Below are 55955 nucleotides of genomic sequence, written 5' to 3'. Positions count from 1 at the left end.
AGGGTCGGCACGAGCGCATCGGGGTCCGTCCCCTCGGCGAGCAGGGCGCGGATCTGGGCGATCTGCCGGTCGTAGTCGGCCAACTGCGCGTCGCGCCAGGCATCGAACGCCTGCAACGTCGGAAAAGCCTGCAGCAGACGCTCCTGCTTGCGGCGCAGGCCCTGTTCCTGCGGCGAGAGCGCCCCGGCCCCGCTTGCCTCCTGACGCTGCGCCCGCTCGGCCGCCGGATCGATCACCTTGCGGATCATGCCGCTGTCGTCGACCAGCCAGTATTTGCGCCCATAACACTCGGCGGGCAACGGGTTGCCGCACACGCGCCGGCCGTTGGCATCGTCGCAGCATGCCACCCCGGTCGGGCCGCCCGCCGTGGCCGACGCCATGACCGCCGCCAGCGCCCCCATCAAGACCCCACCCCCGATCCACCGCCCCATCGTCCCCGGCCCTCACGGCTCGATCCGCATATGATATGCGATAAGGACGATCGATACCACGTCCACCTTGGCATGGGCGTGCCGGGAGGACTTTCTCATGCGCGGCGCGCCGCCTCGCCCTGCACGCCATAGCGCTCGCGATACGCCCGCACCGCCGGTAGGTGCTCGCGCAGCCGCGGATCGTCGGCAAGCAGCGCAAGCAAGTCCTCGAGCGTGGCTACGGCGATCACGGGGATGCCGAAGCGCCGGCTCACTTCCTGGGCGGCGGACTCCTCGCCCTCGCCGCGCTCCATGCGATCGAGCGCGATCACCACGCCTGCCGGCTCCGCCCCGTGAGCGCGGATGAGTTCGATGGAGGCGCGCACCGAAGTGCCCGCCGAGATCACGTCGTCGACGATGAGGATGCGCCCGCGCAGCGGCGCGCCGATGAGCCGCCCGCCCTCGCCGTGGTCCTTGGCTTCCTTGCGATCGAAGGAGAAAGGCTTGTCGAACCCCCGCTCAGCGAGCCGGATCGCCACCCCCGTCACCAAGGGAATGCCCTTGTAGGCCGGCCCGAAGAGCCCGTCGAAAGCGATGCCGCTCGCGAGGATCGCCTCGACGTAGAAACCGCACAGCGCGCGAAACGAGGCTCCGTCGTCGAAGAGCCCCGAGTTGAAGAAATACGGCGAGCGGCGCCCCGCCTTGGTGATGAACTCCCCGAAGCGCAGCACCCCTTTTTCACAGGCCAGGCGCAGGAATTCCCGGCTAAAATCCATGAACTTCCCCTTTTTCATGCACGCAACGGCCGGCAATGGTACGCGCCGGCCCGCCTTGCCGCAAGCCACCCCGGAGACGACATGACGCTGCGCATCCTCACGCTCAACCTCAACGGCATCCGCTCTGCCGCGGACAAAGGATTCTTCCGCTGGCTACCCTCGCAAGAGGCCGACCTCGTCGCCGTGCAGGAGCTCAAGGCGCAGGAAAAGGACCTCACCACGGAGATGCGCCACCCCGACGGTTACAGCGGACACTTCCATTTCGCCGAGAAGAAGGGCTACTCCGGGGTCGGCCTCTACCTGCGCCAGCCTCCGCTCGAACTCGTCGCCGGCATCGGCGAGCCCGAGTTCGACGCCGAAGGGCGCTATCTCGAGGCGATCTATCCCGGTCTCTCCGTGGTCTCGCTCTATCTGCCCTCCGGCTCGGCCGGCCCCGAGCGGCAGGCGTCCAAGTTCCGCTTCATGGAGGCGTTCTTTCCCAAGCTGCGCGAGCTGCGCCACTGCGGCCGCGAGGTGGTGATCTGCGGCGACTGGAACATCGCCCACACCGAGAAGGATCTCAAGAACTGGCGCAGCAACCAGAAACACTCCGGGTTTCTCCCCGAAGAACGCGCCTGGCTCACGCGCGTGTTCGACGAACTGGGCTGGGTCGACGTCTATCGCCGCCTCTACCCCGAGGCCACGGAAGAAGGCTACACCTGGTGGTCCAACCGCGGCCGCGCCTGGGAGAAGAACGTGGGCTGGCGCATCGACTACCAGATCGCCACGCCCGGCATCGCCGCCACGGCCCGCGCCGCCTGGGTCTACAAAGACGAGCGATTCTCCGATCACGCCCCGCTCATCGTCGACTACGACTTCGAACTGCCGCAAAATCCGCGATAATTGCCCTTTTTTCTCACGGGACCCTCGATGAACCCCAAAGTCGAAGCCATGCGCCGTGTGCTCGCCGAGGCCGAGTGCATCGCCGATTCCAGCCAAGTGCAGCGCGCCATCGATCGCGTCGCCGCCGAGATCACGGAAGTGCTCGCCGAGCGCGACCCGCTCGTGTATGTGGTCATGAAAGGCGCCGTCGTCTTCGCCGGTCAGATCCTGCCGCGGCTGCGCTTTCCGCTGGAAGTCGCCTATCTGCACGCCACGCGCTACCATGACACCACCGCCGGCAGCCGGCTGGAGTGGCGGGTGGAACCCACCGCGCCCATCGAGGGACGCCCCGTGCTCGTGCTCGACGACATCCTCGACGAAGGCTATACGCTCGCGGCGGTGATGCAGCGGCTGCGCGACGAAGGCGCCGAGGACGTCTATCTCGCGGTACTCTGCCACAAGCTGCACGAACGCAAAGCCTATCCCGGCATGCGGGCCCACTTCACCGGCCTGGAAATCCCCGATCGCTACGTCTTCGGCTACGGCATGGACTATAAAGGGTACTGGCGCAACGCCGACGGCATCTACGCCGTACGGGAACCCTGAGGAGGATTCACCATGCTCGTCACCTTCAAATCCGACGCCGATGCCGACATCGTCATGTACCGCAAGCACGCCGAGCCCATCCTGCGGCTGCTGGGCAAGGACGTCGAGCGCGGCATCCTCACACCCGAAGCGCTGCCGCAGGCCATCGCCACGCTCGAAGCCGCGATCGAGGCCGACCGCCGGGCGCACCCGGGGCTGGACGAAGCCGAAGAAGAAAAGGCCAAGGAAGAAGGCAAGGAAGTGCCGGTGGAATTCCACCGCCGTGCCTGGCCGCTGCTGCAGATGATGAAGCGCGCGCTCGCCGAGAAGAAACCGGTCGTCTGGGGCATCTGACCCGCCCTGCACCGTCGGCCTCGCCGCCCAACCGGCGGAGGAAAACGGCTACGCCAGCGGCTGCACCACCCCTTCGCAGCCCACGAGCACCGGTTCCACCTCCAGCCGCACACCGAAACGCTCGGCCACCGTTTCGCGCACGCGGCGCGCGAGCGCGAGGAAATCCGCTCCTTTCGCTCCCCCCGCGTTGCACAGCACCAGCGCCTGGCGCTCATGCACCGCCGCGCCCCCTTCGCGCACCCCTTTGAGGCCGCAGCGCTCGATCATCCAGCCTGCGGCGAGCTTGACGCGCCCATCCGGCAAGGCGTGGCGCGGCAGCTCGGGATGGTGCGCCGCCAGGCGTTCGGCCACCTCGGGCGATACCACCGGGTTCTTGAAGAAACTGCCGACGTTGCCCTGCACGCGGGGATCGGGCAGTTTGCGCGCCCGGATCTCGGCCACCGCCGCGTACACTTCGGCGGGCGAGACGTCTTGCCCCAGGCCGGCGAAGCGGCGCTGCAAATCGGGATAGTCGAGCCGCGGCGGCTCGTTCCGCGGCAGGCGGAAGGTTACCGCCGTGATCACCATGAAAGCGGACTCCCGCGCCTTGAAGCGGCTCGTGCGGTAGCCGAAACCACACTCGGCGGCCGGCAGCCGCCACGCCAGCCCCGTGTCGCGCTCCACCCCCTCGACCCAGGCGATGCGCTCGCCCACCTCCAGCCCGTAGGCGCCGACGTTTTGCACCGGCACCGCCCCCACGCTGCCGGGAATGGCGGCGAGGTTCTCCAGCCCACCCCAGCCCTGCGCCACGCACCAGCGCACGAACCCGTCCCACGGCTCCCCGGCGGCCGCGCGTACGAGCCGGGCCGCGTCGTCTTCCGCCAGCAGTTCGCGCCCGCGGGTAGCCAGGCGCACCACCCGTCCGGCGAAGTCTTCGAGGAAGACGACGTTGCTGCCCCCGCCCAGCACCAGCTCCGGCATCGGCGCGGCTTCGCGCCGCTCGCGCCAGCGGGCGAGATCGGCTTCTTCTTCCAGCACGAGCAGTTCGCGCGCCCGGGCGGGCACCCCGAGGGTAGTCCAGGCCGAAAGATCGACGTCCGTGAAACGCTGCATCATTCCCCTTGATCCGGACCGATGGGAAAGAGCCGGTCGTAGCACCAGTTGAAGACGTAAGCATAAACGGTATAGGCGAGCGCGAGCCCCAGATCGGCCACGAGCGCCTCGAGCCATCCCAGGCCGGTCCAAGCGACGATCACCGGCAAGGTGAGGAACAGGAGCCCGCCCTCGAACCCGAGCGCGTGCACGATGCGCCACGAAGGGGGGCGCAGGTCGGCACGGCGGCCCGCCAGACGCGCCTCCAGCCGGTCGAACACCGTGTTGTAGAGGGCATTCCACAGCGCGGCGATGAGCGCAAGGAGCGCCAGCAAACCCAAGGAATCGAGCACCGGCGCGCCGCTCGCCCAAGAAAAAGGCGGCGTGATGAGCACGAGACCGCCGGCTTCGAACGCCAGCACCTGGCGCAGGCGATCGCGCCAGGTGCGCAAGGCCACGCCGCCATCCTTCGCCCGGAACGTCTGGTTGCGCTCTTCCATCGGCGGCGATTGTACCGCCCCACCCCAGGTAAACCCTAGTTTGCAGGGGGCGGTTTTTCCGCTATCCTGCCCCGCCAAGATCGGGATCCTGGGAGGGACGAGGGTGGCGATGCTCGAACTGGAAGGCATCGTGATGGCTTTTGGCGGCTTTCGTGCCGTCGACGGCGTCACGCTGCGCGTCGAGGAAGGGCAGGTGCTCGGGCTCATCGGCCCCAACGGCGCAGGCAAGACGACGCTCTTCAACGTGATCGCCGGTGCCTATACGCCCACGGCCGGCACCATCCGTTTCCTGGGCGAAGACATCACGCGGCTGCGCACCGACGAGCGTTTCCACAAAGGGCTGGTGCGCACCTTCCAGATCCCGCACGAATTCCACCGTCTGAGCGTGCTGGAAAACCTCATGGTGGTGCCGCCGCACCAACCGGGCGAGAACCTCTTCGCCAACTGGTTCGACTGGCGAAAGGTTCGCCGCGTAGAGGAAGAGGTGCGGCAGAAGGCGATCGAGGTGCTCGCCTTCCTCGAACTCACCCACGTGGCCAACGAGCGCGCCGGACATCTCTCTGGCGGACAGAAGAAACTGCTGGAGCTCGGCCGCACCATGATGACCGACGCGAAACTCGTGCTCCTCGACGAACCGGCGGCCGGGGTGAACCGCACCCTGCTGCGCAAGCTCGAAGAGAAGATCCAGATCCTCAACCGGGAATGGGGCTACACCTTCATCCTCATCGAACACGACATGGAGATGATCGCCAAGCTCTGCCACCCCGTCGTCTGCATGGCCGAAGGCAAGGTGCTCACCCAGGGGGAATTCCTCGACGTGCGCAACGACCCCCGCGTGCTCGAAGCCTATCTGGGCGAAACGGTGACGGAGGAAGCCGCATGAATGCGACCACGGCCCGCGACCGCCCCCAGCCCATCCTCGTCATGCACCAGGTGCGCGGTGGCTATGGCGATGCCGACATCCTGCAGGGCGTCTCGCTCGCGGTGATGCCGCAGGAAATCGTGGTCATCGTCGGCCCCAACGGCGCGGGCAAGTCGACGGCGATGAAGGCGGTGTTCGGGCTGGTGCGCATCCGCAGCGGTGCCATCGTCTTCGACGGCGAGGACATCACCGGCTGGAGCCCGGATCGCATCGTGCGCCGCGGTATCTCCTACGTGCCGCAGGTCGACAACGTCTTTCGCGAGATGACGGTGCATGAGAACCTGGAGATGGGCGCCTTCCTCTCCAAGGGTGATCTGAGCGCGGCCTTCGATCGCATCTACGCCCTCTTCCCCGACCTGAAGGCCAAGCGCCACGCCCTCGCCGGCGACCTCTCCGGCGGGCAGCGCCAGATGGTGGCCATGGGCCGCGCCCTCATGCTCGAGCCCAAGCTTTTGCTGCTCGACGAGCCCACCGCCGGGCTCTCCCCCAAGTACATGCAGCAGATCTTTCAAATCTGCCGCGACGTGCGCGACTCGGGCGTGTCGATCCTGCTGGTGGAGCAGCACGCCAAACAGGCGCTCGCCTTCTGCGACCGCGGCTACGTGCTCGCCACCGGCGCCAATCGTCACGAAGGCAGCGGCCGCGAGCTTCTCGAAGATCCCGAAATCGCCCAGATGTTCCTCGGCGGATGAAGGGCCGACCATGATGGAATTCCTCAACTTCTACGTCGTTCCCGGCATCGTGACCGGCTCGGTCTATGCACTCGGGGCGATCGGCATCACGCTCATCTTCGGCATCCTGCGCTTCGGCCATTTCGCCCATGGCGATCTCGCCACCAGCGGAGCCTATCTCGCCCTGGGCGCGACGACGCTGCTTGGACTCATGCCCTGGGCGGCGCTGCCGGTGGCGATGGTCCTCACGGCGCTCCTTGCCTATGGCATTCACCGCCTCTTCTACCGCCATCTCGAATCCCGGCCCAAGATCCTCACCGTGATCGCCTCGCTCGGCATCGGCATGATGCTGCGCTCCATCGTCCAGGTCGTCTGGGGTGTGGATCCGCTCGCCTACGGCAGCGGCATCGCCCGGGCCCAAGCCTTCGGCCCCCTGATGCTGCGCCCGCGCGAGATCGCCACGCTCGCGCTCACGCTCGCGCTGGTGGCGGTACTGCTCGCCTTCCTGCGCTACAGCAAGTGGGGCAAGGCGATGCGGGCGATGTCCGACAACCCCGATCTGGCCCGCCTGTGCGGCGTCGACAACGACCGAGTCACCCGGCTCACCTGGTTCATCGTCGGGGCGCTCGCGGCCGCCTCGGGCTTTTGCCTGGGCATCAACACCGAGCTCACCACCATGATGGGCTGGTCGGCGATGCTGTCGATGTTCGCCGCCGCGGTGCTGGGCGGCGTGGGGCGCGTGGAAGGGGCGGTGGTGGGCGGCCTGGTGATCGGCCTTGCCGAGGAGCTCTCGGTACTCGTCGTGCCCAGCCCCTACAAATCGGCCACCGCCTTCGTCATCCTGCTCGCCATCCTGCTGCTGCGGCCACAGGGCATCTTCAAGGGCAAAGTGCTGTAAGGAGCAACGCCATGGCCTCGATCGGCCTCATCAATTACGCCACCTTCATGGGCGCCATGATCGGCATCTACGGGGTGCTCGCCCTGGGGCTGAACATCCAGTGGGGCGTCACGGGGCTCTTCAACGCCGGCATCGCCGGCTTCTTCGCCGTGGGCGCCTACCTCTCGGCGCTCCTCACCGCCCCGCCCTCGCCCGAGCGCATCATGGGCTGGGAACTCCCCGTGCTCGTCGGCTGGCTCGGCGCCATGGCCGGGGCGGCGCTCATCGCCTGGCCCATCGGACGCATCTGCCTGCGTTTCCGTTCCGATTATCTGGCGATCGCCACCATCGGCGTGGCCGAGGTGATCCGGCTCGTGCTGCGCACCGAGGAAGGGCTCTCCGGCGGCGCCCGCGGCATCACCGGGGTGCCCCGCCCCTTCGGCGGCTTCGACTACTCGCTGTCGCAGTTCGCCTACTTCGCCCTGGTGATCGCCGTGCTGCTCCTCGTTTATTGGGCCCTGGAGCGCCAGCTCGCCGCGCCCTGGGGGCGGATGATGAAGGCGATCCGCGACAACGAGCAGGCCGCCGCCGCCATGGGCAAGAACGTCGAGAAGCGGCGCCTCGAAGCCTTCGTGCTGGGCGCGGCGGTGATGGGCCTGGCCGGAGCGCTCTACGTGCACTTCATGCGCGCCATCACGCCCGAGGCCATCGACCCCATGATCGCCACCTTCCTCGTATGGATCATGCTGATCCTGGGCGGCTCGGGCAACAACCGCGGCGCCATTCTGGGGGCGATCATCGTCTGGCTCATCTGGTCGATGTCGGAATTCATCACCGACCAGCTCCCCGCCGAGGTCGCCACCCAGGCCAAGTACATCCGAGTCTTCCTCATCGGCCTGATGCTGCAGCTCATCCTGCGTTTCCGCCCCGAAGGATTGTTGCCGGAAGAAAGCGGGCAGCGCACCGCTTCCCTTCCTCCTTCCCCGCGCTAAACTCCAACGACTACCCCCTCGAAACCTCACCCGAAGGAGACCGACCATGAAGAAGAAAATCCTCGCCTCGCTCAGCGTCCTTGCCCTCGGCGGGGCGATCGCAAGCGCCCCGGCCATGGCGCAGAACGTCAAGGTGGCTTATCTCGTGGCTATCACCGGGCCGATCGCCGGCATGGCGCCGACGATGGTGCAGTCGATGAAGTTCGCCGCCGAGCAGGTCAACGCCCAGGGCGGTATCGGCAACGGCGGCAAGCTCGATCCCCAAGTCTACGATTCCGGCTGCAACCCGCAGCTCGCCACCGACGCCGCCACCAAGGCGGTGAACGTCAACGGCGTGATCGGCATCGTCGGCCCCTCCTGCTCCGGGCCGGTGATCGCGGTGGCCAATTCCGTGAGCGTGCCGGCCGGCGTGCTCCTCATCACCTCCTCGGGCACCTCGCCCAAGATCAGCACGCTGGATGACAAAGATCTCGTCTTCCGCACCGTGCCGTCCGACGACTACCAGGGCCGGGCGCTCGCGCGCACGATCAGGGCCCGCGGCATCGACAAGGTGGCCATCACCTATCTCAACAACGACTACGGCCTGGGGCTGGCCGAAGCCTTCACCGACGAATTCAAGAAACAGGGCGGCACCGTCACCGCCAGCCGGGCGCACGAAGACAAGAAAGCCTCGTACCGCTCGGATCTGGCCGAACTCGCCAAGGGCGGAGCCGACACGCTGGTGGTCTTCGCCTACGGCAACTCCTCCGGCCTCACCATCCTGCGCCAGGCGATCGAGAACGGGTTTTTCAAGAATTTCGTTGGCGCCGACGGCATGCGCGACGAGGGCATGGTCAAGACCCTGGGCCCGGACAATCTCAAGACCCTTCTCGTCTCGGCTCCGGCCGGGGCAACGGGCACCGGGTTCGAGAAGTTCAGCAAAGACTTCAAGGCCGCCGGCGGCGACCCCAACGGAACCTTCGCCGCCACGAGCTACGACGCCGCCTTCCTCATGGCCTTGGCGATCGAGAAGGCCGGCGGCGACAAGGCGAAACTGCCCCAGGCGCTGCGTGAAGTCGCCACCGCCCCGGGCGAACCCATCCTGCCGGGCGAATGGGCCAAGGCGAAGAAACTGATCGCCGAAGGCAAGGACATCGATTACAAAGGCGCCGCGGGGGATCAGGAATTCGACGCGCACGGCGACGTGCCGGGCGACTACGTCCTCTACAAAGTAGGCGGCAGCGGCTTTGCCGAAATCGAACGCATGAAGTGATGGCCGGCGCCGCCCTGCGCCCATGCGGGGCGGCGCTTCAGCCGAAGACCTGGCGGTGCTCGCGCGTGGCGCGAAACTGCACCGTCGGGTACTTCTCCATCGTCACCTCGAGGTTGTAGCGCGACGAGGCCAGATACACCGGATTGCCGTCGATGTCGCGCGCAAGGCGCAGGGCCTGCTCGCGCTCGAAGCGCGCGCGCGTGGCCTCGTCCGGATAGACCAGCCAGCGGGCGGTGTGGATCTCCGCCGGCTCGAAGATCGCCTCCACGCCGTATTCGCTGCGCAGCCGCTCGGCCACGATCTCGAACTGCAGCACCCCGACCGCCCCGAGCAGGAGCTGACCGCCCTCGAGCTCGAACACCTGGATCGCCCCTTCCTCGCCCAGTTCCTTCAAGCCCTTGTGCAGCTGCTTGGCTTTGAGCGGATCGCGCAGCCGCGCCATGCGGAAGAGCTCCGGCGCGAAGTAGGGGATGCCGGTGAAGCCGAGCTTCTCGCCCTCGGTGAGGGTGTCGCCGATCTGCAGCTGACCGTGGTTGTGGATGCCGATGATGTCTCCGGCGAAAGCCTCTTCCTGGATCGCGCGCTCGTTGGCCATGAAGGTGATGGCGTTGGCAAGGCGCATCTCGCGCCCGGCGCGCACGTGCCAGGCTTTCATGCCGTTGCTGTAGCGACCGGAGCAGACGCGAAAGAAGGCGATGCGGTCGCGGTGCTTCGGATCCATGTTCGCCTGGATCTTGAAGACGAAGCCGGAGAATTTTTCCTCGCTGGGCAGGACCAGACGCACCCCGGCATCGCGCGGCTGCGGTGGCGGTGCCCAGTCGATGAGCGCCCGCAGCACTTCCTGCACGCCGAAATTGTTGATCGCTGAACCGAAGAAGACCGGCGTCTGCCGCCCGGCAAGAAATTCCCCCAGAGAAAAAGGGGAAAGCGCCTCGCGCGCCAGCGCCACCGCCTCGCGCATTGCGCCAACCTCGGCAGGAAAACGCGCATCGAGCTCCGGGTTGGCAATCCCCGCGATCACCTCGGCCGCCACCCGTTTCTCCTCGCCCGGGCGGAACACGAGCGTGCGGTCGTGCAGCAGGTGATACACCCCACGAAAAGCCTTGCCACTGCCGATGGGCCAAGTGATGGGTGCGCAGTCGATTTTGAGCACCGATTCGATCTCGTCGAGTAGCTCGAAGGGCTCGCGCACCTCCCGATCCATTTTGTTGATGAATGTGATGATGGGCGTGTCGCGCAAACGGCACACTTCCAGGAGTTTGATCGTTTGCGCCTCCACCCCTTTGGCCGCGTCGATCACCATCACGGCACAGTCGACCGCCGTGAGCACGCGGTAGGTGTCTTCGGAAAAATCCTGGTGGCCCGGCGTATCGAGCAGATTGACCACGCACCCATCGTATTCGAACTGCATCACAGAGGAAGTCACCGAGATGCCACGCTGCTTCTCCACCTCCATCCAGTCGGAGGTGGCGTGCCGCGCCGACTTGCGCGCTTTCACGGTACCGGCCAGTTGAATCGCTCCACCAAAGAGGAGCAGCTTCTCGGTGAGGGTGGTCTTGCCCGCGTCCGGGTGCGCAATAATGCCAAAGGTGCGCCGCCGCGTCACCTCCTGCGCCAGTCGTTCTGCCAATGCCTCGCCCATGTCCGTCTTTTCTGGGAAAATCATTCATTTTAGCAGCAGGACCGTCCATCATGATCCGCTTCGGCCTCGACCGCCTCCTCGCAGAACCCGAACTGCGTCGACCGCTCGCCGGCCGACGTGTGGCGCTCTTGGCGCACCCGGCTTCCGTCACGCGCGAGCTGGTGCACGCGGCCGATGCGCTCGCGGCGCTGCCCGACGTACGGCTCACCGCGCTCTTCGGCCCCCAGCACGGCGCACGCGGCGACAAGCAGGACAACATGGTCGAATCGCCCGATGAGTTCGACGCGCGCCTGGACATCCCCGTCTTCAGCCTCTACGGCGCGGTGCGCCGCCCTACCCCGGCGATGATGGACACCTTCGACGTGCTGCTCGTCGACCTGCAGGACCTCGGCTGCCGTGTCTACACCTACCTCACCACGTTGCGCTACGTGCTGGAAGCGGCCGCCGCCTACGGCAAGAGCGTGTGGGTGCTCGACCGTCCCAATCCGCTCGGGCGCGGCATCGAAGGGGGGCTGCTGCAGCCGGGCTGGGAGAGCTTCGTCGGCGCCGGGAGCCTTCCCATGCGCCACGGCCTGACGTTGGGCGAGGCCGGGCGCTGGTTCATCGCCACCCTGGGGCTCGACCTCGACTATCGCGTGGTATCGCTCGAAGGCTGGGACCCGGACGCCGCCCCCAGCTACGGCTGGCCGCTGGGCGAGCGCACCTGGATCAACCCCAGCCCCAACGCCCCCACCCCCTGGATGGCGCGCTGCTATCCCGGTACCGTGCTCATCGAGGGCACCACGCTCTCCGAAGGGCGCGGCACCACCCGTCCCTTGGAAGGGTTTGGCGCCCCCTGGATCGATCCCTGGCGGCTGCTCGCAGAAATGGAAACGCTCGCCCCGCACTGGCTGGAAGGCTGCCGCCTGCGCCCCTTTTTCTTCGAGCCGACTTTCCACAAGCACGCGGGAAAGCGCTGCGGCGGGATCATGATCCACGTGGAAGACCCGGCGCACTACGATCCCCGCCGTTTCCGCCCCTGGCGCCTGGTCGCGCTCGCGCTCAAGGCGCTGCGCCGGCTCCATCCGGATCGGCCGCTCTGGCATGCCGACCCCTACGAGTACGAATACGAACGCCTGGCGATCGATCTCATCGACGGCGGTCCGCGCCTGCGACAGTGGATCGAGGACGAAGCGGCCGCGCCAGCCGATCTCGACGCGATGATCGTGCCCGAGGAGCGCGCCTGGGCGCAGATGCACGCCCCCTTCCTCCGTTGACGCCATCCGCCCTATGCTTCCCCTATAATGAGGGTGACGGTGCATCCCGCACCCAGGCGAGCGGCTCATTCGCATGTGCTTTCTTCCCCTGATCTTTCGCCGTGCCGCCCGCGCCGCGCCGCAGCATGGCCGGCCCCGAGGCAGCGCCAGCGGCCCGACGCGGATGGCGCGGCAGCTGCTCACCTTGCTCGTCCTCTCGCTCGCCCTCGTCGCCGCGGCACGCGCGGAGTACCACCTGGGCGTCTTCGGCCACCGTCCCACCGAGACCCTCCAGCGCCAATGGCAGCCGCTCGCCGACGAGCTCTCGCAGGCGCTCGCCGAACCGGTCACCCTCGAAGTCCTCACGCCCGAGGCGCTCGATCGCGAGATCGCCGCCCGCCGCATCGATTTCCTCTTCACCAACCCCGTCCACTACATCCAGGAAAAACACCGCCACGCCTTTTCCGGCCCCATCGCCACCCTCATCACGGTCGAGCACGGCGTCAAGACTTCGGCCATGGGCGGAGTGATCCTGGTGCGCCGCGACGGCCCCGTTCGTCAGCCGGAGGATCTCAAAGGCAAACGCATCCTGATCTCGGGGGGCAAAGGGCTCGGGGGCTATCTGGCCCAGGCCGCGTGGCTGCTCGAACAGGGCGTGCGCGTGCCCCAGGACGTCACGCTCCTTCCCCAAGGCAATCACGACGCCGTCGTCCAAGCCCTGCTCGAAGGCAAGGGCGAGGCCGGCTTCGTGCGCACGGGCCTTCTCGAAGCGCTCGCGCGCGAGGGGCGGCTCGCGCCCGAGGACGAAGCGCGCCTCATGGTGCTCGGCGAATGGCATCCGCCAGGTTTTCCCTACAAGATCACCACCGCGCTCTATCCCGAATGGGCATTCGTCGTCCTGCCCCACGTCTCGCCCGAGGTCGCCCGCAAGGTCGCGCTCGCCCTCTACGAGCTCACCGACCGGCTAGATGCCATCCCCGACCCCCGCTTCACCGCCGCAGGCATCGGCGGATTCACCGTCCCGGCCGACTACGCCGGCGTGGAACGCCTCGCCCAGCGGCTTCGCGTACCGCCGTTCGAGCACGTGGAAGTGGAGCTGCGCGACGTGCTGCACCAGTACGCCCTGCCCTTGGTGCTGCTCGCCCTCTCGGCCGTTCTGCTCGCCCTGCTCACGCTGCGCCTGTGGCACACCCGGCGCCAGCTCGAGCACCAGCGTGCCCGCCTCGCCTCGGCGCTCGCCGAGACCCAGACCATCCTCGAGACGGTGGATGAAGCCATCTACGGCACCGACGCACAGGGCCGCTGCATCTTCTTCAACCGCGCCGCCTCCGAAGTGCTCGGTTTCCGGCCGGAAGAAGTCTTGGGCAAGGATCCGCACGAGCTCTTTCACGCGCGGCGGCCGGATGGGCAGCCCTATCCGGCCGAGCACTGCCCCTTGCACCGCGCGCTCGAGGCGGGGCAGAAGGTGCGCCAGGACGACGTCTTCTGGCGGCGCGACGGCCTGCCGGTGCCGGTGCACGTCTCCGCCAGCCCCCGCGTCGAGCACGACCGCGTGATGGGCGCCGTCGTCGCCTTCCACGACATCACCGAGGAAATGCGTCTGCTCGAAGAACTGCGCCGCCTCGCGGCCTACGATCCGCTCACGGGCCTGGCCAACCGCGGCCACCTCGAACAGCGTCTACAGGAAGCCCAATCGGCGGCGCAGCGCCACAAGCGGCCGGCGGCGCTCCTCATGTTCGACCTGGACCACTTCAAGAAGGTCAACGACACCTACGGGCACGCCGTGGGCGACCGCATGCTGCAAGCCTTCGCCCGCGTGCTGCGCCACAACCTGCGCCCCACCGACTTCATCGCTCGCTATGGCGGCGAGGAATTCATCGCCATCCTGCCGGATACCTCGCTCGACACCGCCGTCAAGGTGGCCGAACGCGTGCGCCAGGCGTGGGCACAAACGCAAATACCGCTCGACGAATCCGGCAAGATCTTGAGCGGAACGGTATCGATCGGGGTCGCGCCCCTCGAGCCGGACGCCCCGCTCGACGAGAGCCTCAGCCGGGTCGACGAAGCCATGTACCGCGCCAAGCGTGAAGGCCGCAACCAGGTCGCCTTGCCTCCCACGGGAAACAAGCGGCTGGAAGCCGGGGTCTGCTCGTGAAACTGCCCTTCGACCGCGCCCGTCGCCGCTGGCTCGGCACCCTCGGTGCGGGGGCACTCGCCGCCGCTGGGATCGGCGGCTGTACGCCCGAACCGCCCCTGCGCGTCTCCTACCATCTCTGGGCGGGCTACGAGCCGCTGCGCCTCTATGTCGACGCTGCCCCCGGCGAAGCGGCCGGCCTGCAGCTCGTCGAAGTGGCCGACGCCGAAGCGCAGCTGCAGCTCCTGCGCCTCGGGCGGGTGGAAGCGGCCATGCTCACGCTCGACGAAGTCCTCCTCGGCCGGGCGCAGGGTCTGGATCTGACGGTCGTGTGCATTCTCGACGTCTCGGCCGGCGCCGACCACGTCATGGCACGCGCCCACTGCCGCGATGCCTCTGGCTGGCGCGGCGCCCGCGTGGCCGTGGAGCGCCTCGGCCCCGGCCGGGTCCTGTTGCAGGCCTGGTGCGAGCACCTCGGGCTCGATCCCCGGCACCTCCAGCGCATTCCCTATTCGCCGCCGCGCCAGCTGGAACCCTGGGCGCGGCACGAATTCGACCTCGCCGTGACCTACCAGCCCTACGTCGAGCGCCTGCGCCGCCTGGGGGCCGTCTCATGCTTCGATTCCTCCGCCCTGCCGCCGGTCGTGCTCGACGTCCTGGCCGTGCGCAGCGCCGTTCTGCACACGCACGGGAAAGCGATCGAACGCCTCGTACGGGCCCACTTCCTCGGCCTCGAGTGGATGCGCGACAACGCGATCGACGCGCGCCACCGTCTCGCCCGGCGCTTCGGCCTGGCGCCCGAAGAGGCCTTCACCCCCTTCGTCGGCCTCGTCTTCCCGCCGCTCACGCAGCAGCGAGACTGGCTCGAACGCATGCTCGCCGACTCCGTCGCCACGATCGCGGGGCTGCTGCAGCGCGCCGGGCTGCTCCATGCGGCAGCTCCGCCGGTTCCGGCCTCGGCCCGTTTCCTCCCCCACCCCTCGCCGTGATGCAGGAACGACGCCAATGCAGCCCCCTTTTCGCCTCTCCCTCGCCCTGCGCCTCGCCGCCATCTTTCTCGGGCTGATTCTGATCGTGCTCGCGGCCGAGAGCTGGCTCGCCTGGCGCAACGCCCGCGAACGCACGCTGGCCGACGCGCAAGAGCATCTGCTGGGGCTCGCCGCCACCCTCGTGCGCGCCGCCGAACGCCGCTGGAGCGAGCGCCCCGACGAAGTGCGCGCCGACATCGAATTCCAGGCCACATCCCCCGGGCACCGTGCCACCCTGCTCACCGATGGACAGGGTCGCATCCTCGCCGCCCATCGCCGGGACTGGGAAGGGCTGAGCCTGCCCGACGTCCTGCCAAATCTTTCCTTGCCGCTTCCGCCGCCTGCGCTAGATGCCTTGCGCTGGCAGATCCAAGGCGATGCGATGCTCCTGGCAGTCCCTTGGATGCTGCCCGAAACCGCGGACACGGCCCAGGGAACGCCCCTCGGCTGGATGATCCTCTCCTACGATTTCCACACGCTCCTTGCGCAGCGCCTCGCCGAGCACCGCCGCGCTCTGGCCTGGCACGCCGCCCTGCCGGTAGTCGTGATGCTGCTCCTCGGGCTCTATATCCACTATCGCGGCGCCCGCCCTCTCGAAACCCTCACCCGCGCCCTGCGAGCGGTCGCCTCACCCGGGGGCTACCGCCCGCCCGAGCTCGGCGGCGCCATCCCCGAAGTCCGCGCCCTGGGCGAGGCGATCGCGCAGACCATGGCTGCACTCGCGCGCCAGCAGGAACGCCTGCGCCAGCTCGACGTCGCCATCGACGCCAGCCCAGCCCAGCTCATCATCACCGACACCCAGCCCGCCATCCTCTACGTCAATCGCGCCTTCACCGAAGTCACCGGCTACCGCCCCGACGAAGTGCTGGGCAAGAATCCGCGCATCCTCCAATCCGGCAAGACCCCGCGCGAAACCTACCTCGACCTGTGGACCCACCTGAAGAACGGCCGCCGCTGGAGCGGCGAATTCATCAACCGGCGCAAGGATGGCAGCGAATACGCCGAATTCGCCACCATCGCCCCGGTCTTCGACGAAGCAAGGCAGATCACCCACTACATCGCCGTCAAGTTCGACCTCACCGAACAGCGTCGCATCACCGAACGCCTCTCGCACCTGCTCACCCACGACCCCCTCACGGGCCTGGCCAATCGCTCCCTGCTGCTCGAGCGCATCGCCCTACGGCTCGAGCAAGGCAAGAACGCCGGACAAAACTTCGCCCTCGTGCTTTTCGACCTCGACGGTTTCAGCGAAGTCAACGAACGCTACGGCACGCACACCGGAGATGAACTCCTCAAGGAGATCGGCCGCACGTTGAAGTACACGCTCACCGCCTGCGACACGCTCGCCCGGCTCGAGGCCGACGAATTCGCCGTGCTCACCGACGCCCAGCCCGACGCGACCGAAGCCGGAAACTTCGGTTGGCAACTCGCCCGCACCCTCTCCCATCTCCTCGAGCAGGACGTCCGGACGCGTTTCGCCGAGCGCCACCCCATAGAACGGCTCACTGCGGCTGCCGGCATCGCCGTCTTCCCCGACGATTTCGCGGACGCCGAGGAGATCCTCGCCGCGGCGGCCCTGGCCTTGCAGCAGGCCCGCATCAGCCGCCAGCCCGCAGCCGTGCGCGTCTACGAAAGCCTCAGCGCCGATCTGCTGGCGCGCCGCAGCGCCATCGAAGAAGGACTGCGCGAAGCGCTCGCCGGCCAAGGATCGCACGTCCTCGAGCTCCACTACCAAGGCCAGTTCGACCTTCAGCATCGCCTGTGCGGGGCCGAAGCGCTGCTGCGCTTCAGCCACGCCACCCTGGGTCGCATCCCCCCGCTCGAATGCATCTCCGTGGCCGAACGAAGCGAGCTCATCTTCACCCTCGGATCCTGGATCGTGGGAACGGCGCTCACCGAGGCCATGGGCTGGCGGCGCACCACCGGCTGGGACGGGACGCTCTCGGTCAACATCTCCCCCTTCGGCCTGCGCGATCCCCATTTCGCCGCACGCATCCTCGAGCTCCTGCAGCAAAGCGGCCATCCCGCAGACCGGCTTTTGTTCGAGATCACCGAGAGCAGCGCCCTCGATCATCTCGAAGAAGCCGAGCGCGTCATGCGCCGCGTGGCCGCCGCCGGCATTCGCTGGTCGCTCGACGACTTCGGCACGGGCTTCTGCGGCCTGCACTACCTCGACCGCCTGCCCGTGGCCGAGATCAAGATCGACCCCTCGTTCGTGCAGCGCGCCCCGGGCGAGGCCCGCGCGCGCCATCTCATCAATGCCATGGTGGAGGCTGCCGCCGCCTTTTCCTGCCGGGTGGTCGCCGAAGGCGTGGAAGACGAAGCCCAGGAACGGACGCTTTCCGCCTGGCCCGAGCTCCTGCTGCAGGGCTGGCACCTCGCCCGACCCGAGCCGGCAGAAGCGTTCGTCCGCCGGCTCGGCAGAGCCATTCAAGGATAGCGGCGGTTACAGATATCCACGCAGATGAGATAGACCTGCATGCAATCCACCGTGGTCTCCCCCACCCTGCCGCCAGCGGCACGGCAATCGACCATCTGGTCGCCGCACACCTCCACGCAGCGGCTCCAGTCGCGCTTCGTTCCTTCCGCGTTCTTGGCGAGCGACTCGACGATGCGCCGGTAGCAGGCGGCCACTTCCACCCGGCGCGGCTCCTCGGCCACGTAGCGCCAGTCGCTGCGGCGCAGGCCGTTGAGCGCCTTCTCGATGAGACCGATGTCGTCGGCCCGCACCCGGCCGTTGCGGACCAGCCATTCCACCGCCTGGCAATCGAGCGAACGATCCTGCGCCACCGTCTGCGGCGCCGGTGGCAGATAGCCCGCCTGGATGCGGGCGCATTCGTGGGCGAAGAGAAAGAGCCGTGCGGCGGGCCACAGATCGGGCAGCAGCTGCGGATTGTGCACGATCACCGGCACACCCCCGACGAGGCGCGTCTCGAAGACCCTTCGGGCCTTGGAATCTTCGAGTACCGCCACGGCCTGCCCCTTGGCGTCGGTGCACCCCGTATATTCCTGTGCCCTGGCCCCCTGCCCGGCCAGCGCCACCCACAGGAACACCGCTGCCACCGCCCAGCGCCACGTCACTCGCATCGTCTTCCCCTATCGTTTTGTTTCACTATAGCCGCCGATCGCTCGCCTCGCTTGCCCGAGGCGCCGAATCGGATTAGACTAGACGGCCTAGTCTAACCCAAACCCGAGCACGTGAGCGACGACACCCGACGAAAAATCCTCGAAGCGGCAGCAGACGTGTTTGCCGAGCGTGGCTACCGCGCCTCGCTCGACGAGATCGTCCGGCGCGCCGGCGTGGCCAAGCAGACGGTTTACCATTACTTTCCGAGCAAGGACAAACTCTTCGCCCGTGCCGCCGAAATGATGGGCGAGGGCATCCTCGTCACGCTGGCGCCGCACGAAGCCGAGACGCTTGCCGACACGCTGCGCCGTTTCGCCTGTGCGCTGCGCGAGCGGATACTCGCCGAACCGTGCATCGCCCTGCATCGCTTGCTGGTGGCCGAGGCGCCGCGTTTTCCCGATCTGGCACGCACCATCTACGAAGCCGGCTTGGGCGAGACCATCCGGCATCTGGCCGCGCTGCTGGCGCGCGCGATGAAGGCAGGGCAGCTGCGCCATGACGATCCGCTCTTCGCGGCCGAATTGCTGGTGGGGATGCTCACCAGCGCCGAGCGCACGCGGCGGCTCTACGAAGCGCAGCGCCCCGACGACATGCAGCCGGAAACGGCCGACCGCATCGTTTCTCTCTTTTTGCACGCCTATCGCGCCGAAGAACCGATAAAATCGACCGATTCACCGTCGCCCCCCAGGAGCACGACCCCATGAAATCAAACACCCCTCTGCGGCTCGCCTTGGCCGCCGCCCTCGTCCTGTTGACCGCCGCCTGCAACCGCGACGACGCCGACGCGGCCAAGAATCAGGCCGCCCCTCCTCCACCCGAAGTCGCGGTGATCGAAGCCCGCTACGGCAGCGCCGTGCTGCGCCGCGAGCTTCCCGGCCGGCTCGAAGCCTACCGCACGGCCCAGGTGCGCGCCCGCGTCGAAGGCATCCTGGAAAAGCGCTTTTTCGAGGAAGGCAGCGACGTGAAAGAAGGGCAGCTGCTCTACCGCATCGAGCCACGCACCTACCAGCGCGCCTTTGAAGCCGCCAAAGCCGACGTCGCCGCGGCGAAACTGCTCGTCGACCGTTATCGTCCGCTGGTGAAGATCAACGCCATCAGCCAGCAGGAGTTCGATTCGGCCGAAGCCGCCTGGAAGCAGGCCGAAGCGAAACTCGCGCAGGCCGCGCTCGACCTGGAAAACACCCGCGTCCCGGCGCCGATTTCCGGGCGCATCGGCCGCTCGCTCGTCACGGAAGGCGCGCTGGTGGGCAAAGGCGAACCGACGCATCTGGCCACCATCGAGCAGATCGACCCGATCTACGTCAATTTCACCCAGCCCAGCGCCGAGCTGCTCGCCCTGCGCGAGGCGCTGCGCTCCGGCCAATGGAAGGAGGCCGACCGCAGCAACGTCGAGATCGTGCTCGACAACGGCAAGACCTACCCCATCCCGGCCAAGCTCCTCTTCGAGGACGTCTCGGTCGACCCTGCTACCGGCGCGGTGCTGATGCGCGCCCTGGCGAAGAACCCCGAGCACGTACTGCTGCCCGGCATGTTCGTGCGCGTGCGCCTGCCGCAGATGCAGATGGACAAGGTCATCACCGTGCCGCAGCGCGCGGTGCAGATCAACCCCCAAGGGCACTTCGTCATGGTGGTCGACGCCAACAACACGGTCGCGCCCCGCGCGATCAAGGTGGGCGGCATGAGCGGCACCGACTGGGTCGTGCTCGAAGGTCTGCAGGAAGGCGAAAAGGTGGTCGTCGAAGGGCTGCTCAAGGTCCGCGCCGGCGCGCCAGTCAAACCCGTGCCCTGGCAGCCCAAGAACACACCCGCTGCAGCGGCCCCTTCGACTGCCGCGAAGTGAGGGCTTGAGCCATGTCCGTCAATTTCTTCATCGACCGGCCGGTCTTCTCCTGGGTCATCGCCTTGGTCATCCTGCTCGCCGGCGGGCTGGCGGTGCGTTCCCTGCCAATCGCGCAGTATCCCGAAGTCGCCGCGCCCGCGCTGGCGATCTCCGCGAACTATCCCGGCGCATCGGCCGAGGTGATCGAACAGACCGTCGTCGCCCTCATCGAGCAGGAGCTCAACGGCATCGAGAACCTCATCTACATGGACTCGCAGTCCGAACTGGGGCGCGCGACCATCAACCTCACCTTCTGGCCCGGCACCAACCTCGACATTTCCTCGGTCGAGGCGCAGAACCGCATCAAACGCGTCGAAGCACGCCTGCCCGACGACGTGCGCCGCCTCGGCGTCACCGTCAAGAAGATGCGCCGCAACTACCTGATGTTCATCTCGCTCTTCTCGCCGGACAACTCGCTCAACAACGTCGACCTCGCCAGTTTCGCCTCCACCACCATCCTCGACCCGCTGCGGCGCGTGCCCGGGGTGGGGGATGCCGAGCTCTTCGGCGCCGAATACTCCATGCGCCTGTGGGTGTCGCCCGAGAAACTCGACAGCTTCCAGGTCACTCCCGGCGACGTCATCAATGCGGTGGCCGCACAGAACGTGCTGCTTGCAGTAGGCGAAGTCAATGCGCCGCCATCGGTACCCGGCATGGAATACGCCGCCACCGTCGTTACCCGCGGACGGCTGAAGACGCCCGAAGAATTCGGCGAAGTCATCGTGCGCGCCAAGCCCGACGGCTCCATCGTGCGGGTGAAGGACGTGGCCCGGGTCGAACTCGGCGCCCAGGATTACAGCGTCTTTGCACGGCTCAACGGTCAGCCCAACGCCGCCATCGGCATCAAGCTTGCGCCAGGCTACAACGCCCTGGAGACGGCGCAGCGCGTACGCGCGCAGGTGGAAGACCTCGCCAAATACTTCCCGCCGGGCATCGACTGGATCGTCCCCTACGACACCACCCCCTTCATCGAGATCTCCATCCGTGAGGTGGTGAAGACCCTGTTCGAAGCGGTGGTACTCGTCTTCATCGTGATGTACCTCTTCCTCGGCAACCTGCGCGCCACCCTCATTCCGACCATCGTCGTGCCGGTGTCGCTGGTGGGGGCGGCCGTGGGGCTATGGGTGCTGGGATATTCCATCAACGTGCTCACGCTCTTTGCCATGGTGCTCGCGATCGGCATCGTGGTCGACGACGCCATCGTGGTGGTGGAAAACGTCGAGCGCGTGATGGCCGAGGACAAGCTCCCGCCGCGCGAGGCGGCGCACAAGGCGATGTCGCAGATCGTGGGCGCCATCATCGGCATCACCCTGGTGCTCACCTCGGTCTTCATCCCCATGGCCTTCTTCCCCGGCTCGGTGGGCGTGATCTACCGCCAGTTCTCGATCACCCTCGTGCTCTCCATGCTCTTCTCGGCGCTCATGGCGCTCACCCTCACCCCGGCGCTGTGCGCCACCCTGCTCAAGCCGCACAAGCCCGGTCACGGTGAGAAAGGCTTCTTCGGCTGGTTCAACCGCGGCTTCCAGGCCAGCACGCGCAGCTACGTCAACGGCGTGCGCCACGCCATCACGCGCCCGTGGCGATTGATGATCCTCTACGCCATCATCCTCGGCTGCACCGGCTGGCTGTTCACCCGCCTGCCCAGCAGCTTCCTGCCGGAAGAAGACCAAGGCTACTTCATCACCATGGTGCAGCTGCCTTCTGGTGCCACGCAGCAGCGCACGCAGGAGATCGTCTCGCAGGCCGAGCAGTACTTCCTTGCCCAGCCCGAGGTGCAGAACACCATCGGCATCGTCGGCTTCTCCTTCCTCGGGCGCGGACAAAACGCCGGTCTGATCTTCGTGCGCCTCAAGGACTGGAGCGAGCGCAAGGCGGCCGAATCCTCGGCGCAGGCACTCATCCAGAAAGCGAACCGGCATTTCGCCCCGCTCAAGGAAGCGATCATCTTTTCGATCAACCCGCCGGCCATCCCCGAGATGGCGGCCATCGGCGGGTTCGACTTCCGGCTGCAGGATCGCGCCGGGCTCGGACGCGTGGCGCTCAACGCCGCCAAGGATCAGGCGCTGCAGCTGGCGGCGCAAAACCCGCGGCTCACCAACGTGCGCCTGGAAGGGATGCCCCCGGGACCGCAGCTCATGCTCGACATCGACCGCGACAAGGCCGAGACCCTGGGCGTATCCTCGGCCGTGCTCAACCAGACGCTGCAGGCGATGTTCGGCGTGGCCTACATCAACGACTTCGAGCGCCAGGGCCGCATCCTGCGCGTGCAGCTGCAGGCCGACGCCCCGGTGCGCATGAGCCCCGAGGAGATGCTGCAGGTGTCGGTGCGCAACAATGGCGGTCAGATGGTCAAGCTCGCCGAGCTCGTCAAGACGCGCTGGACGATCGGGCCGCCGCGGCTCGACCGCTACAACGGCGTGCCCTCGCTCAAGCTCACCGGCTCGCCCGCGCCGGGCGTCTCCAGCGGCGAGGCGATGCAGGCGATGACCGCGATCGCCGCCGAACTGCCCACCGGCATCGGCTACGAGTGGTCCGGCACTTCCTTCGAGGAGAACCTCTCCGGCTCGCAGGCGCCGATGCTCTTCGCCATCTCGCTCATCGTCGTGTTCCTGTGCCTGGCGGCCCTCTACGAGAGCTGGTCCATCCCCTTCTCGGTGATGCTGGTGGTGCCGCTCGGCGTGTTCGGCTCGCTCGTGGCCGTCACCTGGCGCGGGCTGCCCAACGACGTGTACTTCAAAGTCGGCCTGGTGGCCATCATCGGGCTCTCGGCGAAGAACGCCATCCTCATCATCGAGTTCGCCCGCGAACTGCACGAAAGCGGCAAGAACCTGATGGAGGCCACGCTGGAAGCCGCCCGCATGCGCTTCCGTCCCATCCTGATGACCTCCATCGCCTTCATCGTCGGCGTGCTGCCGCTGGCCATCTCCACCGGCGCCGGCGCCCAAAGCCGGCACGCGATCGGCACCGGCGTGATCGGCGGCATGCTCGCCGCCACCGTGCTCGCCGTCTTCCTCGTCCCCGTCTTTTTCGTGGTGGTGCGCCGTCTCTTCCCGCCCAAGGGCGAGACCGCCGCCCAGGAGCCTCACCATGCCTAAGCTACGCCGCACTCCCCTGGCGCTCGCCCTGCTGCTCGCCAGTGCCGGCTGTTCGATGATGCCCGACTATTTCCGGCCCGAACCGCCGGTGGCCAAGCAGTGGCCCGCTTCGGTCGACCCGCGCGGCGAGCGCGACATCGCCGACATGCCGTGGCAGGAATACTTCCCCGACCCGCGCATGCAGGCGCTCATCGCCGCCGCGCTCGAGAACAACCGCGACCTGCGCGTGGCCGTGGCCCGCGTCGAAGAAGCGCGCGCGCTCTACCGCATCCAGCGCGCCGACCGCTTCCCCAACGTCGGCGCCAATGCCTCCGAGCAAGCCGCTCGCACTCCGGCAGATCTCTCCTCCAGCGGCCGCTCGATGACGACGCACCGCTACGACGTCGGTGCGAATCTCCTCTCCTTCGAGCTCGACTTCTGGGGCCGCGTCGCCAGCCTCACCGAAGCCGCCCGCCAGCAGTACCTCGCCACCGAAGAGGCACAGCGCGCCTTCCGCCTCTCGCTCATCTCGGACGTGGCCAACGCCTACCTCTCGCTCAAGGAGGCCGAGGAGAGCCTGCTGCTCGCCAAGGAAACCTTGCGCACCCGCGCCGAGATGCTGACCCTGGTCGGCGAGCGGCGCAACGTCGGCGTTTCCTCCGAGCTCGACTACCTGCAGGCCCGGGGCTCCTACGAGACCGCGCGCGTGGCGGTGGAGCAGCTCGACCAGCAACGCGTGGCCGCCGAAAACTACCTGCGTTTGGTGATCGGTACCGACCGTGCCGACTGGCCTCAAGGACGCAGCCTGCGCGAGCAGGACTTGATCGGCAATTTCGCCGTCAACGTCCCCTCCGAAGTGCTGCTGCGCCGCCCGGACGTGCGCGCCGCCGAACGCCAGCTCATCGCCGCCAACGCCAACATCGGCGCAGCGCGCGCCGCCTTCTTCCCCCGCATCACCCTCACCGGCATGCTCGGCACCGCCAGCGCCGCCTTCAGCGGGCTTTTCGACGCAGGCAGCGCCGCCTGGACCTTCCAGCCCATGCTCACCCAGCCGATCTTCGACGCCGGTCGCACCCAGGCGAACTTGGATCTCGCGCTGGTGCGCAAGAACATCGCCGTGGCGCAGTACGAGAGCACCATCCAGCAAGCTTTCCGCGAAGTGGCCGATCTGCTCTCGGCCCGCGAGCGCATCGCCCGCCAGCTCGACGCGCAGATGACGCTCGAGCGCACCCAGCAGCAGCGGCTCGCGCTCACCGAGGCGCGCTACCGCGAGGGCATCACGAGTTTCCTCGAAGTGCTCGATGCCCAGCGCGACACCTTCCAGGCCTCGCAAGCGGTGATCTCTACCCGTCGGCAGCTGCTCTCGGCCGCGGCCCAGCTCTACAAGGCGCTCGGCGGCAGCCGCGAATTCGAGGGCGAGCCGATCGTCGAGGCCAAGGCGACCGATTCCCCCTGAGCTACAAAATGGGCGCGAGCCAGCGCCGCGCCTCCTCCAGCGCCAGGCCGCGCCGCCGCGCCCAGTCGGCGAGTTGATCCTCCCCGATCTTGGGAATGGCGAAGTAGCGCGACTCGGGGTGGCTGAAGTAGAACCCGGCCACGCTCGCGGCCGGGCGCATGGCGTAGTGCTCGGTGAGCGTCATGCCAGCGCGCGCGGGCGCATCGAGCAGGGCGAACAGGTCCCCCTTCACCGTGTGGTCGGGGCAGGCCGGATAGCCCGGCGCGGGACGGATGCCGCGGTAGCGCTCGGCCACCAGCTCCTCGGGCGAGAGCCGCTCCTCGGGCGCGTAGCCCCAGTCCTCGCGCCGCACTTTCTCGTGCAGCCACTCGGCGCAAGCCTCGGCCAGCCGGTCGGCGAGCGCCTTCAGCAGGATGGCGTGATAGTCGTCGTGCGCCGCCTCGTACTCGGCCAGTTTCTCCTCGATGCCGTGCCCCGCAGTCACGGCGAAGGCCCCGATCCAGTCCAGCACCCCCGTTTCCTTGGGCGCGATGAAATCGGCCAGGCACAGGTTCGGCTGACCCGGCGGACGCTGGTGCTGCTGGCGCAGGCCGTTCCACACCATGGCGAGTGCGTGGCGCGATTCGTCGGCGTAGATCTCGATGTCCTCACCCAGGCTCGCCGCGGGAAAGAGCCCCCACACCGCGCGCGCCTTCAGCCACCCTTCGCGCACCAGCACTTCCAGCATCGCCTGCGCCTCGCCATAGACCTGGCGCGCCGTCTCGCCCACCACCGGGTCTTCCAGGATCTGCGGAAAAGACCCGGCCAGATCCCAGGTCTGGAAGAAAGGCCCCCAGTCGATGTAGGGCACGAGCCGCGCGAGCGGCACTTCCTCGGCGAACACCCCCAAGCGGCGCGGGCGCGGCGGCGCATAGGCCGTCCAGTCGGTGCGAAACGCGTTGGCGCGCGCGGCTTCCAGCGGCAGCAGGGTGTAGCCGGTCTTGGCGGCATGCCGCTCGCGGATGCGCGCGTAGTCCTCGCGCAGCTTGGCCACGTACGCCTCGCGCTCGCCCGGCGAGAGCAGCGCCGAGACCACCCCCACCGCCCGCGAGGCATCGGGCACATACACCACCGGCCCCTCGTAGTGCGGCGCGATCTTCACCGCCGTGTGCGTGCGGCTGGTCGTCGCGCCCCCGATCAAGAGCGGCACGGTGAAGCCTTGGCGTTGCATCTCGGCGGCCACGTGCGCCATCTCCTCGAGCGAGGGCGTGATGAGCCCGGAGAGCCCGATCGCATCCGCCTTCAGCTCGCGCGCCGCGGCGAGGATCTTCTCGCACGGCACCATCACGCCCAGGTCGTGCACCTCGTAGCCGTTGCAGGCAAGCACCACGCCGACGATGTTCTTGCCGATGTCGTGCACGTCCCCCTTCACCGTGGCAAGCACCAGGCGCCCCTTGGTATGCCCGCCCGTCTTCGCCTTCTCCGCCTCGATGTAGGGCAGCAGGTGCGCCACCGCGAGTTTCATCACCCGGGCGGATTTCACCACCTGCGGCAGGAACATCTTGCCCGCACCGAAGAGATCGCCCACCACGTTCATGCCGGCCATGAGCGGCCCCTCGATCACCGCGAGCGGCCCCTTGCCCTCGGCGGCGAAGCGCGCGCGCAGCTCCTCGGTATCCTCGACCACGTGCTCGGTGATGCCCTTGACGAGCGCATGCTCCAGGCGTTTCTCCACCGGCCATGAGCGCCATTCCTGCACTTCTTCCGCCCTGGCCTCGCCCGTTTGCAGGGTCTGGGCGTAGGCCACCAGCTCCTCGGCCGCGCCGGGGCGGCGGTTGAGCACCACGTCCTCGACCAGCGCGCGCAGCCGCGGCTCGAGCTCGTCGTAGATGCCCAGCTGCCCGGCATTGACGATGCCCATGGTGAGCCCGGCGCGGATGGCGTGATAGAGGAACACCGTATGGATGGCCGCGCGCACGGTCTCGTTGCCGCGAAAGGCGAAGGAGACGTTGGAGATGCCGCCGCTCGTCTTGGCGTACGGCAGGTGGGTGTGGATCCAGCGCACCGCCTCGATGAAATCGACGGCGTAGTTGTCGTGCTCGGCAATGCCCGTGGCGATGGCGAACACGTTGGGGTCGATCACGATGTCCTCGGGCGGGAATCCGTCGGCCACCAGCAGCCGGTAGGCGCGCTCGGCGATCTCGATCTTGCGCGCGAAGCCGTCGGCCTGGCCGCGCTCGTCGAAGCACATCACCAGCACCGCCGCCCCGTAGCGCCGCGCGAGCCGCGCCTGCGCGAGGAAGGCCGCCTCCCCCTCCTTGAGCGAGATCGAATTGACGATGCCCTTGCCCTGCAGGCATTTGAGCCCCGCCTCGATCACCTCCCACTTGGAGGAGTCGACCATCACCGGCACGCGCGCGATGTCCGGCTCCACGGCCACGAGCCGCAGGAAGCGCGTCATCGCTGCGGTGGAATCGAGCATCGCCTCGTCCATGTTGACGTCGATCATCTGCGCGCCGGCCTCCACCTGCTGGCGCGCCACCGACAGCGCCTCGTCGTACTTCTCTTCGAGGATGAGGCGGGCGAACTTCTTCGAGCCGGTCACGTTGGTGCGCTCGCCCACGTTCACGAAGAGCGAGTCCGGCCCGATCTCGAAGAGATCGAGCCCTGCGAGCCGCATCACGGGTTTGGCCCGAGGCAGCGGGCGCGGCGCGCGGCCTTCCACGGCCCGAGCGATCGCCGCGATGTGCGCCGGCGTCGTGCCGCAGCACCCGCCCACCAGGTTCACCCAACCCGCCTCGACCCAGGAGGCGATCTCCGTGGCGAGCGCCTCGGGCGTCTCGTCGTAGCCGGTGGGCGAGAGCGGATTGGGCAACCCCGCGTTGGGGTGGGCCGAAACGAAGGTGGTGCACAGGCGCGCGAGCGTCTCCACGTGCGGACGCAGCTCACGCGCCCCCAGGGCGCAGTTGAGCCCGAAAGTGAGCGGGCGTGCGTGCGCGAGCGAAGCCCAGAAGGCTTCCGGCGTCTGCCCCGAGAGCGTGCGCCCGGCCGCATCGGTGATGGTGCCGGAGATCATCACCGGCCAGCGCCGGCCGTGCTCCTCGAAGAGGCGTTCGAGGGCGAACACCGCCGCCTTGGCGTTCAAGGTGTCGAACACCGTCTCGATGAGCAGCAGATCCGCCCCGCCCTCCACCAGCGCGCGCGCCGATTCGAGATAGTCGGCCGCGAGCGTGTCGAAGTCGATGGCGCGAAAGCCGGGATCGTTCACGTCGGGGCTCAGCGACAGCGTCTTCGAAGTCGGGCCGATCACGCCGGCCACGAAGCGGGGTTTGTCCGGCGTGCTGTATGCGTCGGCCAGCGTTCGGGCAAGCCGCGCCGCTTCCCGGTTGATCTCGTAGGCGAGATGCGCCAGGCCGTAGTCGGCCTGCGAAGTGCGCGTGGCGTTGAAGGTATTGGTCTCGATCACGTCCGCCCCGGCCTCCAGATAGGCGCGGTGGATCTCGCCGATCACCTCCGGATGCGTGAGCACCAGGAGATCGTTGTCGCCCTTGAGCTCCACCGGGTGATCCTGCAGCCGCTCGCCGCGGAAATCGGCTTCCGTCAGCCGGTACTGCTGGATCATGGTCCCCATGGCGCCATCGAGCACCAGCACGCGCTCGCGCAGCAGGCGCACGAGCTCCTCGGTCCGGTCCGCTTGCATGCCTCTTTCCTCCATAAAAGCGAAACGCCCGTGAAACCTGCCGGCGGCAGGGCTTCACGAGCGTCGTTGTCCCATCCGAGCCTGGCGGCGAGGCGCCGCTGCAACGCTCCTCGGAAAGCCTCGTATTTTACGGCAAGAATGCTTCCAGCACCGCGTTGAGCAGGCGCCAGCCGCGCTCGGTGGCGGCGATGCGCCAGGAAAGCGGCTCCACCAGCCCCTGCGCTTCGAGCCGCGCCCAGCGCGGTGCGAGCGTCTCCAAAGAAAGCCCCGTGCGCGCCGCGAACCATTCCCGCGGCACCCCCGCGCGCAGCCGCAGCGCGTTCATGAGAAACTCGAACGGCAGCGCCTCGGGCGCCACCACTACCTCTTCCTGCACGAAAGGGGCGACGGCCGCCAGATAGCGGCGCGGGTGCTTGTGCTTCATGCGCCGCACGATGCCTCCGGGTGTGCTGAGCTTGCCGTGGGCGCCCGGCCCCACGCCCAGGTAGTCGCCAAAGCCCCAGTAATTCAGGTTGTGCCGGCAGGCTTCCCCCGGCAGCGCCCAGGCCGAGACCTCGTAGTGGACGAAGCCCGCACGCGCGAACCGCTCCTCCACCGCCGCCTCGATCGCCGCCAGCTCCTCGTCGGCAGGCAAGGCCGGCGGCGCAGCGGCAAAAGGCGTGTTCGGCTCGATCGTGAGCTGATAGCAGGAGAGATGCGTCGCCCCGCCAGCGAGCGCCGCTTCCACGTCGGCGAGCGCCGCCGCCGGGCTCTGGCCGGGCAGGCCGATCATCAGATCGACATTGACGCGGGGAAACACGCGCACCGCCGCGGCGAGCGCCGCGCGCGCCTGCGTCCCGTCGTGGATGCGCCCCAGCCGCCGCAGGGCCGCGTCGTCGAAACTCTGCACCCCCAGTGAGAGCCGATTCACCCCGGCCTGCGCGTAGGCCGCGAAGCGCGCCGCTTCGAAGGTGCCGGGGTTCGCCTCCAGCGTAACCTCGGCATTGGGCGCGAGCGGCAGGTGCCGTCGAATCGCCGCCATGAGCCGCGCAAGCGCTTCGCCCGAGAGCAGGCTCGGCGTGCCGCCGCCAAAGAAGACCGTGTCGATCGGCCGCCCGCCCGCGCGCTCGGCCTCGGCCGCGAGGTCGGCTTCCACCGCCGCGAGGAATTCCGCCTCCGGCACCTCGCCTGCGAGCGGATGGGAATTGAAGTCGCAGTAGGGGCACTTGCGCACGCACCAGGGCACGTGCGCGTAGAGCGACAGCGGCACCCGCGCCGGATCGAACGCGCTCAAGCCTCCTCCCGCGCGAGCCGCGCCCTCAGCCGGCGCAAGGCCCGGCCACGGTGGCTCAGGCGATTCTTCTCTTCCGGCGAGAGCTCGGCCGCGGTCTTGCCCAGCGCCGGGAGGTAGAAGAGCGGATCGTAGCCGAATCCCCTCTCCCCGCGCGGTTCCGTGAGGATCTCACCCCACCAGCGCCCCTCGGCCACGAGCGGCAGAGGATCTTCCGCCGACCGCAAAAAGACCACGCAGCCATAGAAAAACGCCCGCCGCGCCGCCCCTTCGAGCCCCTGCATCGCCGCGAGCAGCGCCACGTTGTTGCGCGCGTCCGACCGAGGCTCCCCCGCGAAGCGCGCCGAGCGTACCCCGGGCGCTCCCCCGAGCGCCGGCACCGCCAGGCCCGAGTCGTCGGCGATCGCCGGCAAGCCGGAAGCGGCCGCCGCGTGCCGCGCCTTGGCGAGCGCATTTTCCAGGAAGGTCGGATGCGGCTCCTCGGCCTCCGTAATGCCCAGCGCCCCTTGCGCCAGCACCTCCCAGCCGAGCGGAGCGAGCAGCGCCTCGAGCTCGGCCGCCTTCTTCGCGTTGTTGCTCGCAAGCACCACCCGGCGTTTGCCCGAACTCACGCCCGGCTCTCCCGCTGGGCGACAAGCAACTCGCCGATCCCTTTCTCGGCGAGCGCGAGCAGGGCTTCGAGCGCCTTCCGGTCGAACGCCCCGTGCTCGGCCGTGCCCTGCAGCTCGACGAAGCCGCCCGCGCCGGTCATCACCACGTTCATGTCGGTGTCGCAGGTGGAATCCTCGGCGTAGTCGAGATCGAGCAGTGCCTCGCCCCCCACGAGTCCCACCGACACCGCCGCCACCTGGTCGCGCACGGGCGAAGCGGAGAGCACCCCTCGCGCTACCAGCGCCTCGCACGCATCGGCGAGCGCCACCCAGGCCCCCGTGATCGCCGCCGTGCGCGTGCCGCCGTCGGCCTGCAGCACGTCGCAGTCGAGCACGATCTGCCGCTCCCCCAACGCTGCCAGGTCCACCACCGCGCGCAGCGAGCGCCCGATCAGGCGCTGGATCTCCAGCGTGCGCCCGCCCTGTTTCCCTTTGGCCGCCTCGCGCGGCGTGCGCGTGTGCGTGGCGCGCGGCAGCATGCCGTATTCGGCCGTCACCCAGCCCTGCCCCGTCCCCTTGAGGAAAGGCGGCACGGATTCTTCCACGCTCGCGGTGCATAGCACCCGCGTGCGCCCGAAAGATACCAGCACTGAGCCTTCGGCATATTCCGTGAAGCCTCGTTCGATGCGCACCGGACGCAGTTCGTCGGCGCGCCTGCCATCATGACGCATGGCTCATCCCTTGAATTTCTGGATCGTCTCGTTGATCTCGCGGATCGCCCGTTCGATCTCCTCGTTGTCGAGGGGTTCGGCCGAAAAACCCGGCGGCTGCTGCGGCAGAGAGAAGGCCGTCGTCACCTGGTCGAGCGCCATGGTCTCGGTGGAAACCGTGTCCGGCGCCAAGGAGGGTTCGCCCTCCTCCCAACGCATGGCGATGAGCGAGACGTTGTCCGAGTTGGGCCCCGCCTCCATCTCCGCCTGCTCCACCAGTTCGGGCACCACCCGCACGAGCGGTCCGCGCGCGAGGCGCTCGGCGATCTCCTCGTCGTCGAGCACGCCCCACAGGCCGTCGGAACACAGGGCGATCACGTCCCCAGCCTGCAACACCGCCCGCCGACCGAAGTCGACGTGCGGCAAGGTTTCCCCGCCGAGCGAGCAATAGAGGCGGTTGCGGCTGTCGTGCGTGCGCAACTGGGCTTCGCTGAGCACCCCCTGTTCGATCAGGAGCTGCGCGTGCGAGTGGTCGATGGTGCGCGTGAGCACCTTGCCATGGCGGATGTGATAGAGGCGCGAATCGCCCACGTGCGCCCACCAGGCGTATCCCCCTTCCTGCACGAGGCAGGTGACGACCGTCGCACGGGGATTCCCCTCGATGTGATTCACCCGAGCGTATTCCAGGATCGCATAGTGCGCGTTGATGATCGCCTGCGACAGGAAACTCAAGGGGTCCTCGACGCGCGGTTTGGCCGACAGGCGAAACGCCTGGATGAGGCTCTGCAGCGTGATCTGCGCCGCCACTTCGCCGGCCGCATGTCCTCCCATGCCGTCGGAGAGCACCATGAGGAGCGCCTCGCGCGAATAGGCGTAGCCCACCCTATCCTCGTTCACCGGCCTTCCACCCACGCTCGTGGCCTGATGGATGGAGAATTTCATCTTTCGGCTCCTTCAGGAAGGGAAGGCATCAGCGAGCGGTACTCGGTGGCGGCCACCAAGAACGGCACGTAGGCCGAGAGCACCTTCTGCACCGCATAGGCGCTCTGCGGCCGCTTCTCCGGATCGAGCCGCATCAGATCGACGATGAGATCGATCAGCTCCGGCGTATAGTGCTCCCGGTAGGGTTCGAGGCGCTGCGGCAGATCATCCTTCTCCTGCCGCGCCTCCGCCCGCGGCGGCGCCTGGCCGGTGACGCAGGTATAGAGCGTGGCGCCGAAACTGTAGAGATCGGTCCACGGCCCGATGAGCTCACGCCTTCCGCTGAGCTGCTCGGGCGGCGCGTAGCCGGGGGTGAACATCGTGCGCACCCACTCCTGATCGGAAGAAAGGCTCTGGCGCGCCGAGCCGAAGTCGATCAACACCGGATCGCCGTTACGGCGCAGATAGATGTTGGCCGGCTTCAAGTCGAGGTGCAGCAGCTTGTGCGTGTGCACCTCGCGCAGGCCCGAGAGGACCCGCAACCCCATCGCCCGGATGAAACTCTCGCGCAACCCGCCCTTCTTCTGGCGGACGTACTGCAGGAGCGTACGCCCCTCCTCGTACTGCATCACCATGTAGACGGTCTGGTTCGCCCGGAAGAAGTTGAGCACCCGGATCACGTTGGGGTGGTTGATGCGCGCAAGCGAGCGACCCTCCTCGAAGAAGCACTTCAGCCCGAAGAGGAAGGCCCGCTCGCAATCGGGCAGGATCTCCGGCTCGATCTCCCCTTCCTCCCGTCGCGCCAGGGTATGCGGCAGATACTCCTTGATCGCCACCGTTTTTCCTTCGCGATCGCGGGCGCGATAGACGAAAGAAAACCCCCCCTTGGCGAGCAGGTCGAGAATGCGGTAGCCCTCCACGAGCCACCCCTCGGGCAACGGAGCGTTTTGTTGTGTCGACATGGCCGGACCGGGTATGATAAACCGCCTCGGACGAAGCGTGGAATCACTCAATGATACACAGTATGACAGGGTTTGCCAGCGCGCAAACCCAAATCGGCGCTCGGCTCCTGCGCCTCGAACTGCGCAGCGTCAACGGACGCTTCCTCGACCTCTATTTCCGCCTGCCCGAGGACTGGCGCTCCTTCGAGCCGCTGCTGCGTGAACGCCTGCAAAAGGCGCTCGCCCGCGGCAAGATCGAATGCCGGCTCGAAGTGCAAAGCGCGCCCGTGCAAGCGGCGCTCACGCTCGACGCCGTCGCCCTGCAGGCGCTCGCCCTCACCCAGACCGAAATCCACCGGCATCTGCCCGAAGCGGCCTCCCTCACGGTGGGCGAGATCCTGCGCTGGCCCGGCGTGGTGCGCGAAGCCGAGCTCGATCCCGAGGAAACGCAGCGGCGCCTGCTCGAGCTGCTCGAAGCGGCGCTCGCCGAACTCCTCGCGCACCGCGCCCGCGAGGGCGAGGCGCTCGCCGCCGCCATCCGCGAACGGGCCAAGACCATCGCCGAGCTCGTCGAGCGCGCCCGCGCGCTTGCGCCCGAAGCCGTCGAGGCCCAGCGCCGCAAGCTCCTCGAAGCGCTCGAAGCGCTCGGCCAGACGCCCGATCCCCAGCGCGTGGAGCAGGAAGTCGCCCTCGTCGCCCAGCGCCTCGACGTCGCCGAAGAGCTCGACCGCCTCTCCTCCCACCTCCAGGAACTTGAACGCACGCTCACCCGCGGCGGAAGCGTCGGCAAACGGCTCGACTTCCTGCTGCAGGAATTCAACCGCGAAGCCAACACCCTCGCTTCCAAGGCCGGCAGCCTGGCACTGTCGCGCCTCGCGCTCGAGATGAAAGTGCTCATCGAACAGATCCGCGAACAGGTGCAGAACCTCGAATGAACGCGCAGCCTCTTGGCACCCTCTACATCGTCACCGCCCCCTCCGGCGCCGGCAAGACCACCCTCGTGCATGCCGTGCTCGAACGCGAGCCGGGGCTGGCGCTGTCCATCTCCTACACCACCCGCGCCCCGCGGCCGGGCGAAGTCGACGGGCGCGACTACCGCTTCGTCAGCCGGGAAGAATTCCTGCGCCTGCGCGACGGCGGCGAACTTCTCGAATGGGCCGAAGTCCACGGAAACTACTACGGCACTTCCCGTACCTGGATCGAAACCCAATTGCAGCAAGACCGCGACGTGCTCCTCGAAATCGACTGGCAGGGCGCGCGCCAGGTGCGCCGGATGTTCCCGCACGCCGTGAGCATCTTCATCCTGCCGCCCTCGCTCGAGGCACTCGAAGCGCGCCTGCGCGGCCGCGGCACCGACAGCGAAGCCACCATCGCCCGGCGCCTGGCCGCCGCCCGCGAGGAGATGCGCCACGTGGAAGAATTCGACTACGTTATAATCAACGACCGGCTCGAGCGCGCCATCGACGAACTCACCGCCGTCGTGCGCGCCGCGCGCCTGCGGCTGCCGGTGCAAAAGCGCCGCCACGCCGCCTACTTCGCCCAACTCCTACAGGAATGACCCCATGGCCCGCATCACCGTCGAAGACTGCCTCAAGCACATCCCCAACCGCTTCGAGATGACGCTCGCCGCCGCCACCCGCGCGCGCCAGCTCTCCATCGGCGCCGAACCGCTCGTGCCGCTCGATCGCGGGCGCGAACGCGACAAACCCACCGTCATTGCGCTGCGCGAAATCGCCGCCGGCAGAGTCGGGCGCGACATCCTCGACCGCGCCCAGAGCTGAGACCGCCATGCCCGCCGCCGAGATCCTCTCCCCCCCCGACGAGAGCTCCGCGGCGCGCGAACCCTTCGTTTCCGTGGAGCTGCCGCCATCCTACGGCGCCCTGCGCGAGAAGCTCCTCGGCTATCTCCCCTCCGCCGAAGTCGAACGCATCGACGACGCCGCCCGCTTCGCCGCCTGGTCGCACCAAGGCCAGAAGCGTGCGAGCGGCGAACCCTACGTCACGCATCCCATCGCCGTCGCCTCCCTGGTGGCCGACTGGAAGCTCGATGCTTCCGCCATTGCCGCCGCGCTCTTGCACGACGTGATGGAAGACGCGCACATCCGCAAGAGCGAGCTCGCCCACCGCTTCGGCCCGGTCACCGCCGAGCTCGTCGACGGCCTCACCAAGATCGAGCGGCTCGAAAGCCAGAGCCTCGAGGACAACCAGGCGGAAAACTTCCGCAAGATGCTGCTCGCCATGGCGCGCGACCTGCGCGTCATCCTCATCAAGCTGGCCGACCGCACCCACAACATGCGCACGCTGGGCGCCGTCGCCCCGGCCAAGCGCCGCCGCATCGCCCAGGAAACGCTCGAGATCTACGCCCCCATCGCCAACCGGCTCGGGCTCAACACCCTCTATCGCGAACTGCAAGATCTCGCCTTCCAGCACCGCCATCCCTGGCGATACGCCGTGCTCGCCCACTCCGTCGAAGCCGCGCTCGGAACGCGCGACGAACTCCTCGACAAGATCCGCACACTCATCGAACGCCAGCTCGTCGTCTGGGGGGTAGAAGCCCAGATCAGCAGCCGGCGCAAGCACCTCTATTCCATCTACCAGAAAATGCGCAGCAAGCACCTGCGCTTCGAGCAGATCCTCGACCTCTTCGGCTTTCGCGTCGTCGTGCCCGACGAAAAGAGCTGCTACCTCGCCATCGGCGCGCTGCACGCCGCCTTCAAGCCGGTGCCTGGCAAGTTCAAGGATTACCTCGCGCTGCCCAAGCCCAACGGCTACCAGTCGCTGCACACCACCGTCATCGGCCCGCAGGGCATTCCCGTCGAAATCCAGGTACGCACCCAAACCCAGCACCGGCTCGCCGAAGACGGCGTGGCCGCCCACTGGATCTACAAAGACGCCGGCGAGCGCGTCGACGCCTTCGAGCGCCAGACCCACGCCTGGCTGCAATCGCTCGTGCAGCTGCAATCGAACGACCCCGAAGCGCGCGACTTCCTCGAAAGCTTCAAGATCGACCTCTACCCGGACGAAGTCTTCGTCTTCTCCCCGCGCGGCGAGATCTTCGCCCTGCCGCGCGGCGCCACCCCCGTCGACTTCGCCTACGCCATCCACACCGACGTCGGCCACCGCTGCATCGCCTGCCGCATCAACGGCGAACTCATGCCGCTGCGCACGGAGCTCGCCAACGGCGACCGGGTCGAGATCATCACCTCCTCCTACCCCAGCCCCAACCCCGCCTGGCTCAACTACGTGCGCACCGCCAAGGCCCGCGCCGAGATCCGCCACTTCCTGCGCCACCAGAAAAACGAGCAGGCCGTCTCGCTCGGCGAGCGTCTGCTCGACCAGGCGCTGCGCCCGCGCGGCCTCACGCTGGGGCAGATCAGCGTCTTCGCCTGGGACCGCCTCCTGCGCCAGCACACCGGCCGCAGCAAGAAACAACTCCTCGAAGACATCGGCCTGGGGCACCTCAACCCGGCGCAGATCGCCGAAGAGCTCACCCACGCGCAAGACCTCGAATCCGGCCGCCCCGGCGTGCTCAAGCCGCGCGCCTCCGGCCCCGTGCTCATCCGCGGCGACGAAGGGCAAGCCGTCGTCTTCGGCCGCTGCTGCCATCCGCTACCCGGCGACCCCATCGTCGGGCTGCTCAGCAAAGGGCACGGCCTGGAGATCCACCGCCACGACTGCCCGCGCCTGCGCCGCCAGGGCGGCGACCGGCGCTGGATCGACGTCGACTGGGATCCCAACCGCCCCGAAACCACCCGCTTCGAAGTGGGGCTGCGCGTGCTCGCCCGCGACGCCGTCGGCATGCTCGCGCGCATCACCGCCGCCATCGCCGCCGAGCACGGACACATCCTCGCCGTGCAGATGGAAGCCCACCAGGGGTTGTATCTGGCCATCTCCTTCACCCTGCAAGTGGCCGACCGCATCCACCTTGCCCGCATCATGCGGGCCATCCGCCGCGTGCCCGAAGTCGTGCGCCTGCAGCGCGGCTTCGACGCCCAAGGAAGCACCCCCCGGGCAGAGCCCTGAACCGCGCCACCCTTCCCAAGCCGAGCCAAGCCCATTACAATCGCGCACGCCCGACTCGACCCGAGGCACACCGGAGAGGAACGATGAACACGACCAACATGACGCAAGAAACCCTCGAAGACGACGACATCCCCACGGTGGAGGAGCTGCTGGCCATGCCCGAAGAGGACTACATGTCCCCGCGCCAGCTCAAGTTCTTCAAGAAGCTGCTGCTCGAAGAAAAGCGAAAGCTGCTGGAAAAAGCCGCCGAGACCACGCAATACCTCCAGCAGGAAAACGAAGTCACCCCCGACTGGACCGACCGCGCCACCATCGAGGAAGAGCAGGCGCTCGAGCTGCGCGTGCGCGACCGCGAACGCAAGCTCATGAAGAAGATCGACGAAGCGCTCGAGCGTATCGAAAAAGGCACCTACGGCTGGTGCGAAGAAACGGGCGAACCCATCGGCCTGAAGCGCCTGCTCGCCCGCCCCACCGCCACCCTCTGCCTCGAAGCGCAGGAACGGCACGAGCGCCTGGAAAAGCTGCAAGGCGGCTGAACCCCCCTCCCGCTTTCGTTCCCGACCACCGCCGGAGAAACCGTTGGAGCTATTCCTGCACGACACGCTCACGCAAGACAAGCGCCGCTTCGAGCCGCTCGACCCCGCCCGGGTGACGATGTACGTCTGCGGCCCCACGGTCTACAACTACATCCACATCGGCAACGCCCGGCCGGTGGTCGTCTTCGACACCCTCTTCCGCCTGCTGCGGCTCTGCTACCCCCAGGTCGTCTACGCCCGCAACATCACCGACATCGACGACAAGATCAACGCCGCGGCCCAGGCCGAAGGTGTGCCCATCCGGGAGCTCGCCGAGCGCTACGCCCGCGCCTTCCACGAAGACATCGCCCAGCTCAACGCGCTCCCGCCCACGGTCGAGCCCTACGCCACCGACCACATCCCCCAGATCATCGCCCTCATCGAGCGGCTCATCGCCCGCGGCCACGCCTACGTCGCCGAAGAGCACGTGCTCTTCCACGTCCCCTCCGACCCCCACTACGGCATCCTCTCCAAGCGCAAGCGCGACGAGCTCATCGCCGGCGCCCGCGTCGAACCCGCCCCCTACAAGCGCGACCCGGCCGACTTCGTGCTGTGGAAACCCTCCCCGCCCGAACTCCCCGGCTGGGATAGCCCCTGGGGCCGCGGCCGTCCCGGCTGGCACATCGAATGCACCGCCATGATCGAGACCCACCTGGGCCAGACCATCGACATCCACGGCGGCGGGCAGGACCTCATCTTCCCCCACCACGAAAACGAGATCGCCCAAGGCACCTGCGCCCACGGCGGGCTCACCTACGCCCGCTACTGGGTGCACAACGGCTACCTCACCATTCACGGCGAGAAGATGTCCAAGTCGCTGGGCAACTTCCGCACCGTGCGCGAGCTGCTGGCGCGCTATCCCGGCGAAGTGCTGCGCTACGCCCTCCTCTCCGGCCACTACCGTAAACCGCTCGACTTCACCCCCGAGTTGCTGGAACAGTCGCTGCACGCGCTCGACCGGCTCTACACCACGCTCGCGCTCACCGAATCCGTCCCCGCTGCCCCGCTCAACCCCCAGGCCGCGGCCGAGCGCCTAGAGCTCTCCCCCGAGCGGCGGGCCGCACTCGTGCCCGAAGCGCTGCCGCACGGGCTCGGCGCCGCGCCCGAATTCGTCGCCGCGCTCGCCGACGACCTCAACACCCCCCAGGCGCTGGCGCTCTTGCACGAAGCCGCCGCGCAGCTGCGCAAAGACCCGACCCCCGAGCGCAAGCGCGAATTCCTCGCCGCCGCCGAGCTCCTGGGGCTACTCGCCGACACGCCGCAGTCCTGGCGTCAGCGCCTGCCCGCCCAAGGGGAAGAAACGCTCAGCGAAGAACGCATCGAAGCGCTGATCGCCGAACGCGCCGCCGCCCGTCGCGACCGCGACTTCGCCCGGGCCGACGCCATCCGCGACGAGCTCAAGCGCGCCGGCATCCAGATCGAAGACACTCCCAGCGGCACCGTTTGGCGCCGCGCCCTCGCCTGAAGGAGTACCGTCATGTACGAATCCGAACACACCAAGTTCATCCGCGACTGGCTCGCCAAGCACCCCGAGCAGCTCGAAGAGCGCCGCAAAGGCCGGGCGCTGTGGTGGGACAAACCGCAGGACCCCGAGCTCACGGAACAATTCCGCCGCGCCGAGGTTCCAACGTATCCCTATTATTACGACGCCGACTCCGCCCATCACGCCTGAACTCATGCCCGAAGACGTCGCGACCGCCGCCCCGCTTGCCGAGCGCTACGTCCTCCTCGACCTGGAAACCACCGGCGCGCACCCCGAGCGCGACCGCATCACCGAGATCGCGCTGCTGCGCTTCGAAGGCGGCCGCCTCGTCGATCGCTGGCAAAGCCTCGTGCGCCCCGACGTCCCCATCCCCCCCCTCATCGAGCGGCTCGTCGGCATCACCAACGCCATGGTCGCCGACGCCCCCCCTTTCGAGTCGCTCGCCCCCGAACTGCTGCCGCGGCTCGCCGACGCCGTGCTCGTCGCCCACAACGCCCGCTTCGACTACGGCTTCCTGCGCCAGGCCTTTCGCCGCTGCGGGCTCACCTTCGAATCCCCGGTGCTGTGCACCGTCAAACTCTCGCGCGCCCTCTACCCGCAATACCACAAACACGGCCTCGACAGCCTGATCGAGCGCCACGGATTCATCTGCACCGCCCGCCACCGCGCCATGGGCGACGTCGAAGTGCTCGCCCAATTCCTCGACCTCGTGCGGCGCGAATTCCCTCCGGAAACGCTGCTCCTCGCCAAGCGCAAGGCCATGCAGTGGCCCAGCCGCCCGCCGGGGCTCGCCGACGGCGTACTCGAGTCCCTGCCGGACGTGCCCGGCGTCTACCTCATGTACGGAGAAAACGACCTGCCGCTCTACCTCGGCAAGAGCAAACGCCTGCGAAGCCGCGTGCTCGACCACTTCTCCCAGGCGCAGCACCACGGCACGGAAGCCGAGATCGTCCGGCAGGTCCGACGCCTCGACTGGCTCGAAACCGCCGGCGAGCTCGAAGCGCTGCTGCTCGAAGCCGAGCTCGTCAAGCAACTGCAGCCCCTCTACAACCGGCAGCTGCGCGCGCGCGGCGCCTGGGCCATCGAACCGCTCCCCGAACCCAGGCCGCGCGGCCCCGTGGTCGGCTACCGCAACCTCGCCGGCACCGACCCGGCCGAGTGGCTCGGCCGCGTCCACGGCCTTTTCCCCGAGCGCAAGCACGCGGAAAAGGCCCTACGCCAGATCGCCCGCGCCCACGCCCTCTGCCCGCAACGCCTGGGGCTGGAACCCATGCGCCGCGGCCCCTGCCTCGCGCATCAGATGAAACAATGCCTCGGCGCCTGCGCTGGCAAGGAACCGCCCGAAGTGCACGACGCGCGCCTTCGCGCCGCGCTCGCCGCCCTTCCGCCTCGACCCTGGCCCTACGCCGCCGCGGTGCGCCTCACCGAATACGACCCCGAGCGCGAACGCCGCATGACGATCGTCGCCGACCGCTGGTGCCTCCTCACACGCTTCGACCACGAACCCACGCCCGAAGAACTCGCCGCCGCCCTCGAGCGCCCCCGCCGGTTCGATGCCGACCTCTACCGCATCCTGGCGCACGCCTTCGCCGCCAGCACCGAGTGCGTCAAGACATTCACGCTTCAGCCGAAATAGGCCAGGGTCCACACCTGAACAGCAGGGCATGAGGCGGCGAAAAGCGGACAAAAGGGGGCAAGTCGGGAAAAATTCCGTATCGAATGTCAAAGGGCGGCCTACTTCACACTCGAAATTCCCCGAAAAAACAAAGATTGATCGGGGTATCCCCTGAATTCTTAGCTCGCCAGCACCGCCGCCAGCGCCAGTGGTAAAAACGCCACAGAGGCGAGGTTGCCCACCAGCACGATGGAGGCGACCTTGTCCGGCTCCTGGCCGTAGCGCTCGGCGAAGAGGTAGTTGAGCACCGCCGGCGGCAGGGCGCCGAAGAGCAGCAGCAGCGCCGCCTGGAGAGGCTCGAGGCGCCAGGCGCCGTCCATCAACTGGTAGAGGCCGATCATCGCCGCGGCAAGCGCCATGCCCGACAAGGGGCGGGCCAGGGCGACGATAACGCCCAGGCGCCAGGCGCGGATGGGGGTTTCGGCCAGACGCACGCCCAGGCCGAAGAGCATGAGCGGAATGGAGATGTCGCCCAGCATCTTGAGGGTGGTGAGTAGCGGCGGCCACACCGTCCAGCCGGCCGCGCCCACGGCGAGCCCGGCGACGGCGGCGAGCACCGAGGGCACGCGCCAGAGATGGGAGAGGCGGGCGCGGCGATCGAGCAACCACACGCCCAGGCTGAAGTGCAGCAGGTTGCTGACGATGAAGAGCACCACCATCGGCGCCAGGGCCTGCTCGCCGAAGGTGAGCAGCGCGAGCGGCAGGCCGAGGTTGCCGCAGTTGTTGAACATCATCGGCGGTGCGAGCGTGCGCGGGTCCTCCTGCAGGCGATGCGCGAGCCACCAGCCGAGCGCCCCCGAGCCGAGCACGAGCACGAGGGCGGCGAGCACGAGCGGCAGATAGGCAAGGACGTCGACCTGCCGGCCGGCGAGCGCGGCGAAGACGAGCGCCGGCGTGAAGACGTCCATGTTGAGCCGGTTCGCCCCCGAGAGCTCGGGGCGGTGGCGCTTGCCGATGACGTAACCCAGCGCCACCAGGGCGAAGAGGGGAAAGAGGATCTCGACGAGGCGCTGGGCGAGCACGGCCGCGCCTCAGAGCACGTAGCGGGCGAGATCCTCGTCGCCGGCCAGATCGGCCAGCCGCCCGTCGACGTAGGCCGCATCGATCAGCACGCGCGGCAGCGGCTCGCCGCCGGCGCGGAAGGAGACCTCTTCGAGCAGTTTCTCCATCACGGTGTAGAGGCGCCGCGCGCCGATGTTCTCGACGCGCTCGTTCACTGCCCAGGCGATCTCGGCAATCCGCCGCACACCGTCGGGGGAGAATTCGAGTTCCACCCCGTCGGTGGCCAGCAGCGCCCGGTACTGCTCCACCAGGCTCGCCTCGGTCTCGGTGAGGATGCGCACGAAGTCGTCCACCGTGAGGCTGTCGAGCTCGACCCGGATGGGGAAGCGGCCCTGCAGCTCGGGGATGAGGTCGCTCGGCTTGCTCAGGTGGAACGCGCCCGAAGCGATGAAGAGGATGTGATCGGTGCGCACCATACCGTACTTGGTGGCCACGGTGGTGCCTTCCACCAGCGGCAGCAGGTCGCGCTGCACCCCCTGGCGCGAGACGTCGGCGCCGGAAGTTTCCTGACGCGCGGCGATCTTGTCGATCTCGTCGAGAAAGACGATGCCGTTCTGCTCCACCGCCTGGAGCGCTTCCTGCTTGAGCTCCTCGTCGTCGACGAGCTTGGCCGCCTCTTCCTCGGTGAGCGCCTCCATCGCCTCGCGCACCCGCATCTTGCGCGTGCGCCGCTTGCCGCTGCCCAGGTTCTGGAACAGCCCCTGCAGCTGCTGCGTGAGCTCTTCCATGCCGGGCGGGCCGAAGATCTCGGCACGCAGGGCGGGGGCGGTGAGTTCGATCTCGATCTCTTTCTCGTCGAGCTGGCCTTCGCGCAGCATTTTGCGGAATTTCTGCCGCGTGGCGCTCTCGGCGGGTGCGGGCTCCTCGCCGAAGGAGCGCGCCGGCGGCAGCAGGACGTCGAGGATGCGGTCCTCGGCCGCGTCGCGCGCCCGGTCGCGCACCCGGCGCATGGCCCGTTCCTTGGCCTCTTTCATGGCGATCTCGGCCAGATCGCGGATGATGGTGTCGACGTCGCGCCCGACGTAGCCGACCTCGGTGAATTTCGTCGCCTCGATCTTGATGAAAGGCGCGTTGGCGAGGCGCGCCAGCCGCCGCGCGATCTCGGTCTTGCCCACGCCGGTGGGGCCGATCATGAGGATGTTCTTGGGGGTGATCTCGTGGCGCAGCGGCTCGGGCACCTGGGCGCGGCGCCAGCGGTTTCTCAGCGCCACGGCCACGGCGCGCTTGGCCTCGTGCTGGCCGACGATGTATTTGTCCAGTTCCGAGACGATCTCGCGGCAGGTGAGCGGCGTCATTCCAGCACCTCGATGACGTGGTTTTGATTGGTGTAGATGCACAGGTCGCCGGCGATGCGCAGCGATTCGGCGACGATGTCGCGCGGCGGCAACTGGGTGTGGCGCAGCAGCGCCTGGGCCGCGGCCTGGGCATAGGCCCCGCCCGAGCCGATGGCGACGATCCCTTCCTCGGGTTCGAGCACGTCGCCGTTGCCGGTGAGGATGAGCGAATGCTCCCGGTCGGCCACGGCGAGCATGGCCTCCAGCCGGCGCAGCATGCGGTCGGTGCGCCAGTCCTTGGCGAGCTCGACCGCCGCGCGCAGCAGGTGCCCCTGGTGCTTCTCGAGCTTGGCCTCGAAGCGTTCGAAGAGGGTGAAGGCATCGGCCGTGGCGCCGGCAAACCCGGCCAGCACCTTGCCGTGATAGAGCGTGCGCACCTTGCGCGCCGTGGCCTTGACGACCACGTTGCCCAAAGTGACCTGACCGTCGCCGCCCAGCGCCACCGAAGCGCCGCGGCGCACCGACAGGATGGTGGTGCCGTGATAGGATTCCATGAAATTCCTTCGTTGCTAGTAGGTTTTCGTCTGGATGGTGGCGACCTGCTCCATGCTCAGCACCTGGAAGAGGGCATTCACCACCTGGCTGACGTTGCGCAGGATCACCTGCTTGCCCTGCCCCTTGAGCGCGGCGAAGGCATTGTAGAGCATGCCGGCGGCCACGAAATCGACCCGGCGCAGCGCGTCGCAGTCGAGGACGATCAAGTCATGGTCGCGGGCGAAGGCGAGGATTTCCTGGACGACTTCGCCGATGGAGCGCTCATCCAGATCCCCTTCGAGCACCAGGTCGCCGCACGCCGGCGCGCTCTCTCGCTCCGCCTCCGGCTGCGTCGCCGTCTCACAGCCGACGCGCTCCGGCTCGGACATCCAGACCGGCGGAATCGCCTCGAAGGTTTCGGCAAACGCGAGCACCAGCGCTTCGGCCCGGTCCAACTGGCCGGCGGCGGTGCGCCACACGATCTCCAGCTCCCACAGCGCCCGGTCGTCCGCCGCAGCGGACCTCGCCCGCTCGATCGCGCTCAGGGCGAGGTCGAGACGACGCCACTGAAACCGCACCCCCTTGTCGATGAGCTTTTTCATCAGGGCAAGAAAGAGCGCCGCGCCGGCCGGTTCGATCAGGCGCAGGCGCGAGGCATCGAGACGCAACGAGCCGCTGACTTTCGCCAGCCGCAGCGCCTTGTCCTGCAGCGAAGACATCGCTGCGGCATCGAGCCGCTCGGGCAGGAGCAGCAACGGCGGCCCGGCCTGGATCCGTTCTTCCGCCGGGGCGAGCGCTGGCGGGGAGCAGTCGAAGCGCAGCGCGTAAGCGAGCGCCGCCTCCTCGAAGCGGCGCCGCTCGCCGCGCGCGCGCAGCATGTCGAACAAGACCCACCAGGCCTCTTTCGACGCGGCGTTGTCGGCAAGGAAGCGCTCGAGCGTGGCGATGGCCGCCTCTTCGTCGCCCCGAGCCCAGTACATGGCCACCTCTTGAACCGGGTCTCGCCCCAGGAAGAGATCCTCGACGGCGAGCGCCGTGGCCGCTAGCGCGTCCTCTTCGAAGGCAAACGGATCGTCGGGCTCGTGCTCCATCACCACACCCCCCATCGTATGGGCGTTTGCCAGTCTACCCCAAATCCCGGTATCCCGCTGCGTCGAACTCGGCAAGGGATGCGCTATAATGGCCCGGCCATGGACGCCTCCGCCCCTGCCGAGTCCCACGCGATCGAACTCCGCGTCTATTACGAAGACACCGATTGCGCCGGCCTCGTCTATTATGCCAATTATCTTCGCTTTTGCGAGCGCGGCCGCACCGAGCTGCTGCGCGGGCTGGGATTTTCGCAAAACGAACTGATGCGCGAGCACGGCATCGGCTTCGTGGTGCACCGGCTGCAGGCGCATTACCGGCATCCGGCGCGGCTCGACGACCTGCTGCGGCTGGAGACGCGCGCCGTCTCGGCCACGCGCACCACCGTCGTCTTCGCCCAGCGCCTGCTGCGCGGCGATCTGCCGCTCTTCGACGCCGAAGTCACCGTGGCCTGCGTCGATCTGCAGCGCGGCCGACCGGTCGCCCTTCCCGCCGCCGTGCGCGCACGGCTTTTCCTTTCCTGACCCCCATCCTTTCGCCGACCATGAACGTCACCACCGATCTGTCGTTTACCCATCTGGTCCTGCAGGCGAGCGTGCCGGTCCAGCTCATCATGCTGATCCTCGCGCTGCTGTCGGTCATGTCGTGGTACTGGATCTTCCGCAAGATCTTCCAGATCCGCGATGCGCGCCGGCGCACCGACGCCTTCGAGGCGAGCTTCTGGCAGGGCAGCGATCTGGAAACGCTCGCCCGGCTCACCGAGTCGCGCCTACAGCACGCCGGCCCCATGGAACTCGTCTTCCTTGCCGCCTGGCGCGAGTTCCTGCGCCAGCGCAGCCGTTCGCTCGACTCGGCCGCCGCGCTCGAGAGCGTGCGCCGCGCCATGCGCGCCGCCTACCAGCGCGAAATGGACGAACTGGAGGCGCATCTGGCTTTCCTCGCCTCCACCGGGTCGGTGGCGCCCTACATCGGGCTGCTCGGCACCGTCTGGGGGATCATGAACTCCTTCCGCGGCCTGGCGAACATGACTTCGGCCACGCTGTCGCACGTCGCTCCGGGCATCGCGGAGGCGCTCATCGCCACGGCGATCGGCCTTTTCGCCGCCATTCCCGCGGCCGTGGCCTACAACCACTTCACCCACGACATCGAGCGCCTGTCGGTGCGCATCGAGACCTTCATGGAAGAGCTGACGAACCTGCTGCAACGGCAGCTGCGCTGAGGCCGGAGGCATCCCATGGCCAAACGCAAGCTGATGAACCAGATGAACGTCGTGCCCTACATCGACGTGATGCTGGTGCTGCTGGTGATCTTCATGGTCACCGCCCCCATGATCCAGCTGGGCAACGTGGAGCTGCCCACGGTGGGCAACCTGCCCTCGCCGCCGTCGGAAGCGGCGATCGTGATCGTGCACGCCGACGGTAGCCTCGCGCTCAAGCCCAACCCCGCCGCGCCCGAGAAGAACGTCGATGCGCTCACGCTGCTGCGCGAGCTGCAGGCGCTCAAGGCGAAAGACCCGAACCTCGCCGTCGTCGTGGCGGGCGATCGTCGCGCAACCTACGAGAAAATCATGGACACGCTCGATCGGCTGCGCAATGAAGGCTACACCCGCATCAGCCTGCAGACGAGCAGTACGCGCAAGTCTCCGGCGGGTGGCGCCACCGCGCCCTGAGGCTTCCGATGGCAGAACCTCTCCTCCGCTCGCCCGTGCGTCCGCCGCGCCGCCCCGAGCAGGGCAAGCTGCTCGCCGCGGTCCTCGCGCTGGGCATGCACGCGCTGCTCCTCGCCCTCATCGCCTTCTCGGTGCAATGGAAGGTCGGGGAGCCCTCACCCTTGCTCGTCGACCTCGTGGCCGCGCCGCAGGCCGCCCGCACACAGCTCGCCAAGAATCCGGAGCCCGCGCCAGGCCCGCAGCCGGCTCCCAAGCCCGAGCCTGAACCCAAGCCGGAACCCGCCCCACCCAAGCCCGAACCTCGCCCCGAGCCGCCCAAGCCGCAGCCGGAACCGAAACCCGAGCCGAAACCGGAACCTCCCAAGCCGGCGCCTCCGCCCAAGCCCGAGCCGCCCAAGCCCGAACCCAAGCCTTCCGCCCCGGACAAACCCGACATCGCCCTCAAGGAAGAGGCGAAAAAACCCGAACCCAAGAAAGAGCCGCCCAAGGAAGAGGCGAAGAAAGAGCCACCCAAGCCGGAAAAAGAGCCGCCCAAACCCGAGCCGAAGAAACCCGAGCCGAAGAAACCCGAGCCGAAGAAAGAACCGCCGCTCGACGATTTCACCAAGCTCGCCGAGGCGCGCCTGCGGCAGCAGACCACCAACCCCGCCACGCCCGCGAAGGCGCCAAGCAGCGCCTCTGCCCCTGCGGCCGGCGGCGCCCCCAGCGGCCCCTCCGAGCAGGCCCGCGCCACCTACATCGACCAGATCCGCGCCAAGGTGCGCGGCAACATCGTCGTCCCTCCGGGTGTACAAGGAAACCCGGAAGCGGTATTCATCGTCGACCAGCTGCCGGACGGGACGGTCGTCAATGTCCGCCTCGTACAATCCTCCGGCAACGCGGCGCTCGACGCCGCGCTCGAGCGCGCGATCCGACGCTCCAGCCCCTTGCCTTTGCCCGAAGACAAGCGGCTCTTCGAGCGCACCCTCACCCTCAAACTGCGGCCGCTCGCGCAATGAGCATGGGAATGCGTTGCCACCAAAGAAAATTTGTGCAAAACTTCACACTTTCCACCACCAGCGTGATCGCGATGCACGGCCTCGCCCATCGAGCCTTCCATCGGTTCCTTCCTTTCATGGTGGCGCTCGCCGCCTTGGCCGCGCTTCCCGCGCGGGCCCAGCTCACCGTCGAAATCACCGGCGCCGGCGGCCGTCTCATTCCCGTGGCCATCCCCTATCTGGCCGGCGAAGAGTCGCTGCCCGCCCCCATTTCCCAGATCGTGAGCCAGGATCTCGCCAAGAGCGGCATCTTCCAGCTCGTCGACGTCGGCATGATGCGCCTGCCCGAGGACCAGATTCCCGATTACGCCAACCTCGCCCAGCGCGGGGCCGATGCCGTGCTCGCCGGCACCGCCACGCCGGTCGGCGCAGGTCAATATGAAGTCAGGGTGCGCGTGTTCGACACCCGTCGCCAGGCCGACCTCGGCGGCATCCTCTACCGTTTCACCCCTTCGCAGACGCGCGCCACCGCGCACCGCATCGCCGACTTCGTGTATGAAAAACTCACCGGCGTGCCCGGCTATTTCGCCTCACGGCTCGCCTACGTGGTGAAGCAGGGCAGCCGCTACGAACTGCGCATCAGCGAGGCCGACGGCAGCAATTCCGTGCCGGCACTCATCTCGCAGGAACCCATCATTTCTCCGGCATGGAGTCCCGACGGTACCAAGGTGGCCTACGTCTCGTTCGAGGCGAAGAAACCCGTGGTCTACGTCCACGAGCTCGCCAGCGGCCAGCGCCGCGCCGTGGCGAACTTCAAAGGCTCCAACTCGGCGCCGGCCTTCTCCCCCGACGGCCAGAACCTCGCCGTAGCCCTCACGCGCGATGGCATCTCGCAGATCTACCTCGTCCCCGTTTCCGGCGGGGCCCCGGTGCGCCTGTCGCGCAGCAGCGCCATCGACACCGAACCGGTCTTTTCGCCCGATGGCCGCTACCTCTATTTCACGTCCGACCGCGGTGGCTCGCCCCAGATCTACCGCATGCCGGCGAGCGGCGGCGCGGCCGAGCGCGTCACCTTCGAAGGCGAATACAACGTCAGCCCCGACGTCTCGTCCGACGGCAAGCTGCTCACCTTCGTCACGCGCAACCAAGGGCGTTACCAGGTGGCGCTGCTCGACCTGCAGACGCGACAGCAGCTCATTCTTTCCGATTCGTCGCGCGACGAATCGCCTTCGTTCGCGCCCAACGGACGCATGATCGTCTATGCTTCAGAATCTGGCGGAAGAGGCTCCCTCTTCGCCGTCTCGACCGATGGCAAAGTCCGTCTGCGCCTCTCGGCCGAGGGGGCCGACGTGCGGGAACCGGCCTGGGGGCCGTTGCCGCGCTAAGCCCGTTTTTGTTCGTTCGTCTCCCACCCATCCATAGGAACATGAACCAAATGCACATGAAAAAGCTGCTCACCCCTGCCGTGCTCTGCCTTGGGCTCATCCTCTCTGCCTGTTCCTCGACCGGCTCGGTCGAGGAAGGCGCGGGCAAGGTCGAAGACCGCAACGCCGGCGCCGTGAAAACGGTCACGCCGCCGAGCTCGCGCAGCCAAGCGCTGGCCGCCCTGCGCGACCCCAATAGCCCCCTGTCCAAGCGCAGCATCTACTTCGACTTCGACAGCTACGTCGTCAAGCCGGAATTCCAGTCGCTGGTGCAGACCCACGGCCGCTTCCTGGCGCAGAACCCCGATCTCAAAGTCCTGATCCAGGGTAATGCCGACGAACGCGGCAGCCGCGAATACAACCTGGCGCTCGGCCAGAAACGGGCCGAGGCGGTCAAAAACGCCCTCGTGACCTTCGGGGCGCGTGAAGATCAGGTGGAAGCCGTGAGCCTGGGCGAAGAAAAGCCCGTCTGCACCGAGAAGACCGAAGAGTGCTACGCGCAGAACCGCCGCGCCGACATCCTCTATTCGGGTGAATTCTGACGGAGCCTCGCGCGATGCCCAAGCCCTTCTCCTGGCGTACGGGGGTGCTGCTCGCCGCAGCCGCGCTGAGCCAGCCGGCTTTCGCCCTCTTCGCCGACGACGAGGCGCGCCAGGGCGTCGCCGACCTCCGCTTGCAGGTGCAGACGCTCAACGAGCGCGTCGATGCGATGGCGCGCTCGCAGCTGAGCCAAAGCAACGACATGGAGCGACTGCAGGAGGACGTGCGCCGGCTCACCGGACGCATCGAAGAGCTGCAGTACAAGCTGGATCAGCTAGAGAAGCGGCAGAAGGATTTCTACCTCGATCTCGATGCCCGGCTCAATGCGCTGAGCAGCGGTGGTGCCGCCGCGTCTGCCCCCTCGCAGGCCGCGGCACCGTCCGCGACGGCTCCCGCTGCGCCTGCGCCGGCGTCCGCCCCGGCAGGTAATGCCAAGGCGGAGTTCGATGCGGCGCTCGCCAAGCTCCAGGCGCGCGATGCGAAGAATGCGTTGGCGGCCTTCGAGACCTTCCTGCGCCAGTATCCCAACGACGCCCAGGTGCCGGCGGCGCATTTCTGGGCCGGGACGGCGGCGCTGCAGCTCAAGCAGTACGAGACGGCGCGGCGCCATTTCGCCCGGGTGGTCTACGACACGCCCAAGCACGAGCTCGCGCCCGACGCCATGCTGGGCCTGGCGAACGCCCTGCAGGGCATGGGCGACGAAGTCGGCGCCACCGACATGCTCAAGCGCCTGGTCGAACGCTATCCCAACACCCCGGCGGGCCAGGTCGCCCGCCAACGCCTGGGGCGATGAAGGAAAGCAAGCGGCTGCGCGTCAGCGAGATCTTCGCCTCCCTGCAGGGGGAATCGACGACGGTGGGGGTGCCCACCGTCTTCGTTCGCCTCACCGGCTGCCCCTTGCGCTGCCGCTGGTGCGACACGGCCTACGCTTTCAGCGGCGGCGAGCGCCTCACGATCGACGAGATCCTCGCCCGGGTCTCGGACCTGGGCTTGCCCGAAGTGTGTGTCACCGGCGGCGAGCCGCTGGCACAAGCGGCCTGCCGCGAATTGCTCGCGACGCTCGCCGACGCCGGCCACCGCGTCTCGCTGGAGACGAGCGGGGCGCTCTCCATCGCGGGGCTCGACCCTCGCGTGCGCTGCGTGATGGATCTCAAGGCGCCGGGCTCGGGCGAAGCCGACAAGAACCTGTGGGACAACCTCGACCACCTGCGCCCGCACGACGAGGTGAAGTTCGTGCTCGCCGGGCGCGCCGACTACGACTGGGCCAAGGACGTCCTGGAGCGACACGGTCTCGCCCGCCGCGCCACGGTGCTCTTCTCGCCGGTGACCGGGGAACTGGCGCCCTCGACGCTCGCCGACTGGATCGTGGCCGACCGCCTGCCGGTGCGATTCCAACTGCAGCTGCACAAGATTCTGTGGGGCGACGCGCGCGGCAAGTGAAGCACCGTCGCGTCCCTCTCTTTGCGTAAGGATTCCCGCGATGAAGGACGTCTCCTCTCGAAACGCCGTGGTGCTGCTCTCCGGCGGGCTCGATTCGAGCACGGTGCTGGCGATCGCCCGCGCCGAAGGCTACCGTCCCTATGCCCTGTCGGTGGCCTACGGCCAGCGGCACGACGCGGAACTCGCGGCCGCGGCGCGCGTGGCCCGGGCGCTGGGCGCCGTCGAACATCGCGTCGCCCGCGTCGATCTGGGCGTTTTTGGCGGCTCGGCGCTCACGGACGAAGCGATCGCCGTGCCCGAGACGCCGACCGAGGGCATCCCTGTCACCTACGTGCCGGCGCGCAACACGGTGCTCTTGTCGGTGGCGCTCGCCTGGGCCGAGGTGTTGGGGGCCCGCGATCTCTTCATCGGAGTCAATGCCGTCGACTATTCCGGCTATCCCGACTGCCGGCCGGAATTCATCGCCGCCTTCGAGGCGCTGGCCAACGTCGCCACCAAGGCCGGGGTGGAAGGCGCGCGTTTCCGCGTCCACGCGCCGCTCATGCACCTGTCCAAAGCCGAGATCATCCGCCGGGGGCTGGAACTGGGCGTGGATTATGCGCTTACCGTCTCCTGCTATCAGGCGGACGAGGAAGGGCGCGCCTGCGGCCGCTGCGACGCCTGTCGGCTCCGCGCCCAGGGGTTCGCCGCAGCGGGCGTGCCCGATCCCACCCGCTACCGCTAGCGCCCGGCTCCTGCTTGGCAAAAGCGCGGCGATCGGCGTAGGATTATCCTCGACACGCACACGGCCTTTCGCGCGATGCCCCGTCCCCCTGCCCTGCCGGAACTGCCTGTTTCCAGCCTCGTCGGCCCCGGCGACCGGCGCCGGCTCGACCTGCTGCTCGCCGGGCTCGATCTGCTCGATCAGGCGATCGCCGTGTTCGACGCCACGCCCAAGCTGGTGGCCTGGAACCGCGCCATGCAGCGCCTGCTCGATTTCCCCGAAGACCTGGTCCATGAAGGCACGCCTTTCGAGACCTTCGCCCGCTTCAACGCCGAGCGCGGCGAATACGGCGAGGGAGACATCGAGCGTCTGGTGGCCGAACGGGTGATGGCCGCGCGCGCCTTCCAGCCGCACTACTTCGAACGCGAGCGCCCCAACGGCCGCATTCTGGCGGTGCGCGGCGTGCCCATCCCCAACCTCGGATTCGTGTCGCTGTGGACCGACATCACCGAGCAGCGCCGCTACGAGCGGCTCATCGAGGAACAGAACCAGACGCTGGAAGCCCGGGTGGCCGAGCGCACGGCGGCGCTCGCGCAAGCCAACGAAGAACTGCGCGCCGCCCAGCGTGAGCTCGACCAGACCGCCGAGGCGCTGCGCCGCTCGGAAGAGCGCCTGCGCCTCATCCTCGATTCCATCCCGGCGATGGTGGCCTATCTGGACGCCGACGAGCGCTACCGCTTCGCCAACCGGGTCTATGCCCGCTGGTTCGGCCTCGAACAGGACGAGATCGTCGGGCGCACCGTGGCCGAAGTCACCGGCCCCGACACCTATGCCCAGATCGCAGCGCCGCTGGCGCGCGCCCACGCCGGTGAGACCGTCAGCTACGAATACGCCCGCCGCAACGCCCAAGGCCGTCCGGTCCACGCCCGCAGCACCGTGGTGCCGGAGCGCGACGGGCAGGGCACGGTCGTGGGCTTCTTCGTGCTCTCGATCGACATCACCGAGCAGAAGGCGCACCAGAACGCGCTCATCCAGGCGCAGAAGATGGAGGCGATCGGACAGCTCACGGGGGGGCTCGCGCACGACTTCAACAACCTGCTCACCACCCTCATCGGCAACCTCGAAGGGCTCAAGCGCTACCTGGGCGACTCGAGTGCCGCGCGCGAATATCTCGAACCGGCGCTGGCGGCGAGCACGCGCGGCGTGGCCCTCATCCGGCGGCTGCTCACCTTCGCGCGTTCGCAGCCCCTCGCGCCGCAGGCGGTCGAGGTGGGCGAACTGGTGCGCTCCATGAGCGTGATCCTCGAACGCACGCTGGGCGAGACCATCGCCATCGTGCTCGACCTGCCCGAGACGCCGCTCCACGCCTATGCCGACGCGCACCAGCTCGAGAGCGCGCTCCTCAACCTCGCCCTGAACGCGCGCGATGCCATGCTCGAGCGCGGCGGGACCCTCACGATTCGCGTCCGCCCGGACACGACGGACGACGCGGGGCAGTGCGTGCGTTTCGAGGTCGCCGACACGGGCTGCGGCATCGCCGCCGAGCAGATTTCCCATGTCTTCGAGCCGTTCTATACCACCAAGCCCTTCGGCCGCGGCAGCGGTCTGGGGCTGGCGATGGTCTATGGTTTCGTGCGCCAGTCGGGCGGCGACATCCGGGTGCACAGCGAGCCCGGCCGCGGGACCACTTTCTCCTTCACGCTGCCGCAGGCCCCGGCAGCGGAGGGTGCCCGAGGAACGGACGAGGCGCAAGACGATGAAGCACCCCCCTCGATTCCCCGCATGGTGCTGCTGGTGGAAGACGAACTGCCGGTGCGCCACGTCCTGCGCCAGCAGCTCATGGCGCTGGGACACACCGTGCTCGAGGCGGCCAACGCGCACGAGGCGCTGGAGCTGCTCGAGCACGTCGAGGAGATCGAGCTGCTCGTCACCGATGCGGTCATGCCGGGCGAACTCGACGGCCGCAGCCTCATCGCCCGCGCCCGTGCGCTGCGCCCGACCCTGCCCGCCGTGCTGGTGACGGGCTATGCCCACGACGAAGGCCCGCCGGTGGATGCCTACGTATTCCTGCCCAAACCCTGTACCCAGACCCAACTCGCCCAGGCGCTCGCCGCCGCGCAGCGTCTCAGAGCCGGAACGACCCGATGAATACCGCCGAGCCTCGCCTCCTCGTCGTCGAAGACGATCCCGACGTCGCCCGTCTCATCTGCCGCAGCCTGGGCGAATTCGGCTTTGCCTGCGACGTGGCCGCGAGCGGCCGCGCCGCGCTCGACGCCGTGCGCACCCGCACGCCGGAACTGACGATCGTCGATCTGGGGCTGCCGGACATGGACGGCCTGGCGTTGATCGCCGAGATGCAGCGCCTGCACCCCTGCGCCGTGCTCATCCTCACCGGCCGCGCGGGCGTGGCCGATCGCGTGCTGGGGCTGGAGCTGGGGGCGGATGACTATCTCATCAAACCCTTCGAGCCGCGCGAGCTGGTGGCCCGGGTGCGCTCCATCCTGCGCCGCTACCAGAAGACCGCCGCCCCGACCCCTGCATCGCAAGAGGGCTGCGCGCATTTCGCCGGCTGGCGCTATGACCCGGCAAGCCACACCCTCACCGATCCGCAAGGCGGCAGCACGCGGCTCTCCACCGCCGAAGCGCAGCTGCTGATGCTCTTCCTCGCCCATCCCAACCGCATCCTCTCGCGCGAACGCCTGGTAGGGGACCGCCCCGTCGAATCGTACGACCGCAGCATCGACGTGCGCATCTCGCGCCTGCGGCGCAAGCTGCGCGACGATCCGCACGACCCGCGCCTCATCAAGACGGTCTATGGCGCGGGCTACCTCTTCGCCGCCCCCGTGCGCTGGGAGTAAAATTCCTGCCCATCCCTACCGCACGAGACCATCCCATGAACGATTCCTCCCGCCCGTTCCGTATCCTCGGCATCCAGCAGATCGCGCTGGGCGCGCTCGACAAGACGCGGCTTGCCCGCCTGTGGGTCGAGCTCTTCGGCCTGCCGGTGACCGGCACCTTCCGCTCCGAGCGCGAGAACGTGGATGAAGACATCGTCGCCCTGGGCGCGGGCCCCTTCAAGGTCGAGGTCGACCTGATGCAGCCGCTCGATCCGGAGAAGAAACCGGCGGTGCACGCCACCCCGCTCAACCACGTCGGCCTGTGGGTCGACGACCTGCCCAAGGCGGTGGAATGGCTCTCGGCGCATGGCGTGCGTTTCGCCCCCGGCGGCATCCGCCGCGGCGCGGCCGGCTACGACATTTGCTTCATCCACCCCAAAGGCAACGACGAATTCCCGGTGAGCGGCGAAGGCGTGCTCATCGAGCTCGTCCAGGCCCCGCCGGAAGTGATCGAGGCGTACGCGACGATCGCCGCCGCGGCGCGCTGATTTTTCGCCCAGAAAAAGGCCGGCCTCTCGGGGCCGGCTTTTCTTTACCTTTGCAGGGAAGGAGGATCACTCGAATTCGAGGATCACCTCGTCCACCGCCAGGCTCGCGCCCGGTTTGGCGACGATCTTCTTCACCTTGCCGTCCTGCTCGGCGCGCAGGATAGAAGGATATTTTCTGGACAAAGATATCAGGTCCCGGACGATTCTGTAGCATTTTTAATGCAAATTTCATGTTTTTGACTTCGTTGGAACTCGCTTTGCTCGTTTTCCGCGTACCATCTTTTCATGGCTCCGATGGGTGAGACATGCCCCAGAGCCTCCTGAGGGATGTGGTGATTGTACAGCCAGACGTAGCGCTGAATCGTCGCCTCCTGCGCTTTGCGGCTGTCGAAGCGATGGGTGGCAAGCACCTCGCTGATGCGTCCGTTGAAGCGCTCGCCCCTGCCGTTCGTTTGCGGACGGCGAGGTTTGGTCAACCGATGCTCGATGTCGAGCGCCTGGTACGGTTCATCGAAGGTGAGGATCGTACGCAGACGAAAGAGGCTGCATCAATGAGCGAACACAAGAAGCTCGGGGTCTTCAGCGTCGGCGACGTCGAATGGCATCCTCCGACACCCTGAGTTCCCGGGCAAGGCGGCGCACCAGCAGACTCGATTTGGATGGTGCGCAGGGCCGCAGGGGTCGTGGTGGCGTTCTTGTGCAGTCGGACCATCATGACTTTTGCCCCTGTAATTCATCGAGCAGCCCACGCATCGCCTCGCGACCTATGAATAATGCACGACGTCGTGGATCAATGCAATCGTCCGGGACCTGACAACTACGCCAACGGGTACAAACCCAAGACGGTACTCACCCGCCTTGGTGAGCTGACCTTTCAGGTGCCCCAGGTGCGTTGCGGCGACTTCTACCCTTCTGCCCTCGAAAAAGGCACCCGCACCGATCAGGCGGTGCATCTGGCCCTGGCCGAGATGTACGTCCAGGGGGTCTCCACCCGCCGGGTGATCGAGGTACTGCAGCGCCTGCTGGGGCCGGAGATTTCGCTCTCCACCGCCCAGGTGAGCCGTGCCGCCGCCAGGCTCGACGAGGGGCTTGCGGCCTGGCGCGAGCGTCCTCTGGGCGAAGTGCCCTATCTCTTTTTGGATGCCCGT

The 55955-nt window shown here is 67.9% G+C and carries 52 protein-coding genes, 2 pseudogenes and 1 riboswitch (1 of these 55 running past the window's edge); of the genes and pseudogenes, 37 read left to right on the top strand and 17 right to left on the bottom strand.

Translation table 11 applies throughout. The features are described 5' to 3' along the window. Together ASC37_RS00270 and pyrE are read right to left on the bottom strand one after the other, a co-directional pair. Positions 1-431 carry the 5' portion of a hypothetical protein gene (locus tag ASC37_RS00270; protein WP_141054708.1) on the bottom strand. The gene continues 100 nt to the left of window position 1, outside the view, so only the first 431 of its 531 coding nucleotides appear in the window; the start codon lies at positions 429-431; its stop codon lies beyond the left edge, outside the window. A 95-nt stretch (positions 432-526) separates the two neighbouring features. After that, positions 527-1186, bottom strand: a complete 660-nt coding sequence (pyrE, locus tag ASC37_RS00265) for an orotate phosphoribosyltransferase (RefSeq protein ID WP_055422456.1) — start codon at positions 1184-1186, stop codon at positions 527-529. An 81-nt stretch (positions 1187-1267) separates the two neighbouring features. Here pyrE and ASC37_RS00260 point away from each other — a divergent pair, with 81 nt between their 5' ends. Genes ASC37_RS00260 through ASC37_RS00250 form a run of 3 tightly spaced genes read left to right on the top strand, consistent with a single transcriptional unit; the run spans position 1268 to position 2986 of the window. After that, positions 1268-2068, top strand: coding sequence for an exodeoxyribonuclease III (locus ASC37_RS00260; protein ID WP_055422455.1), 801 nt, complete (start codon positions 1268-1270; stop codon positions 2066-2068). A gap of 27 nt (positions 2069-2095) precedes the next feature. Next, positions 2096-2653, top strand: coding sequence for a hypoxanthine-guanine phosphoribosyltransferase (locus ASC37_RS00255; protein ID WP_055422454.1), 558 nt, complete (start codon positions 2096-2098; stop codon positions 2651-2653). 12 nt (positions 2654-2665) lie between these two features. Further along, positions 2666-2986, top strand: coding sequence for a DUF1840 domain-containing protein (locus tag ASC37_RS00250; RefSeq protein WP_055422453.1), 321 nt, complete (start codon positions 2666-2668; stop codon positions 2984-2986). A 48-nt stretch (positions 2987-3034) separates the two neighbouring features. On the opposite strand, the gene murB is transcribed toward ASC37_RS00250, so the two are convergent. Then, positions 3035-4081 carry a UDP-N-acetylmuramate dehydrogenase gene (murB, locus tag ASC37_RS00245; RefSeq protein ID WP_055422452.1) on the bottom strand — a complete coding sequence of 349 codons (1047 nt, stop codon included), beginning with the start codon at positions 4079-4081 and terminating at the stop codon, positions 3035-3037. Then, a complete protein-coding gene (locus ASC37_RS00240) occupies positions 4078-4557 on the bottom strand; it encodes a PACE efflux transporter (protein WP_055422451.1) in 480 nt (159 codons plus the stop codon). The genes murB and ASC37_RS00240 overlap by 4 nt, the downstream gene beginning before the upstream one ends. 109 nt (positions 4558-4666) lie before the next feature. Here ASC37_RS00240 and ASC37_RS00235 point away from each other — a divergent pair, with 109 nt between their 5' ends. Genes ASC37_RS00235 through ASC37_RS00215 form a run of 5 tightly spaced genes read left to right on the top strand, consistent with a single transcriptional unit; the run spans position 4667 to position 9271 of the window. Further along, a complete protein-coding gene (locus tag ASC37_RS00235) occupies positions 4667-5440 on the top strand; it encodes an ABC transporter ATP-binding protein (RefSeq protein ID WP_055422450.1) in 774 nt (257 codons plus the stop codon). Continuing rightward, positions 5437-6171, top strand: a complete 735-nt coding sequence (locus ASC37_RS00230; RefSeq protein WP_055422449.1) for an ABC transporter ATP-binding protein — start codon at positions 5437-5439, stop codon at positions 6169-6171. The genes ASC37_RS00235 and ASC37_RS00230 overlap by 4 nt, the downstream gene beginning before the upstream one ends. A gap of 13 nt (positions 6172-6184) precedes the next feature. Then, complete coding sequence (locus ASC37_RS00225; protein ID WP_082438328.1) at positions 6185-7048, top strand: branched-chain amino acid ABC transporter permease; 864 nt, start codon at positions 6185-6187, stop codon at positions 7046-7048. An 11-nt stretch (positions 7049-7059) separates the two neighbouring features. Beyond that, positions 7060-8019, top strand: a complete 960-nt coding sequence (locus tag ASC37_RS00220) for a branched-chain amino acid ABC transporter permease (protein ID WP_055422447.1) — start codon at positions 7060-7062, stop codon at positions 8017-8019. A 46-nt stretch (positions 8020-8065) separates the two neighbouring features. Then, the gene (locus ASC37_RS00215) at positions 8066-9271 is read left to right on the top strand and encodes an ABC transporter substrate-binding protein (RefSeq protein WP_055422446.1); all 1206 of its coding nucleotides are present in this window, start codon (positions 8066-8068) and stop codon (positions 9269-9271) included. A gap of 37 nt (positions 9272-9308) precedes the next feature. Here ASC37_RS00215 and ASC37_RS00210 read toward each other — a convergent pair whose 3' ends face one another. Next, positions 9309-10937 (bottom strand): peptide chain release factor 3, encoded by a 1629-nt coding sequence (locus ASC37_RS00210; protein WP_267885668.1) that lies wholly within the window; start codon positions 10935-10937, stop codon positions 9309-9311. A gap of 26 nt (positions 10938-10963) precedes the next feature. On the opposite strand from ASC37_RS00210, the gene ASC37_RS00205 reads away from it, so the two are divergent. The 4 genes from ASC37_RS00205 to ASC37_RS00190 all read left to right on the top strand — a co-directional run bounded on the left by ASC37_RS00205 (position 10964) and on the right by ASC37_RS00190 (position 17750). Beyond that, positions 10964-12169: an exo-beta-N-acetylmuramidase NamZ family protein gene (locus ASC37_RS00205; protein WP_055422444.1), complete on the top strand. Its 1206-nt coding sequence runs from the start codon at positions 10964-10966 to the stop codon at positions 12167-12169. A 73-nt stretch (positions 12170-12242) separates the two neighbouring features. Beyond that, complete coding sequence (locus ASC37_RS00200; RefSeq protein ID WP_055422443.1) at positions 12243-14303, top strand: diguanylate cyclase; 2061 nt, start codon at positions 12243-12245, stop codon at positions 14301-14303. Further along, positions 14300-15271: an ABC transporter substrate-binding protein gene (locus ASC37_RS00195; RefSeq protein WP_055422442.1), complete on the top strand. Its 972-nt coding sequence runs from the start codon at positions 14300-14302 to the stop codon at positions 15269-15271. The genes ASC37_RS00200 and ASC37_RS00195 overlap by 4 nt, the downstream gene beginning before the upstream one ends. A 16-nt stretch (positions 15272-15287) precedes the next feature. After that, entirely contained in the window at positions 15288-17750 is a 2463-nt protein-coding gene (locus ASC37_RS00190; protein ID WP_055422441.1) for a putative bifunctional diguanylate cyclase/phosphodiesterase, read from the top strand. Here the strand turns inward: ASC37_RS00190 and ASC37_RS00185 are convergent. Beyond that, positions 17741-18397: a hypothetical protein gene (locus ASC37_RS00185; RefSeq protein WP_055422440.1), complete on the bottom strand. Its 657-nt coding sequence runs from the start codon at positions 18395-18397 to the stop codon at positions 17741-17743. The two genes, ASC37_RS00190 and ASC37_RS00185, sit on opposite strands and share 10 nt — an antisense overlap. 111 nt (positions 18398-18508) lie before the next feature. On the opposite strand from ASC37_RS00185, the gene ASC37_RS00180 reads away from it, so the two are divergent. From ASC37_RS00180 to ASC37_RS00165, 4 genes are read left to right on the top strand one after another with little or no spacing between them, the layout of a single operon-like run. After that, the gene (locus ASC37_RS00180) at positions 18509-19141 is read left to right on the top strand and encodes a TetR/AcrR family transcriptional regulator (RefSeq protein ID WP_072247867.1); all 633 of its coding nucleotides are present in this window, start codon (positions 18509-18511) and stop codon (positions 19139-19141) included. Continuing rightward, positions 19138-20277: an efflux RND transporter periplasmic adaptor subunit gene (locus tag ASC37_RS00175; protein ID WP_055422438.1), complete on the top strand. Its 1140-nt coding sequence runs from the start codon at positions 19138-19140 to the stop codon at positions 20275-20277. The genes ASC37_RS00180 and ASC37_RS00175 overlap by 4 nt, the downstream gene beginning before the upstream one ends. A gap of 11 nt (positions 20278-20288) precedes the next feature. Next, the gene (locus ASC37_RS00170) at positions 20289-23411 is read left to right on the top strand and encodes an efflux RND transporter permease subunit (protein WP_055422437.1); all 3123 of its coding nucleotides are present in this window, start codon (positions 20289-20291) and stop codon (positions 23409-23411) included. Further along, a complete protein-coding gene (locus ASC37_RS00165; RefSeq protein WP_055422436.1) occupies positions 23404-24846 on the top strand; it encodes an efflux transporter outer membrane subunit in 1443 nt (480 codons plus the stop codon). Before ASC37_RS00170 ends, ASC37_RS00165 begins: the two co-directional genes overlap by 8 nt. A gap of 1 nt (position 24847) precedes the next feature. On the opposite strand, the gene metH is transcribed toward ASC37_RS00165, so the two are convergent. From metH to ASC37_RS00135, 6 genes are all read right to left on the bottom strand, one after another. Then, positions 24848-28525 carry a methionine synthase gene (gene metH / locus ASC37_RS00160; protein WP_055422435.1) on the bottom strand — a complete coding sequence of 1226 codons (3678 nt, stop codon included), beginning with the start codon at positions 28523-28525 and terminating at the stop codon, positions 24848-24850. 51 nt (positions 28526-28576) lie between these two features. Then, positions 28577-28643, bottom strand: a riboswitch (S-adenosyl-L-homocysteine riboswitch). Between the two features lie 9 nt (positions 28644-28652). Beyond that, complete coding sequence (hemW, locus tag ASC37_RS00155) at positions 28653-29798, bottom strand: radical SAM family heme chaperone HemW (protein WP_055422434.1); 1146 nt, start codon at positions 29796-29798, stop codon at positions 28653-28655. Beyond that, positions 29795-30406, bottom strand: a complete 612-nt coding sequence (gene rdgB, locus ASC37_RS00150; protein ID WP_055422433.1) for an RdgB/HAM1 family non-canonical purine NTP pyrophosphatase — start codon at positions 30404-30406, stop codon at positions 29795-29797. Before rdgB ends, hemW begins: the two co-directional genes overlap by 4 nt. Then, positions 30403-31116, bottom strand: coding sequence for a ribonuclease PH (gene rph, locus ASC37_RS00145; RefSeq protein ID WP_055422432.1), 714 nt, complete (start codon positions 31114-31116; stop codon positions 30403-30405). The genes rdgB and rph overlap by 4 nt, the downstream gene beginning before the upstream one ends. Before the next feature lie 3 nt (positions 31117-31119). Beyond that, positions 31120-32037, bottom strand: coding sequence for a PP2C family protein-serine/threonine phosphatase (locus tag ASC37_RS00140; protein ID WP_055422431.1), 918 nt, complete (start codon positions 32035-32037; stop codon positions 31120-31122). Continuing rightward, positions 32034-32978: a serine/threonine protein kinase gene (locus ASC37_RS00135; protein ID WP_082438313.1), complete on the bottom strand. Its 945-nt coding sequence runs from the start codon at positions 32976-32978 to the stop codon at positions 32034-32036. The genes ASC37_RS00140 and ASC37_RS00135 overlap by 4 nt, the downstream gene beginning before the upstream one ends. A 62-nt stretch (positions 32979-33040) precedes the next feature. On the opposite strand from ASC37_RS00135, the gene ASC37_RS00130 reads away from it, so the two are divergent. The 8 genes from ASC37_RS00130 to ASC37_RS00095 all read left to right on the top strand — a co-directional run bounded on the left by ASC37_RS00130 (position 33041) and on the right by ASC37_RS00095 (position 40674). Beyond that, complete coding sequence (locus ASC37_RS00130) at positions 33041-33892, top strand: YicC/YloC family endoribonuclease (RefSeq protein ID WP_198288944.1); 852 nt, start codon at positions 33041-33043, stop codon at positions 33890-33892. Continuing rightward, entirely contained in the window at positions 33889-34515 is a 627-nt protein-coding gene (gmk, locus tag ASC37_RS00125; RefSeq protein ID WP_055422428.1) for a guanylate kinase, read from the top strand. The genes ASC37_RS00130 and gmk overlap by 4 nt, the downstream gene beginning before the upstream one ends. Before the next feature lie 4 nt (positions 34516-34519). Next, positions 34520-34738 (top strand): DNA-directed RNA polymerase subunit omega, encoded by a 219-nt coding sequence (gene rpoZ, locus ASC37_RS00120; protein ID WP_055422427.1) that lies wholly within the window; start codon positions 34520-34522, stop codon positions 34736-34738. 7 nt (positions 34739-34745) lie between these two features. Beyond that, positions 34746-36980, top strand: coding sequence for a RelA/SpoT family protein (locus tag ASC37_RS00115; RefSeq protein ID WP_055422426.1), 2235 nt, complete (start codon positions 34746-34748; stop codon positions 36978-36980). 83 nt (positions 36981-37063) lie between these two features. Then, complete coding sequence (dksA, locus tag ASC37_RS00110) at positions 37064-37516, top strand: RNA polymerase-binding protein DksA (RefSeq protein WP_072247866.1); 453 nt, start codon at positions 37064-37066, stop codon at positions 37514-37516. A 43-nt stretch (positions 37517-37559) separates the two neighbouring features. Then, the gene (gene cysS / locus ASC37_RS00105) at positions 37560-39020 is read left to right on the top strand and encodes a cysteine--tRNA ligase (protein WP_055422425.1); all 1461 of its coding nucleotides are present in this window, start codon (positions 37560-37562) and stop codon (positions 39018-39020) included. A gap of 12 nt (positions 39021-39032) precedes the next feature. Next, positions 39033-39227 carry a DUF3460 family protein gene (locus ASC37_RS00100; protein ID WP_037989220.1) on the top strand — a complete coding sequence of 65 codons (195 nt, stop codon included), beginning with the start codon at positions 39033-39035 and terminating at the stop codon, positions 39225-39227. Positions 39228-39231: 4 nt separating this feature from the next. Further along, positions 39232-40674 carry an exonuclease domain-containing protein gene (locus tag ASC37_RS00095; RefSeq protein ID WP_055422424.1) on the top strand — a complete coding sequence of 481 codons (1443 nt, stop codon included), beginning with the start codon at positions 39232-39234 and terminating at the stop codon, positions 40672-40674. A gap of 158 nt (positions 40675-40832) precedes the next feature. On the opposite strand, the gene ASC37_RS00090 is transcribed toward ASC37_RS00095, so the two are convergent. Genes ASC37_RS00090 through ASC37_RS00075 form a run of 4 tightly spaced genes read right to left on the bottom strand, consistent with a single transcriptional unit; the run spans position 40833 to position 44674 of the window. After that, positions 40833-41735 (bottom strand): AEC family transporter, encoded by a 903-nt coding sequence (locus ASC37_RS00090; RefSeq protein WP_055422423.1) that lies wholly within the window; start codon positions 41733-41735, stop codon positions 40833-40835. A 9-nt stretch (positions 41736-41744) separates the two neighbouring features. Then, complete coding sequence (hslU, locus tag ASC37_RS00085) at positions 41745-43070, bottom strand: ATP-dependent protease ATPase subunit HslU (protein WP_055422422.1); 1326 nt, start codon at positions 43068-43070, stop codon at positions 41745-41747. Continuing rightward, a complete protein-coding gene (gene hslV, locus ASC37_RS00080) occupies positions 43067-43603 on the bottom strand; it encodes an ATP-dependent protease subunit HslV (protein ID WP_055422421.1) in 537 nt (178 codons plus the stop codon). Before hslV ends, hslU begins: the two co-directional genes overlap by 4 nt. Before the next feature lie 15 nt (positions 43604-43618). After that, a complete protein-coding gene (locus ASC37_RS00075) occupies positions 43619-44674 on the bottom strand; it encodes an STAS domain-containing protein (RefSeq protein WP_055422420.1) in 1056 nt (351 codons plus the stop codon). A gap of 99 nt (positions 44675-44773) precedes the next feature. Between ASC37_RS00075 and ybgC the strand changes: the two genes are divergently transcribed. The 12 genes from ybgC to ASC37_RS00015 all read left to right on the top strand — a co-directional run bounded on the left by ybgC (position 44774) and on the right by ASC37_RS00015 (position 54807). Then, positions 44774-45193, top strand: a complete 420-nt coding sequence (gene ybgC / locus ASC37_RS00070; RefSeq protein WP_088178242.1) for a tol-pal system-associated acyl-CoA thioesterase — start codon at positions 44774-44776, stop codon at positions 45191-45193. Positions 45194-45213: 20 nt separating this feature from the next. Continuing rightward, positions 45214-45888, top strand: a complete 675-nt coding sequence (gene tolQ / locus ASC37_RS00065) for a protein TolQ (RefSeq protein WP_055422418.1) — start codon at positions 45214-45216, stop codon at positions 45886-45888. Positions 45889-45903: 15 nt separating this feature from the next. Further along, the gene (locus tag ASC37_RS00060; protein WP_055422417.1) at positions 45904-46338 is read left to right on the top strand and encodes an ExbD/TolR family protein; all 435 of its coding nucleotides are present in this window, start codon (positions 45904-45906) and stop codon (positions 46336-46338) included. An 8-nt stretch (positions 46339-46346) separates the two neighbouring features. Next, positions 46347-47336: an energy transducer TonB gene (locus ASC37_RS00055; RefSeq protein WP_055422416.1), complete on the top strand. Its 990-nt coding sequence runs from the start codon at positions 46347-46349 to the stop codon at positions 47334-47336. 71 nt (positions 47337-47407) lie between these two features. Next, a complete protein-coding gene (gene tolB / locus ASC37_RS00050) occupies positions 47408-48700 on the top strand; it encodes a Tol-Pal system beta propeller repeat protein TolB (RefSeq protein WP_055422715.1) in 1293 nt (430 codons plus the stop codon). Between the two features lie 56 nt (positions 48701-48756). After that, positions 48757-49281 (top strand): peptidoglycan-associated lipoprotein Pal, encoded by a 525-nt coding sequence (pal, locus tag ASC37_RS00045; protein ID WP_055422714.1) that lies wholly within the window; start codon positions 48757-48759, stop codon positions 49279-49281. A 14-nt stretch (positions 49282-49295) separates the two neighbouring features. Further along, on the top strand, positions 49296-50072 hold the full coding sequence (ybgF, locus tag ASC37_RS00040; protein ID WP_055422415.1) for a tol-pal system protein YbgF: 777 nt from the start codon (positions 49296-49298) through the stop codon (positions 50070-50072). After that, on the top strand, positions 50069-50719 hold the full coding sequence (gene queE, locus ASC37_RS00035) for a 7-carboxy-7-deazaguanine synthase QueE (RefSeq protein WP_055422414.1): 651 nt from the start codon (positions 50069-50071) through the stop codon (positions 50717-50719). The genes ybgF and queE overlap by 4 nt, the downstream gene beginning before the upstream one ends. Positions 50720-50759: 40 nt before the next feature. Next, a complete protein-coding gene (queC, locus tag ASC37_RS00030; protein WP_055422413.1) occupies positions 50760-51443 on the top strand; it encodes a 7-cyano-7-deazaguanine synthase QueC in 684 nt (227 codons plus the stop codon). Positions 51444-51518: 75 nt separating this feature from the next. Next, entirely contained in the window at positions 51519-53570 is a 2052-nt protein-coding gene (locus tag ASC37_RS00025; RefSeq protein WP_055422412.1) for a hybrid sensor histidine kinase/response regulator, read from the top strand. Beyond that, positions 53567-54280, top strand: coding sequence for a response regulator transcription factor (locus ASC37_RS00020; RefSeq protein WP_055422411.1), 714 nt, complete (start codon positions 53567-53569; stop codon positions 54278-54280). The genes ASC37_RS00025 and ASC37_RS00020 overlap by 4 nt, the downstream gene beginning before the upstream one ends. A gap of 35 nt (positions 54281-54315) precedes the next feature. Continuing rightward, positions 54316-54807, top strand: a complete 492-nt coding sequence (locus ASC37_RS00015; protein WP_055422410.1) for a VOC family protein — start codon at positions 54316-54318, stop codon at positions 54805-54807. Between the two features lie 188 nt (positions 54808-54995). On the opposite strand, the pseudogene ASC37_RS11410 reads toward ASC37_RS00015, so the two are convergent. Then, positions 54996-55322 (bottom strand): annotated as a pseudogene (locus ASC37_RS11410) (integrase core domain-containing protein); the annotation flags it as partial. Positions 55323-55622: 300 nt separating this feature from the next. Here ASC37_RS11410 and ASC37_RS00005 point away from each other — a divergent pair. Further along, a pseudogene (locus tag ASC37_RS00005) lies at positions 55623-55955 on the top strand (transposase); the annotation flags it as partial.

The sequence above is a fragment of the Tepidiphilus thermophilus genome, from assembly GCF_001418245.1.
Classification (GTDB): Bacteria; Pseudomonadota; Gammaproteobacteria; order Burkholderiales; family Rhodocyclaceae; genus Tepidiphilus; species Tepidiphilus succinatimandens.
The sequence above is the reverse complement of the archived record's forward strand: the minus strand, read 5'-3'. Positions and strand labels throughout refer to the sequence as shown.

Excerpts from the sequence above, each read along its gene's own strand:
- pyrE (WP_055422456.1), bottom strand. The coding sequence starts at position 1,186 with ATGGATTTTAGCCGGGAATTCCTGCGCCTGGCCTGTGAAAAAGGGGTG.
- ASC37_RS00020 (WP_055422411.1), top strand. The coding sequence starts at position 53,567 with ATGAATACCGCCGAGCCTCGCCTCCTCGTCGTCGAAGACGATCCCGAC.
- ASC37_RS00190 (WP_055422441.1), top strand. The coding sequence starts at position 15,288 with ATGCAGCCCCCTTTTCGCCTCTCCCTCGCCCTGCGCCTCGCCGCCATC.
- ybgF (WP_055422415.1), top strand. The coding sequence starts at position 49,296 with ATGCCCAAGCCCTTCTCCTGGCGTACGGGGGTGCTGCTCGCCGCAGCC.
- hslU (WP_055422422.1), bottom strand. The coding sequence starts at position 43,070 with ATGACGCCGCTCACCTGCCGCGAGATCGTCTCGGAACTGGACAAATAC.
- rph (WP_055422432.1), bottom strand. The coding sequence starts at position 31,116 with ATGCGTCATGATGGCAGGCGCGCCGACGAACTGCGTCCGGTGCGCATC.
- ASC37_RS00235 (WP_055422450.1), top strand. The coding sequence starts at position 4,667 with ATGCTCGAACTGGAAGGCATCGTGATGGCTTTTGGCGGCTTTCGTGCC.
- ASC37_RS00175 (WP_055422438.1), top strand. The coding sequence starts at position 19,138 with ATGAAATCAAACACCCCTCTGCGGCTCGCCTTGGCCGCCGCCCTCGTC.
- ASC37_RS00055 (WP_055422416.1), top strand. The coding sequence starts at position 46,347 with ATGGCAGAACCTCTCCTCCGCTCGCCCGTGCGTCCGCCGCGCCGCCCC.
- ASC37_RS00185 (WP_055422440.1), bottom strand. The coding sequence starts at position 18,397 with ATGCGAGTGACGTGGCGCTGGGCGGTGGCAGCGGTGTTCCTGTGGGTG.
- tolQ (WP_055422418.1), top strand. The coding sequence starts at position 45,214 with ATGAACGTCACCACCGATCTGTCGTTTACCCATCTGGTCCTGCAGGCG.
- rpoZ (WP_055422427.1), top strand. The coding sequence starts at position 34,520 with ATGGCCCGCATCACCGTCGAAGACTGCCTCAAGCACATCCCCAACCGC.
- ASC37_RS00135 (WP_082438313.1), bottom strand. The coding sequence starts at position 32,978 with ATGTCGACACAACAAAACGCTCCGTTGCCCGAGGGGTGGCTCGTGGAG.
- ASC37_RS00205 (WP_055422444.1), top strand. The coding sequence starts at position 10,964 with ATGATCCGCTTCGGCCTCGACCGCCTCCTCGCAGAACCCGAACTGCGT.
- ASC37_RS00220 (WP_055422447.1), top strand. The coding sequence starts at position 7,060 with ATGGCCTCGATCGGCCTCATCAATTACGCCACCTTCATGGGCGCCATG.
- queE (WP_055422414.1), top strand. The coding sequence starts at position 50,069 with ATGAAGGAAAGCAAGCGGCTGCGCGTCAGCGAGATCTTCGCCTCCCTG.
- ASC37_RS00025 (WP_055422412.1), top strand. The coding sequence starts at position 51,519 with ATGCCCCGTCCCCCTGCCCTGCCGGAACTGCCTGTTTCCAGCCTCGTC.
- ASC37_RS00200 (WP_055422443.1), top strand. The coding sequence starts at position 12,243 with ATGTGCTTTCTTCCCCTGATCTTTCGCCGTGCCGCCCGCGCCGCGCCG.
- ASC37_RS00165 (WP_055422436.1), top strand. The coding sequence starts at position 23,404 with ATGCCTAAGCTACGCCGCACTCCCCTGGCGCTCGCCCTGCTGCTCGCC.
- queC (WP_055422413.1), top strand. The coding sequence starts at position 50,760 with ATGAAGGACGTCTCCTCTCGAAACGCCGTGGTGCTGCTCTCCGGCGGG.
- ASC37_RS00140 (WP_055422431.1), bottom strand. The coding sequence starts at position 32,037 with ATGAAATTCTCCATCCATCAGGCCACGAGCGTGGGTGGAAGGCCGGTG.
- ASC37_RS00170 (WP_055422437.1), top strand. The coding sequence starts at position 20,289 with ATGTCCGTCAATTTCTTCATCGACCGGCCGGTCTTCTCCTGGGTCATC.
- murB (WP_055422452.1), bottom strand. The coding sequence starts at position 4,081 with ATGATGCAGCGTTTCACGGACGTCGATCTTTCGGCCTGGACTACCCTC.
- pal (WP_055422714.1), top strand. The coding sequence starts at position 48,757 with ATGAAAAAGCTGCTCACCCCTGCCGTGCTCTGCCTTGGGCTCATCCTC.
- ASC37_RS00130 (WP_198288944.1), top strand. The coding sequence starts at position 33,041 with ATGACAGGGTTTGCCAGCGCGCAAACCCAAATCGGCGCTCGGCTCCTG.
- ASC37_RS00095 (WP_055422424.1), top strand. The coding sequence starts at position 39,232 with ATGCCCGAAGACGTCGCGACCGCCGCCCCGCTTGCCGAGCGCTACGTC.
- tolB (WP_055422715.1), top strand. The coding sequence starts at position 47,408 with ATGCACGGCCTCGCCCATCGAGCCTTCCATCGGTTCCTTCCTTTCATG.
- ASC37_RS00255 (WP_055422454.1), top strand. The coding sequence starts at position 2,096 with ATGAACCCCAAAGTCGAAGCCATGCGCCGTGTGCTCGCCGAGGCCGAG.
- ASC37_RS00240 (WP_055422451.1), bottom strand. The coding sequence starts at position 4,557 with ATGGAAGAGCGCAACCAGACGTTCCGGGCGAAGGATGGCGGCGTGGCC.
- ybgC (WP_088178242.1), top strand. The coding sequence starts at position 44,774 with ATGGACGCCTCCGCCCCTGCCGAGTCCCACGCGATCGAACTCCGCGTC.
- dksA (WP_072247866.1), top strand. The coding sequence starts at position 37,064 with ATGAACACGACCAACATGACGCAAGAAACCCTCGAAGACGACGACATC.
- gmk (WP_055422428.1), top strand. The coding sequence starts at position 33,889 with ATGAACGCGCAGCCTCTTGGCACCCTCTACATCGTCACCGCCCCCTCC.
- ASC37_RS00230 (WP_055422449.1), top strand. The coding sequence starts at position 5,437 with ATGAATGCGACCACGGCCCGCGACCGCCCCCAGCCCATCCTCGTCATG.
- ASC37_RS00100 (WP_037989220.1), top strand. The coding sequence starts at position 39,033 with ATGTACGAATCCGAACACACCAAGTTCATCCGCGACTGGCTCGCCAAG.
- metH (WP_055422435.1), bottom strand. The coding sequence starts at position 28,525 with ATGCAAGCGGACCGGACCGAGGAGCTCGTGCGCCTGCTGCGCGAGCGC.
- ASC37_RS00210 (WP_267885668.1), bottom strand. The coding sequence starts at position 10,937 with ATGATTTTCCCAGAAAAGACGGACATGGGCGAGGCATTGGCAGAACGA.
- ASC37_RS00250 (WP_055422453.1), top strand. The coding sequence starts at position 2,666 with ATGCTCGTCACCTTCAAATCCGACGCCGATGCCGACATCGTCATGTAC.
- ASC37_RS00015 (WP_055422410.1), top strand. The coding sequence starts at position 54,316 with ATGAACGATTCCTCCCGCCCGTTCCGTATCCTCGGCATCCAGCAGATC.
- ASC37_RS00115 (WP_055422426.1), top strand. The coding sequence starts at position 34,746 with ATGCCCGCCGCCGAGATCCTCTCCCCCCCCGACGAGAGCTCCGCGGCG.
- ASC37_RS00075 (WP_055422420.1), bottom strand. The coding sequence starts at position 44,674 with ATGGAGCACGAGCCCGACGATCCGTTTGCCTTCGAAGAGGACGCGCTA.
- ASC37_RS00060 (WP_055422417.1), top strand. The coding sequence starts at position 45,904 with ATGGCCAAACGCAAGCTGATGAACCAGATGAACGTCGTGCCCTACATC.
- ASC37_RS00225 (WP_082438328.1), top strand. The coding sequence starts at position 6,185 with ATGGAATTCCTCAACTTCTACGTCGTTCCCGGCATCGTGACCGGCTCG.
- hslV (WP_055422421.1), bottom strand. The coding sequence starts at position 43,603 with ATGGAATCCTATCACGGCACCACCATCCTGTCGGTGCGCCGCGGCGCT.
- ASC37_RS00260 (WP_055422455.1), top strand. The coding sequence starts at position 1,268 with ATGACGCTGCGCATCCTCACGCTCAACCTCAACGGCATCCGCTCTGCC.
- ASC37_RS00215 (WP_055422446.1), top strand. The coding sequence starts at position 8,066 with ATGAAGAAGAAAATCCTCGCCTCGCTCAGCGTCCTTGCCCTCGGCGGG.